Source organism: Clostridium sp. 1001271B_151109_B4, from assembly GCF_015670405.1.
Taxonomy (GTDB): domain Bacteria; phylum Bacillota; class Clostridia; order Clostridiales; family Clostridiaceae; genus Clostridium.
Window position 1 is genome coordinate 57,672 of record NZ_JADPBQ010000010.1, and the last position, 57,671, is coordinate 115,342.

Consider the following 57,671-nt stretch of genomic DNA (forward strand, 5'->3'; position numbering starts at 1 on the left):
TCATTTTCACGTTGTCTAGTATAACCTTCATTATCCCACATAGGAGTTATATTTTTTCTCCAAGGTCGCATCAACCATTGATATCCCCTATACAAATCACGTGTTTCATTCATATGATTAATTAGAATATCATGTAATTCATTTCGTTCCTTCTCATATGATTCATCCATGATTAAGTTATTTATTTCATAAGGATCATTATCCAAATCATAGAATTCATCCGTATCTAATAAATGAATTACTAATTTATATTTTTTGCTAATCGCAGCTCTCATTATCTGTAAGCCACCAAATCCGTCATGATCTACCTCATAACGAGTAAATTCTGTAAAAACAACATCATTTATTTTTTCAGATGGATTATAGATTTGCTTCAACATACTCTTTCCTTCAAGTAACTTTGGAATAGGTAGTCCAAAGTAATCCATTATTGTAGGTGCTATATCAATGTGAGAAGCTGCCTCCTCGCATACGCATCCCTTTACCCCTCCCTTTATAATCAAAGGAATATTGGCAACTTCTTTGTAAGCTGTAGCATTTTTTGAAAATAACCTATGCGCTCCCAGCATATCTCCATGATCAGAAGTAAATATAACTAAAGCATTTGGTAGAATTTGATTAATGACCTCTAGAACTCGCCCAATTTCATAATCTACAAAAGAATTAGAACCTAAAAATAAAGATAATCCCTTAGAAGGCTTATTAATTTCCTCCTCGGTTGCATTGAGATTATTTCCAGCCCATACTTGCTGCATGAAAGGTTTTTTAGATAAATCATCTTGAAAACTTGGACAACTATCAAATTTGAATCCATCATACATTGTATTGTATGGTGCTGGACATAAAGATGGACCATGTGGCTCATCATAAGAAACAGTTAGGAAAAAATCTTGATCCTTAAATTCATTCAAAAATTTAATTGCTCTATCTGAACATTTATGAGCATATGTAAAATCCTCAGAAAATCCTTCTTCATAAGCTGTTTCTGGATTTCTAGATTTTACTCTTTTTTCTTCTGTCAATTCCTCCAAATAGCATTTCATATCATACCAATAATCTTGATTCCACCCTTCCGGGCAAACTCCCAAACCAAAATAATCACCACCATCTAAATGCCATTTACCAATATAACCACAATTGATTCCATTGTCTGTAAGTCTCTCACCAATTGTCTTTACATTAGCACCCATTGCAATGCTATTAGCTACCATCCCATTCGTATGTGGAAATGTTCCAGTAAAAATTGCACTTCTCGCTGGCCCACATACTGGTTGACATGAATATGCATTTTCATATCTTATGCCTTCATATGCTAACTTATCTAAATATGGAGTATTCATGTCTGAATTTCCATAGCACCCTATCATATCTTTTCTTGTTGTGTCAGTCATAAAAAAAACTACTTGTCTTTTCAAATTTATTTCTCCTTTCATAATTTAACAATTTTCATAATTTAACAATACATATTTTCTTTTTTTTATAACCTTATTATAATTAAGACACATAGAGGAATCCTATATAAGAAATTGTTTTCATTATGGATGATTCTGCTTTTCTATGTTATGGTATTTTAATAAAAGGAGGAGAATTATATGATTAATATTTCCGGGCATTTAAGAAATCAACGAAGAATCATTGGATACAATGATGATACTACTGCGTTAATGGTAAACTGTTGTGGTGAACAAATTTTTAAAACTAAAGATTATTATCAGAATCGATCTAATGGTAGGCTAGACTATCAGATCATATATGTATACAAAGGATCAGGGCATTATTTATTAGATAATGAATGGAAGTCATTATCCCATGGTAATATTATCCTATTTAAACCACTAGAACCTCAAGTATATTCCTACTATGCTAAAGAGCACCCAGAAATATACTGGATTCATTTTACTGGGAGGGAATGTGAATCTCTTATTAACAAATTTGAAATTAAAAATTGTTATATAGGTGAAAATTTACTGTTAAAGCATCTATTTCAAACAATTATTACAGAGCTTCAGCTTAAAAAAACTCATTATGAAGATATCGTAGTAAGTAATTTATATTCTATATTTGCTATGATTTCTAGGTTGTTTCACTCACCCCTTTTAACTACTGAAAATGATTTTTCAATAGATAGACTTATAATTCAACTTAATCAAAAATATATGGAGCCATGGACTATTTCATCAATGTCTGACTATTGTAAATTAAGTGAGGGGTATTTCGCACATAAATTCAAAAAACAAATTGGTATTTCTCCTATGAATTATTTAAATGAACTTCGAATTGAAAAATCTAAGGAACTTCTTGAAGAAGGAACCATGAATATTTCAACTATATCCTCTATAGTAGGTTTTCAAGATTCGCTGTATTTCAGTAAAGTTTTTAAAAAGTTAACAGGTATACCACCAAGTAAATTTAAAAAATACCTCTTAGAATCACGTACACCTGAATGGTATTCTGTTACATAATTACTTAAAAAAGCAGAATTATACATATAAGAATCATTAAAGGCTATAGCTTAAAAACTTTACATTGCTATACTCATAAGTAGATTTTAATTAATAAAAATAGAAAGTGAGGTAGCAAAAATGGTATATCTTATCATTATTTGTGTATGTACGCTGTCATCAATCATTGGTTCGATATGTGGAATTGGCGGCGGAGTTATAATAAAGCCTGTACTAGATGCTGTTGGAATAATGCCTGTCAAAACAGCTTCCTTTTTATCAGGTTGTACAGTTTTATCTATGTCAATAGTTTCATTAAGTAAAAATATTAAAAGCAATAATAATTTTACTTTTAACAAATTGTTTGCAACTATTTTAGCATTAGGTAGTGTTATTGGTGGGCTAATAGGTAAGTCATTATTTCAAAATATATTAAAAATATTTCCTGATAGTGATAAAATCGGAGCAATTCAGGCAGGTATTTTATTAATAATTACATTAGGAACATTAATATACACAATTTATAAATATAAGATTCATACCCATAATATTAAAAACAAGCTAATAGTATTTCTTATTGGGCTAATCTTAGGTATTATGTCTTCTTTCCTTGGAATTGGAGGCGGACCAATTAATTTGATAGTACTATTCTATTTTTTTTCAATGACTACTAGTGAAGCCACAATGTATTCCATATATGTTATTATGCTTTCTCAAATATCTAGTCTCGCATCAGCAATAATAACTCGTAATATTCCCTATTTTGATATCACTATTTTGTTACTAATGATATCCTGTGGAGTATTAGGTGGATTTATTGGTAATGTGTTGAGCAGAAAAATTAATAATAAAAATGTAGATAAATTATTTATTATCGCAATTCTATTAATAATATGCATTAATATTTATAATATTTTTAGATATATTTAAATCAGGGGCACCTATTTGACTGGTTCCCCTGATTATTACTTATTTTCATATAATTAATTACTTAATTTTAATTCGATATTTATCCTATTACTTATAACATAGCAAAGCTACATTCTCAGCAGTAGGCTGTTTCAAATCACTTACTTCGATCGCTCTTTGACATCCTGTGCATGGAACGTGCTAGATACTTCTCTTCGTCACTATCGTTCCTTGACAAGTAAAGCTACATTCTCAGCAGTGGGCTGTTTCAAATCACTTACTTCGATCGTTCTTTGACATCCTATGCATGGAACGTACTAGATACTTCTCTTCGTCACTATCTTTCCTTGACAAGTAAAGCTACGTTCTCAGCAGTAGGATGAACAAATCGTTCCTTTTAGTCACTCTTTGACATCCCTTGCATGGAACGTGCTAGATACTTCTCTTCATCACTATCGTTCTTTGACAAGTAAAGCTACGTTCTCAATATGAGATGTATGTGGGAACATATCTACTGGTTGAACACTTGTAGTCTTATATCCATTTTCCTCTAATATAGCTAAATCTCTCGCTAAAGTACTTGGATCACAACTTACATATACTATTCTTTCTGCATTTATATGAGTTATAGCACTTAATAACTTAACGTCACATCCCTTTCTAGGAGGATCTACAACTACCACATCAGCTTTTATTCCCCTATCAATTAAATCTGGTATAACAACTTCTGATTCACCAACAAAGAATTCAACATTATCAACATTATTTTCTTTTGCATTTATATTAGCATTTTCAATAGCTTGCGGAATAATTTCTACTCCATAAACTTTCTTAGCCTTTTGTGATAGGAATAAAGTAATTGTTCCTGTTCCACAATATGCATCAAATACAGTTTCATCTCCACTTAATTGTGCATATTCAAGTGCCTTACCATATAAAACCTCTGTTTGAATAGGATTTACTTGGAAGAATGATAATGGTGAAATATTAAATTTAAACTTACCTATATAGTCACTTATAGTAGGCTCACCCCACAATGTTATACACTCTTGACCTAATATTACATTTGTTGGTTTAGAGTTAATATTTTGAACTATACTTTTAATTCCAGGTATATTATCAACCATTAATTTTATAAATTCATCTTTGTTTGGCAACTTAGCTCCATTTGTAACTAATACAACCATTACTTCATTAGTTGTAAATCCACGTCTAATCATTATATGTCTAAGTATTCCGCTTTCATCATACTTGCCATCAACATTATATGGTTTTATGTCATTCTTTTTAATCCATTCTCTAGTCAATTTAACTACTTTATCAGCAACTTCATCTTGAATTAAACATGTTTCCATATCTATTATTTCATGACTTCTTGGTGCAAAGAATCCTATTTTTAATTCTCCATTAACTATTCCAATAGGTAATTGAACTTTATTTCTATATCTCCAAGGCTCTTCCATTCCTAATGGGAACTTTACTATACTTTCATCTAATTTTCCTATTTTAGTTATACAATCCTTCACTCTTTCAAACTTAAAGTTTAACTGTTCTTTATATGTAGAATGTTGAAGTTTACAACCACCACATCTTTTATGTAAATCACACTTTGCCTCACATCTTTCTGGAGATGCTTCAATTATGTCAATTAATTTTCCAAACGCAAATTTTTTATTAACTTTTACTATTCTTACTTTAACTTTTTCACCCTTTAATGCACCTTCAATAAATATTGGAAAAGTACCCTCTACCTTTGCTATTCCTTCACCTTCATACCCTTGAGCAATTATATTTAATATATATTCTTTATTTTTCTCTATCAAATTTATCACCTATCAATCTTATATTTTATCATGTTAGTTAACATTGGCTACAAATTTATTTATATATTGTAATATCTCATATCATTATATACTATACTTATTAATTATTCTATCTACAACTTAGATCTATAAATTGACTCAAAATGCTAACTTCTGTTTTTGAGCAAAAAAAGAGCACCTTTCGGTGCTAAATAAGGAATCAGTTGCCACACTGTACCATTTTAATCTCTCTACGAAATTTCATGATATTAACATTATAGCCTAAAATCCTAATCTTATTTGTGAACATTTTGTTAACTTTTTATTTTTTTGCTTTTTTTGATGGTTTTTCTTGCAGTTTTTAGATCTATTTTGCTTTTCATTGAATTATTTTATTCATTTTTTCTTCATGATATAGTTTAAATAATAAAATATCTTTTCATAACCTCTATAAAAAAAATAAGAAGTGTAAATTTACACTTCTTATTTTATGTTAAATTATTCTACTACGCTTACTTTTAAAAGATTAGTTGATCCAACTTTATCTAATCCAGCAGCTATTACAACTGTGTCTCCAGCATTAGCAAATCCATTTTCAACAGCTATCTTAGTAGCATTAGCCATCATAGCATCTGTTGAATTTTGGTCTTCAGCAACTACTGGGTAAACTCCAAAGCAGAATGCTAAGCTCTTAGCAACTTTTTCACTTGGAGTTACAGCTACGATTGGGCATTCTGGTCTGCATTGAGAAATTCTTCTTGCAGTTGATCCACTCTTAGTTGAAGAAACTATTGCAGCAGCATTTAATTCGTTAGCAGCATTACAAGCAGCTCTTGAAATAACTCCTGATACAGCTGGAATATGAGCCTTAGCTCTTGAAACAGCTGTTTCATAGTTTAATTTACTTTCAGCTTCAACAGCTATTTTAGCCATTGTTTGAACTGATTCTACTGGCCAATCTCCATTAGCTGATTCTCCAGATAACATGATTGCATCTGTTCCATCAAATATAGCATTAGCTACGTCAGAAACTTCTGCTCTTGTTGGTCTTGGGTTTCTCATCATAGAATCTAACATTTGAGTTGCAGTTACAACTGGCTTTCCAGCATCGTTACATTTTTCGATCATCATCTTTTGAACAGCTGGTAACTTTTCAAATGGAATTTCAACTCCTAAATCTCCTCTAGCAACCATTAATCCGTCAGAAACTGCTAATATTGAATCTATGTTATCAACACCTTCTTGGTTTTCGATCTTAGAGATGATTTGGATGTGTTCTCCACCATTTTCGTTTAATATTTGTCTGATTGTTTCAACGTCTGAAGCTTTTCTTATGAATGAAGCAGCTACAGCATTTACTCCTATTTCACAACCGAATTTTAAATCAGCTATATCTTTTTCAGTTAAAGCTGGTAATTTGATTGAAACTCCAGGAACGTTAACTCCTTTGTGAGTTGCAACGAATCCAGTGTTTTGTACTGTACAGTGAATTTTGTTTCCTTCGATTGATTCAACTGTTAATCCTACTAAACCGTCATCGATAAGGATAGTATCTCCTGGTTTAACGTCATTAGCTAACCCAGCATATGTTACTGAACACTCTTCAGTGTTACCAATAACATCTCCACCTGCATGTACAGTGAATTTAGCTCCTGCTTGTAATTCAACTTTCTTAGGATCAAATTTACCAGTTCTTATTTCTGGTCCTTTTGTATCTAACATAACAGCGATTTCTTTGTTGTACTTCTTAGCTAATTCCTTAACTAAGTTAATTCTTGCTGCATGTTCTTCGTGATCTCCGTGAGAGAAGTTATGTCTTGAAACGTTCATTCCTGCTTCGATTATTTGTGATAATATTTCTGGCTTTTCACTAGCTGGACCGATAGTGCAAATCATTTTAGTCTTTCTCATTTAAAACTCTCCTTCTAATATCTAATTTAATGTATTTTAAAATAAAATATTGGCAATATTAATTAAATTATTTAGAAATTTCTTCTGAAATCTCATATAACTTTTCATCAAATGTTCTGTCTAATGCTAGAGCTTCATCTATATCTTGGTCAAAGATTTGATTATTCTTTATACCAACAACTTTTGAAGTTTTACCTTCCATTAAAAGTTCAATTGCTTTTGAACCCATTCTTGAAGCTAATACTCTATCAAAAGCACTTGGAGCTCCACCTCTTTGGATGTGTCCTAATACAGTTGCTCTTGTTTCAATTCCAGTTTGAGCTTCAATATATTTAGCTAATTCAGAAGCTCCACCAACACCTTCAGCAAGTAATACTAAATTATGCATTTTTCCAGCTTTCTTACCTTCTAAGATAACTTTGCATAATTCATCTTTATCATATCCTTTTTCTGGTGTAATGATGTATTCAGCTCCACAAGCTACACCTGTGTGAAGAGCAATATCTCCACAATTTCTACCCATAACTTCTACGATAGAAACTCTTTCGTGAGAAGTTGATGTATCTCTTATTTTATCTATAGCTTCAACTACAGTATTTAACGCTGTATCAAATCCTATTGTATAATCAGTGTAAATTAAGTCATTATCGATTGTACCAGGTAAACCAATAGTTTTAACTCCTAATTTTGATAATAATTTAGCACCAGTGAAAGATCCATCTCCACCAATAACTACTAAAGCTTCTACACCATTATCAGCAAGAATTTTTACCGCTTCTTTTCTTACTTCTTCTTGTTTGAATTCTACACATCTAGCAGTTCTTAAAATAGTACCGCCTCTTTGAATTATATCTGAAACAGATGATCTATTCATTGGGAATAACTCACCATTTATTAATCCAGCATACCCTCTTTGTACTCCCATAACTTCAATACCATTATGTATTGCAGTTCTTACTACTGCTCTTATCGCAGCATTCATTCCTGGAGCATCTCCACCACTTGTTAAAACAGCTATTTTTTTCATAAAATATTCCTCCTCGAAACTACTAAGGACTCTGCATGTCCACACACTTTGAAATATTCCTTATTATTCTTTTATTGTTAAACTTTTTACCACCTTTTTTATTTTACTTGTAATCTCTTCTTATTGCAACTAAAATAAATATTCTTATGTCTAATTTTATCGTTTATTTACATTATTACCTGTTTATTTTGCCCTTAATCAATTAAAATTATATAAATATTTTTTATTTTTGTAGCTTTACACATATTTCAATATTATCACTTTTTTTATTATTTTTCATTATAAAATAGAAATTTACACCAAACTTTGTTATATAATTAACATACTTTTAACGCTAATTATGGATATTTTTGGTTTAAATTTGTAATGAAAAACTTTAATTTTTATTATTCTTTTGTGAAATGTTCCAAATTTTAAAAAAAAATATTATCTTGCTCAAGAATTTTTCCACAAGATAATATTTTTTTAACAATTTTATTCTACAACTTTAACATTTGAATCACCAAAAACTTTTTTTAATTCAAATACTACTTCACTATTTAAGTCAACCCACATATGTCGTGGCATTCTGTAATTTTTTCTATCATTGGCAGTAAATACATATAAAGCAGAATCACCTTTATATTCAGAAACTACATCAATTAGTTTAGGCTTCATCTCTTTAGCCATTTGTAAATCATCAACTCTTATATACACTTTATCACTATTTACTTTTTCTAAAGGTTCTATACTTTCACAAATAAGTTTTGGTTCTTCATCTTCTTTTATATTAACCCTACCATTAATAACTACCATGGAATCTAAATTAATTAAATTTCTAACTTTGTCTAATGTTTTAGGGAAAACAACTACTTCAATAACTCCAGTTAAATCCTCTAGCTTTAAGAAGGCCATTATTGAGTTATTTCTAGTTACCTTTTGATTTACCTCTGCTAATATTCCTCCCAATATTACTCTTTGATTATCTTGAATTAAGTGATCATCATCTCCTAATCCATCCATAATAGCTTCATATGATTGGAATATAGTTTCAACAGTAGTCGATGTCATCATCTTTAAACTTTTTTCGTATTCATCTAAAGGATGACCTGATATATAAAGTCCTGTCATTTCCTTTTCCATTGATAATAAATTATTTTTTGCAAACTCTTTTATATCTGGATATTTTATTTCAGGCTCCTTTATACTCTCCTCTGCTATACCAAAAAGGCTAATTTGCCCATCTATATTTCTCTTTTTTTCATTATATATGCTATCCATTACTTTTTCATAAACAGCTAGTAATTTTGATCTGTATATTTTAAACTCATCAAAAGCACCTGCTTTTATTAAGCTTTCTACAGCCCTTTTATTTATTGTTGATAAATCTATCTTACTAATGAAATCAACTAAAGACTCAAAGTTGCCTTTGCTTTTTCTAGCCTCAACTATTCCATCAACAACATTTACTCCAACATTTTTTATTGCTGCAAGACCAAATCTTATACTGTTTCCTTTTACAGTAAACTTTGAATAGCTTTCGTTTATATTTGGAGGTAACACTTGTATACCTAAGCTTTCTGCAAACTTTGTATAATGTGCTACTTTTTCACTTGTTCCCATAACAGAATTAACCATTGCTGCTATGGTTTCTACTGGATAGTAATGCATTAAGTATGCTGTCTGATAGCCTATTACTGCATAGGCTGCTGCCTTTACTACTCTTACTTTCATAAGCCTTTATAAAATAAAGTTGTAGTCTGGACTATACCATATACTAATTTATTTAGTATCTCCTATTATAGTCTCTGAGCGTCTTTCATAATAATAATTTATATTTTCTTTCCATTCCAAAAGGTTTATTATATACCTTATTTTTTAAAACTTCTAAATTATATTTTTTTGCACTTCTTATAATATAAATTCCGTTAAATTCATTGGTTATAAATCTTGCCTCTAAGTCCTCAAATCCTAAATATATTAGTGCTTTCTTACACCATTTTATAAATTCATTAGATGCAGATGAAATAAAAAACTCTCTTCCGTCTTTTCTTATCCAACCATCTCCATCTATTATTCCCCTTACTATATACGATAAATACTTTATTTCACCATCATATAAATCAGGACCTATTAAAGAAAATGTTTTTTTTGCAGTAACACCTAACCTTTTCATTTCTTCTAATAATTTTCGACCATATAAAATAATTCTATATTTGTCCTTATATTCAGATTTTATTACTTTATAACTTACATTTAAGTATTTACTTAAAAATTCAATTACATCTTTATCAGCTAAGTCTATTCCAACGTATCCTCTTTCTTCATTAACATATCCATCTGTTAATATTAATCCTAAAAAATATGCTTTATATTCATCATCTATAACTTTCATTGAAAACTTACTATAAGCTTTATTTTCACTTTGCACTTCATTCCAATTTCTTCTCTCGATATTAAACTTATCAAGCTTTTGTAAAATAGAGTTTCTTGTTTTATATCCATAAATTTTAGATATCTCATTAGCTGTAAACCCTTGCTTATATAATTTTATAATATCATGTTCATCATTTCTATCAATAAATGATTGTTTATACATATTTTGGGTCTCTTTTTTTATTCTATTTCTACATGCAAAATCTCTTATTCTACTAACAGTCAAATTATATCCATACTTTTCATTTAAATATATAACTAACTTTTCTGTATTTATATATTTTTTATATAAATACAGAATCTTCTTTTTATCTACTTCACTATATTTTTCATAATTAATCGGAATTTTATTAATAATAATCTTTAATTCTATAATAGTACAATTAATATCGTAAACTTCTTTTAACGTTCTTTTTATTTCTCTTTCATTTACTCTATTAGTTCTTAATTTGTATATAATTTTTAAAGTTCTATTATTCATATAAACTATCACCTTAGAAATTTCGTTGCTGATTATCCATTTTTATTTTACCCACCATGTAAAACAACTATACTTAGGGTCTCCCCATATATAATCTATTTAGTTTTTTCTGCATTTCTGCCACATTCACGCATATCTTTTCAAATTACGTTGTAGTCTAAATAGCTTTAGGAACTTCCAGCAATTTAAGGAGTTTTCAATATAAATTTCTTTATATTGCCACACTTTCTATTTTATGGGATTTATTAAAAGCATACGAAGCAAAATCCATCATCTGATCGAAAATTTCATTTGCTGCTTTTTCACTTATGCCATTTCTCAGACAACCTGGTACTTCTACATTACCATTTTCATCTACTATTCCATATATAAAATTCTTTCTTTCTTGCTCCATGACACTGTGCTTTTTCTTTGACATGGCTCTTCTAACCATATCACTTCTTCCAAGTGAGTATCCACCTAGATCTCTAACAATCTGCATAACTTGCTCTTGATATACCATTACCCCATATGTGACATCCAGTATACTTTCAAGTTCTGGTGTCTCATAACGCACACTGTCTTTATTTCTTTTACCTTCTATATATCTCGGAATCTCCGCCATAGGACCTGGTCTATATAAAGATATACCGGCTATAATATCTTCCAGGCAATCTGGCTTAAGTTCCTTCATGAATGATGTCATTCCTGGAGATTCTAATTGGAATACACCAGCTGTTTTTCCTTCACCAATCATGTTATATACATTTTTATCTTCAAAATCTATTTTATCTAAATCAATATCTATTCCTTGGTTTTCTTTAATCATCTTAACAGCATCACTCATAACCGTTAATGTTCTTAACCCAAGGAAATCCATCTTTAGAAGTCCAAGCTCTTCTAATGTTGTCATATCAAATTGAGTTACTATCATTTCATCATTTCTTTGAAGTGGTACATATTCAACTAATGGCTTTGAAGCTATAACTACACCAGCTGCATGAGTTGATGAATGCCTTGGTAACCCTTCTAGAGTTTTACTAACATCTATTAATGTTTTCACTCTTTCTTCTGTATCATATGCTGCCTTAAGCTCTGGATTTAAATCTAATGCCTTTTCTATTGTGATTCCAAGCATTGTAGGAATCATTTTAGCTATTCTATCTACTTCTCCATATGAATAGTTCATAGCTCTTCCTACGTCTCTTAAACACAATCTAGCCGCCATTGTACCAAAGGTAATTATCTGTGATACATTTTTAACTCCATACTTTTCAACAACATAATCTATTACTTCCTGTCTTCTTTCATAACAAAAATCCGAATCTATCTATTACTACCCTCTCTTTCGAGATACTTAAACACTACTTTTGTAGTGGGTATAGACTATATCTTCACCCACCGACCTTTATACGGTTTGGGCTGCCCCACTTCGCTATGTTTCATAAACATAGCTACGTCCCCTCGGACTAGTCGTTGAACGTTTCCCTATTCAGGACTTCGCTGCTTATTACCCAATCTATTAATTTTTCAACATTCACGTTTAAGCTTATTTCATCTTTACGTTGTAGTATCAATAGCTCTAAGGGCTTTCAAGCAATTCGAGGCTCTTTAAGTATATTATTTCTAATATACACGACTATTAAGTTAAAATGTAGATTTCAAATTTATATATTTGATATATTTTCTATCTAGATAAATTGTAGAATTATCATATAAATAACTCATTATATTGAATGTTTTTAAACGCCCACCGTAACTTATATAATAGTTATTTTTCTCATCATTATATCTTTTAAATAATCTTTTATTATACTTATATTCAGAAACTGTGTTAAAGATATCTACTATCTCTTCTAGGAACTCTTTAGTTCCACAAAACTTAAAATTTATAGAATTACTCGATAACACTAAACTTCCATCTCCATCAAAATATCCTCTAATAAAATGTCTATATAAATCTCTATTTAATATTTTTATACTTGGGAATGTCAGTTTTAATGACTTATTAGCTATAACACCTTTTTCCTTTATATCTTTAACTAATTTTTCGCTATTTATTAATATTCTACAATATTTGCAACTACCATAAACCGAGTTAGATACATACGATTTAATTTTATAATCTGAACCTATACATTTCTTGAATTTTTCTAAATGCATCCTATCTAAATTAGCTAATGCTATTCCCAATTTGCTTCCAGTTACGTATCCATCTGCATAAATAAACCCTAACCAATATGCTTTTTCTTCAGTATCTATTTCCGAAAAATAATCATCATTCACCGAATAAACTAAATGACTATCCCTTAAATTTCTAGTACTAACTTTCCATCTTTTTAATGCATCATAGATACCACATAAACTACATCCAAGTTTATCTGCAATTTTACTACATGATAATTTTTCATCAATATATAAATTTATAATTTCAGCCTTATAATTATCCAACTCATATCGCTTCAAAATTCTACACTCCTAAGAATTTAATATATTCTTAGTATAAACTTCTTTTTAATCTGGCATACTAACTCTTTCCGGATTTAAAAATCTTTCAAAGAGCAAGCTATACTTTATCGGATTAATTTTTGTTATTCCCAGAGTATAAGCAACTATGGAACCTGCTGCCGATCCTCTTCCTGGTCCAGTTGGTATTCCATGATCATTTGAATACTTAATAAAGTCCCAAGTAATCAAGAAATAATCAACATATCCCATTTGATTAATTACACCAAGCTCATAATCAAGCCTATCAACATAAGTCTTTGCTTCTTCATTAGTTTCAGCAAAGTCCTTTATATCTTGAACATTAATTAACTTATCTCTAAACTGTTCAAAGACATCATATCTTTCAACCAACCCCTCAAAGCACACCTCTTCAAGATAATCAAAATGAGTTTTATACTCCTGTGGAACTGGGAAATTTGGTAACTTAGATACATGGAATTCATAATCAAAATTACATTCATCTGCAATTTTAATAGTATTTTCTAATGCCTCTGGAACATAAGAAAACATATCCCACATTTCCTCTTGAGACTTCAAATAGAACTGATCTGAAGGATATCTTCTTCTATTTGCATCTTCAACAGTTTTACCTGTTTGAATACACATAAGAATATCATGAGCTTTAGAATCATCTTGATTAATATAATGGACATCATTAGTTGCAATTAAAGGTATTCCAGTTTCCCTAGATAACTTAATATTACCTTCTGTAACCTTTCTTTGCTCCTCCATTCCATGATCTTGAATCTCTAAATAGAAACCATCTTTAAATATATCATTATACATTAAAGCAATTTCTTTAGCCTTTTCATAATCATCCCTTAATAAATTTTTTTGTACTTCTCCACCAAGACAAGCACTTAAAGCAATTAAACCTTCACTATGTTTTCTTAAAAAATCATGGTCAACCCTTGGCTTATAGTAAAACCCATCAATTGAAGCCGCTGATACTATTTTCATTAAGTTTTCATAACCAACTTCATTTTTAACTAATAAAACTAAATGATATGTTCCATTATCCTTATCATTAATCTTAATATTCATAGACTTGCTTGCTACATAAACTTCACAACCAAGAATAGGCTTAATCCCTTGTGCTATAGCTTCTTTATAAAAAGCTACACACCCATACATTACACCATGGTCAGTAATTGCTATACTTTCCATACCTAGTTCCTTAGCTCTGCTAATGACCTTTTTAATCTTAGCCGAACTATCAAGTAAACTATACTCTGTATGTAAGTGAAGATGACAGAACTTTTTATTTTCCAATAAAACACCCCCGTTTTAATTAGTTAAAGGTTTTTAGTTAATAGTCTAGTATATAAATTCCAAAAGGATTTATATACTAGCGCTTAACTATTAACTATTAACTATTAACTATTAACTATTAACTAACTAATAGTTTCCACTTCTAATTTCTTCTGCTATTTTTTCTATTTTTCTTAGCCTATGATTAATTCCAGACTTACCAACTGGTGGATCTAGCATTTCTCCTAGCTCCTTTAGAGATTCATCTGGATAGCTTAATCTAAGCTCTGCAACTTCTTGAAGATTTTTAGGCAATCTTTGAAGTCCAATACTATTTTGAATAAGCTTAATACTTTCAACCTGTCTTACTGCCGCATTAACTGTTTTACTTAAATTAGCTGTTTCACAGTTTACAAGTCTATTTACATTGTTTCTCATTTCCTTCATTATTCTTATATTTTCTAATTCAAGTAATGAAGTATGAGCCCCTACTATGTTTAAAAGGTCAACTATTTGCTCACCTTCTTTAATATATATTATAAAACTATTTTTTCTTTGAATAACCTTCGAGTTTAATCCAAAAGAATTAATTAGTTTTGATAAATCAATTGCATATTCTTCACTATGCGTTACAAACTCTAAATGATATGTCTTTTCAGGATTAGTTACACTTCCCCCACCAATGAAAGCTCCTCTAATATAAGCTTTCTTATACTCTTCAGTCTTTACCATTTCAGGATCAATTTTATAATCAATAGTTAGTACTCCATCTATTTCTTTGAAAATCCCTGTTTCTTGAAGTAAGTCCCTAACCCCCATATATTCTTCTATTAAAACCATGTAGATATTATTCTTCTTTAATGAATTACTCTTCTTAACCATTAATTTAGAATGTATATCAAAGTGTTCCTTTAGTAAAGTGAATATATGTCTTGCTGAAGCTGGATTTTCTGTTGTAATTCTAAAGCTAAGACCTTTTCCACTAAATCCTATAGTTCCACTACCTTTCATTATTGCTGAAAGCTCTGCTAATGCTTCCTCTTTCGATATATCAGTATATCTGCATATTTCTCCTTTTACTTTCGCTGAAAACGACATAAATTTTTTCTCCTAACTAACTATAAATATATAACACATTATATCATAAACTGTTCCTACTGTGTCATAATATAATAATGGAAAATTACTTTAAATAAAAATAGAGGATATTGCCTCCCCAATATCCTCTATTTTCCTTTACTATTTTTAATTTTTTTGGAAACATACATATATTCCATTATCTTCTTCTTATCATATAATAACTTTTTATCAAGAATAGTTGTCATTAATACTTGTGCTAAATAGTCTGAATCATGCTTTACATATCCTTTAGTTATTTTAACTAAATCTGTTTCTACTACCTTAACCCCTAAGTCCTTTATATTTTCATAATCTAACTCAACTAACTTAGAGCCTTCACTTAAATATCTTTCTTCTATATCCTTAGGGATTGTCCCGTTATTTGCAATAACATATTCAACGCTATTCTTTCCACTATACTTCATTAATGTTTTTATATGATCAGACACAGCAAAATCATCAGTTTCTCCTGGCTGGGTCATTACGTTAGAAATATAAATTTTAATTGCATCGCTTTTATTTATGCACTCTGCAATATCCTCTACTAAAAGATTTGGAATTATGCTTGTATATAAACTTCCAGGCCCCATAACGATTGCATCTGCATCACTTATAGCCATTAAAGCATCTAATAAAGGTTTTGCCCTTTCAGGCTCAATCTTTAATTTTTTTATCTTACTTTTTTGTTTGATAACTTCATCAGGTATTATAGATTCACCTTCTATAATACTTCCATTTTCAAGTTCTGCTACTAACTTCATATCATCAAGAGTAACAGGTAATACTTTTCCAGTTACAGCAAGTACAGAACTCATTTTTTGAACTGCAGCCTCAAAGTTATCACTTATCCCATCCATAGCAGCTAAAAATAGATTACCAAAGCTTTGTCCCTTTAAAGTTCCCTCTGTAAACCTATATTGAAGTAAATCCTCCATTATTGGCTCAGTATCAGCTAAAGCTAAAATACAGTTTCTTATATCCCCTGGCGGAAGCATTCCAAGGTCAGCCCTAAGCTTTCCTGAACCTCCACCATCATCACCTACAGTTACTATTGCCGTTATATTATTAGTGTATAGCTTAAGCCCCCTAAGCATTGTAGATAAACCTGTACCTCCACCTATAACAACAACCTTAGGTCCTCCTACATGAACCCTCTTCTCATCAACTAAATCCTCAATATTTTTATCAGTTATAGTTATTTTAATCTTTTCATTATTTATTAATGCAATAAATGCTCTTATAAATTCTGATAGGGCTATATATATAATTAAAAGCCCAATTAAACTTAAAAATAAGTATAAAACTTTAAATCCTATATTGGGCCCCGCCTGTGAAAAAATTTTAATAAATCCTACTACCGATAAAATCACACCAATAAAACCTAAAAAAATCCATCGTTTTATTTTTATACCAGGCTTCATCAAAAACTCCATTATCATAGTTTTTTATCCCCTTTATGAACATCTTCTTTAATATCCCTATGTTCTATATAAACATCGTAATTCTTTTCATGTAAACTCTGATAAATTTCATTTGCAATAGCAACTGATCTATGTCTTCCACCTGTACATCCTATTGATATAATAAGCTGTCTCTTACCTTCTTTTTTGTAATTAGGAATTAAAAATTCTAACATATCAGTTAGCTTATATAAAAAGCTCTTTGTTTCATCTTGTTGTAAAACATAGTCTTTAACTGGAGCATCTAATCCCGAAAAAGGCTTTAATTCTGGTATATAAAATGGATTTGGTATAAATCTAACATCAAACACTAAATCCGAATCAACAGGTATACCATATTTAAATCCAAAACTTAATACTGTAATTGACATTTGCTTTTCTGGCAGAGTTTCGTCACCAAAATACTTAGTCATTTCTTCTCTTAAATCACCAATTTTATATTTTGATGTATCTATGATAATATCTGATTTATCCTTAACCTCTCTTAATTTTTCTCTTTCTAATTCTATTCCAGTTATAACTCTTCCTCCACCTGATAATGGATGACTTCTTCTCTTTTCTTTAAATCTCTTTACTAATACCTCATCTGTTGCATCTAAAAATAGTATTTCATATTTAAATTGATCTTTCTCTAGTTCTCTTAAACTTTGGAATAAATCATTAAAGAATACTCCACCTCTTATATCAATTACTAATGCAACCTTATCAACTTCACCGTTACTTTTTGAACAAACTTCTGCGAACTTTGTAATTAATGTTGGTGGTAAATTGTCTATACAAAAATACCCCATATCTTCTAAGCTTTTTGTAGCTTCTGATTTACCCGCACCTGATAAGCCTGTTACTATAATGAATCTCATATAATACCTCCAAAAACTTCTGCTTTATTTAATCCTATGATATAACTTTAATAAATTTAAACTTATATAATTCTGTATAGAATAATTATATCAAAACAGCTTTGCTTTTACACGACTTAATTGAGTAAATAGAATATTTAGGACACTTCATAAATTATTTATAAGGAAACTCCTTCTCCTATTCGTCTAATGAGTAAGTTCTGCTAACTAAATCTAAGATTTAGAGCATCACTTATATCAAAACAGCTTTGCTTTTACACGACTTAATTGAGTAAATAGAATATTTAGGACACTTCATAAATTATTTATAAGGAAACTCCTTCTCCTATTCGTCTAATGAGTAAGTTCTGCTAACTAAATCTAAGATTTAGAGCATCACTTATATCAAAACAGCTTTGCTTTTACACGACTTAATTGAGTAAATAGAATATTTAGGACACTTCATAAATTATTTATAAGGAAACTCCTTCTCCTATTCGTCTAATGAGTAAGTTCTGCTAACTAAATCTAAGATTTAGAGCATCACTTATATCAAAACAGCTTTGCTTTTACACGACTTAATTGAGTAAATAGAATATTTAGAAACCTTCACGAATTATTTTTAAGGAAACTCCTTCTCCTATCCGTCGAATGGGTAAGTTCTGCTAACTAAATCTAAGATTTAGAGCATCACTTATATCAAAACAAATTTGCCTTTACACAACTTAATTGAATAAATCTAGGCATAAAAAAGGTTGCCCTAAGGACAACCTTTTATTCTTCACCAATTATTCTAACTTCTGGATGAAGCTCTACTCCAAATTGACTCTTAACTTCATCTTGAATATATTTTATTAAATCAGTTATATCTTTAGCTGTAGCATTTCCTTTATTAATTACAAAACCTGAATGTTTTTCTGAAACTGCTGCACCTCCTATAGAATAACCCTTTAAGCCCGCATCTTGAATAAGTTTTCCTGCAAAGTACCCTGTAGGTCTCTTAAATGTACTTCCTGCTGATGGATATTCAAGGGGTTGTTTTGACTCTCTTTTATTAGTTAAATCATCAACTAATTCTTTTATTGTCTTTACCTGACCCTTTTCTAATTTAAATACAGCTGATAATACTGTATATCCTTTTTTCATAACTATTGATGATCTATATCCAAACCCTAAATCTTTATTTGAAAGTCTTACAATATTGCACTCTTCATCAATTATTTCAGCACTTTCAATAACATGGGCTATTTCACCATCATAAGCACCTGCATTCATAAATACTGCTCCACCTATAGTCCCTGGAATCCCACAAGCAAATTCAAATCCAGTTAATGAATTTTCCATAGCTTTATCAGAAACCGCTTTAAGCATAGCTCCACATTCTGCTTCTATTTTATCTCCATCTACAATAATATTGCTAACCTCTTTTAAAGAAATTACAACACCTCTAAATCCACCATCTCTAACTAGTATGTTAGAACCATTTCCTATTAAATAAAACGGAATATTGTTCTTCTTACAAACTTCAACACTTTTTATTACCTGCTCCTTTGATTTTGGAGTTAATAATATATCTGCTGGCCCACCAACTTTAAAATTAACGTAACTACTTAGTTTTTCATCTATCTTAATATCATTTGCATCATAAAATTCTCTAAACAACCCTACAAATTTATCGTATTTATTCATGACAAGCTCCTTAAAATTATAAAATATTTACATTTTAATAGTATAAATTAATTTATACTATTAAACAAGTGATTTAGTTTTAATTATTACCATTAAAGTAAATATAAATACTTTCTGCTGATTTTTTATCTATAGATGGTGTATCTAAAAGCTCTTCTATCGTTGCTTTCTTTATATTGTCAACGCTTCCAAACCTCATTAATAATGCTCTTCTTCTTTTCTCTCCAACATTAGGTATATCATCTAAAATTGAATGTAAAGTTCTTTTATCTCTTAAGCTTCTATGATATGTTATTGCAAATCTATGCACCTCATCTTGAATTCTTCGAATAAGCTGCATTAAATTTGACCCTCTATTTATAATCAACTCTTTATTATTATATACTATCCCTCTTGTTTGGTGTTTATCATCCTTAACTAGTCCACAAACTGAAATATCTATATTTAATGACTTTAACACCTCTAATGCAATATTAACTTGACCTTTTCCACCATCCATCATTATTAAATCAGGAAATGTTGAAAACTTCCCTGCTGATAATTTTAAATCTCTTTGTTGAATAGCTTTTATTTCATCTAACCCATGATTAAATCTTCTAGTTAATATTTCACGCATACTATCATAATCATTAGCACCCTTAACTGTTTTTATCTTAAATCTTCTATAATCGCTATTTTTTGCTCTTCCTTCTTCAAATACAATCATTGTTCCAACAGAATCTACACCCTGTATGTTAGAAATATCATATGCTTCTATTCTAGAAGGCCATTCATCTAAATTTAATAGTTCTTGAAGTTCTAATAAAGAAACTCTATTTAATTCTTTATCTTTTAAATATTTATCTTTAAACTTTTCTAATGTAATTTTAGCATTGTTTTTAACCATTTCAAGCATATCTTTCTTTTGTCCTTTTTGTGGTACTTTGATACACACCTTAGAACCTCTTTTTATAGTCAAATACTCTTCCATTAGTTCTAGTTCGTTAATTTCAGGCACAAAAATAGTTTTTGGTACCTTTGCTGTTCCTCCGTAGAATGTGGCTATAAATTCCTCTATTATCTCACCAATTCCTTCATTTGCTGTATTTTCGAATATAAAGTGTTCTCTTCCGATTATTTTACCCTCTCTTGAAAAGAATACTTGAATGCAACTATCTTTATCATCTTGTTCTATATTAATGAAATCTTCGTCACCTTCCATAGTTTTAAAAATCTTTTGCTTTTCGACTATGGCCTCTATAGATAATATTTTATCTCTCAATGCTGCTGCCTTTTCAAACTCTAATTCTTCAGAAGCTCTTTCCATTTCATCTTTTAGCATTTTAGTTACATAAGTTTCTTTACCACTTAAAACATCTATTATATCACTAATCATCTTTCCATATTCTTCTTTAGTAATATGCCCACCACATGGTCCAAAGCATTTTTTAATGTGATAATTCAAGCAAGGTCTTATATTCTCTCCATTTTCTCTTATTGCAAGCTTGCAGGTTCTTAATGGAAATATTTTATATATTAAATTAATAGTTTCATAAACTGCTGTTCCATTAGTATAAGGTCCAAAATATTTGCTTCCATCCTTAGCAAAATTTCTAGTAACAAATACTCTTGGATAATCATCTTTTATAGTTATTTTTATAAACGGATAAAACTTATCATCCTTTAGCAAAATATTGTACTTAGGACTATACTTTTTTATTAAATTACACTCTAAAATCAAGGCTTCCATTTCAGAATCTGTAACAATATACTCAAACTCTGAAATATTTTTAACCATTACTCGTACTTTTTCAGAGTGATTTTTTGAGTTTTGGAAATAACTTTTCACTCTATTTTTTAATATTTTTGCTTTTCCTACATAAATTACTTCCCCTAAAGAATTTTTCATTAAATATACTCCAGGTTTATCTGGCAAATTCTTTAAATGATATTCAAAATCAAACATTTTAGAATCCTCCCCTCTTTAGTTAATAGATAATAATTAAGAGTTAAAGGTTACTATAAGCAAATCTAAAATTAATTAAGCTTGCTTTTGTCCCCCTTAACTCTTATATTATCACATAATTTTTTTTTTTATTTTAATATCCTAAAACTGCCTGCCTTACAACCTTACTTGCAACAGTTGCCGCTTTACCTGAACCAGTTCCACCATTTTCAACAATTACTGCAACTGCTATTTGTGGATCATCCATTGGTGCTACTGCAATAAACCAACTATGTGGTGTTGCTTCGCTACCATCTGGTAAAGTATAGTCAGCAGTACCTGTTTTTCCTCCAGCATTAGTTCCTTCAAAGGCTGGCCATTTACTTAAATTACTGTTAACTAAATTAGCCATATACTCTTGTACGGTTTCTGCTATATCACTAGACATAACTTGTTTTAATTGTTTATCATCAATAGTTTTCACTATATTTTGATCTTTATCAACTATAGCCTTAACAAGTTTAGGCTGCATCATTACTCCATCATTTCCAACTGTAGCTGCAACTAAAGCCATTTGCATAGGTGTTGCTAAAATACTACTTTGACCTATCCCACTTTGTGCTATATTACCAATTTCTGAACTATCTAAAGTTGGAAACCTACTTGAAGTTATAGATATACCTGGTCCTGTTATTACAGAATTAAATCCATAATCCTCTGCTGTAGATTTAAGTGTATCATTTCCTAATTCCATAGCTAATGTACCAAATACAACATTACTTGATACCTTATAGGCTTGCTTTAAATCTAATGATCCATAAGCATTATTTCCAAAGTTACTCAAAGATCTTCCATCAGGAAATTTGATTTTTCCTTCATCACTAAAAGTCCTATCAACTACTGATGGCATGTTTTCTAATGCACTTGTTAATGTTACAGTCTTAAATACAGATCCTGGAGGATATAATCCATTAATCGCTCTATTTATCAATGGTGAATCATCCGAACTTCCGCTATTAGCTGAATTCATTTCATCTGCTAAATTATTAGGATTAAATGTTGGTTTTGACACCATTGCTAATATTTCACCTGTTTTAGGATCCAATGCAACTACAGCTCCCTTATTATCACCTAATGCATCTGATGCCACTTGTTGAAGTGTTGTATCTAATGTAGTTACAACTCCATTCCCCACCTTATCATCTTCTTCTGTTAATAAACTAAAATCTATTTTTTCTTTAAATTCTTTAAAATTCTCTGAAAAATTAAAGCTTCCTGTATTTTCTTTATCATTCTTAATATTTTCTACTAATCCACTTAAATCAATAGTATCTAAGAATTTTCTAAAGTTATTACCAAAAGCATTATAAGTAGTTAATTCACTATTATACTCTTGTTCAAGACCAGTAGTTCCATATACTGCACTTGTATAACCTAATGCATGAACATATAAGTTATCATATAAATAATCTCTTTTTTGAGAAGTTTCATTTAATCTTTCACTTGTAGTTAATGCTGTTCCATTTCTATCGTAAATAGTTCCTCTTAAAACTTCATTCTTTTTAGCTATAACCCTTGTATTACCTGCCATTTCATTAATTTTAGGACTTTTAATTAGTTGAAAATATGCAATATAGGATATCAATGCTATAAAGAAAACTAAGAAAACTGTCATTACATGCTTAACACTTTTTGCTAAATCATTCATATCCTATGCCTCCTCTGATATTTTTTGCAATATTCCTAATGCAAAAAATATTGTTAATACTGATGAACCACCATAACTTATAATAGGCAATGTTATACCTGTTAATGGAATAACAGCAAATATTCCTCCTATTATAACTAATGTTTGACATGCTATCATTGTACTAAATCCAACTGCAATTAATTGTGAATAGCTATCTTTTGTAACAAATGCTGCTCTTATACCTCTATAAAATAATAAGAAATATATTATCATTAATCCAATTGCAAAAATTATTCCAAACTCTTCGCATATAATTGCATAAATCATATCACTTTCTTTAACAGGTAAGTTTTCAAAATGACCTTGCCCTAACCCAACTCCAAAAAGTCCGCCTGCAGCAATAGAATACATACCTTCGACGATTTGATAAGATGATCCTAAGGCATATTTCCACGGATCTAACCAAATCTTAACTCTTTCTCGTACATGCCCGAACATGGAATATCCAACTACTGAACCTATAGCCGCTAATCCTAAGGCAGTAAATACATATTTTCTCTTTGATGTTGTAACATAAAGTAATGTTATTGAAATACCAAAGAATATTAAAGCACTTCCTAAATCTCTTTGAAGTACCATACACCCCATTGAAAAACCTGCAACTAATGCTGGTTGCCATAATTGCTTGGCATCTCCTTTAACATTGTTTTTAGCTTCATATGTTGATAATGCAGATGCTAAATATAATACTAATGCAATCTTTCCAAACTCTGAAGGTTGAAAAGATATAGGCCCTATTATAATCCAGTTCTTTGCCCCATATAATTCTGTACCAAATATTAATGCTAATGGCATTAATATTAAAGTTATTATCATATATATATTTTTATATTTTGCAAAACTCTTTAAATCTGGCAATATTACTACTATCAATATATAAGCTATTATACCTAAAGCTATCCAAACTAATTGCTTAATAGCTGTAACTGTATTTATTCTATATAATGTCGCTACCCCTACTACTGCTAATACACTTGCAAAAATTAAAATAAATTTATCTCCATCTGGATAAAATCTTCTAACTACAAAGTGGGAATAGCCTATTAATACACATAAGACTACCCCCATTATTAATGCAAATTTATCAAAAGGTTGTTGTAAAAAACCTAATGCTGTGAAAAGTAGTAAGCATAGCAGATATACTAATCCCAGTAATCTTTTTTCTCGCTTTATTGATTTCATATCATCACCTCTATTATCTGCCTGACTTTAAAACTTTAAAAATAGCACTTCCTATTTTTACTTCATCGTCAGCAACTAGCTTATACTTTTCCTGTATTTTTTCACTATTCACATATACCCCGTTGGTACTATTTAAGTCTTCAACATATAAATTATTATTTTTAGCATATATTTTTGCATGATTACCTGATACAAAAGGTTCAGTTAATACTATTGTATTTTCTGGCTTCCTTCCTAATGTAATAATTCCTCTTATAGGAACTACAGATCCCTGTTCTAACACGGAATTAACTCCCGTTTGAATAACCTCAATACCATATCTTATGCCTGAGCTGTTGTTTCTTGCTTTTCCACCGGTTTTAACATCTTTATACATTATCTTCAATGCGTAATATATAATGACATATAATAAAATTATAAAAATTATACCAAATACAAAAGTAACCAACTTTCCAAAACTCATACCTTCACCTCAAATTAACGTATATTTACCATTATATATTAAATCTTATTGTAAAAAATAACAAGTCATCTAAGGTTAACTTAATAACTTCTTAAGATATTTCCCTGTGTGCGATTTATTATTTTTAACTATTTCTTCTGGCGTTCCTTGTGCTACTAATGTACCACCTTTATCTCCACCTTCCGGACCTAAATCTATTATATAATCTGCACATTTTATCATATCTAAATTATGTTCTATAACAACAACTGTATTTCCTGCTTCAACTAATCTTTGTAATATTTCTACTAATCTACTAACATCATCTACATGAAGCCCTGTTGTTGGCTCATCTAGTATATATAAAGTCTTTCCTGTACTTCTCTTCGATAATTCAAATGCAAGCTTAATTCTTTGAGCTTCACCACCTGATAATTGAGTTGAAGGCTGACCTAATCTAACATATCCTAATCCTACATCTTTTAGTGTTTGAATCTTATTTTTTATCCTTGGGATATTTTCAAAGAATTCTAATGCCTCTTCTACTGTCATATTTAAGACATCATCAATATTTTTACCTTTATACTTAACTTCAAGAGTTTCCCTATTATATCTCTTTCCTTTACATACCTCACATGGAACATATACATCAGATAAGAATTGCATTTCTATTTTTATAATTCCATCACCAGAACATGCCTCGCATCTTCCACCTTTTACATTAAAGCTAAACCTTCCTGGCTTATATCCTCTCATTTTAGCTTCTGGAGTTTGTGAGAATAACTCTCTTATTATATCAAATGTTCCTGTATATGTTGCTGGATTTGAACGTGGAGTTCTACCTATAGGGCTTTGATCAATATCTATAATCTTATCAATATTTTCATATCCACTTATCTCTTTAAAAGCACCAGTTGGGTTTTTACTCTTATTAATTATCTTATTTAATCCCTTATAAAGTATTTCATTTACTAATGTACTCTTACCAGAACCTGAAACCCCTGTAACCATTGTTAAAACACCTAATGGGAATTTAACATTTAAGTTTTTAAGGTTATTTTCTTTAGCACCAGTTACTGTAATAAAATTTCCATTGCCTTTTCTTCTTACTTCTGGGACATTGATTGCTTTTTCCCCAGTTAAATATTGACCTGTAATTGATTCTTTACATGCCATTATTTCATCAACTGGTCCTGCTGCAATTATTTGACCACCATGTTCCCCTGCTCTTGGCCCAATATCTACTATATAATCTGCTTCCCTCATAGTATCTTCATCATGTTCAACTACTATAACTGTATTACCTACATCCCTTAAATTTTTTAAGGTTTGAATTAACTTATCATTATCTCTTTGATGTAATCCAATACTAGGTTCATCTAATATATATAGCACTCCCATTAACGCTGATCCAATTTGAGTAGCAAGTCTAATTCTTTGTGCTTCTCCACCAGAAAGAGTTCCTGAGCTTCTTGAAAGATTTAAATAATCTAATCCAACATTAACTAAGAATTGTAATCTACTTTTTATTTCTTTTACTATTTGATCACTTATAATTCTTTCTTTTTCAGATAATGTAATTGAGTTTATGAAGTCAAGTTCTTCTTTAATTGACATTTTGGTAAATTCATATATATTTTTGTCTCCAACAGTAACCGCTAAAACTTCTTTATTAAGTCTAGCCCCTTTACATTTTGGACAAGCATTATTGCTCATATATTGTTCTATTTCACCTTTTATAATATCTGAGTTAGTTTCTTTATATCTTCTTATAAGTGAATTAATTTCTCCATCATAAGAATATGCATATTTTGCCTTTACTCCATCTTTAGTATAAATAACAGATAACTTATGTCCATTAGTTCCATATAATAATAAATCTAAATGCTCTTTAGATAGTTCTTTCACTGGTCTACTTAAGTCTAAATCATACTCTTTACTTAATGCTTGTAATATAGCATATGTCCATGAATCTTCCTTTAATCTACCTTCTCCCCAAGTAGCAATAGCTCCTTCCATAACACTTAAATTCTTATTTGGAATTACTAGATTTGGATCTATTTCCATTAAAGTTCCTAATCCATCACATTTATCACATTTTCCGTACGGTGCATTAAATGAAAACATTCTTGGTTCAAATTCTTGTATACTAATTCCACAATCCGCACATGCAAAGTTTTCACTAAATAATATATCTTCATCACCAATTACATTTATTATAACTAGCCCTTCTGCTAATTTTAATGCCGCTTCTAGTGAATCACTTAATCTACCTTCAATTCCCTCTTTAATTACAAGTCTATCAACCACTGCCTCAATATTATGCTTCTTAGTCTTTTCAAGCTTTATTTCATCTTCAGCTAACTCATATATTTCACCATCTACTCTAGCTCTTACATATCCACTTTTCTTTATATTATCTAATACTTTTTCGTGAGTTCCTTTTTTTCCCCTTATAATTGGAGCTAAAACTTGAATTTTAGTTCTATCCCCAAGCGCCATTATTTGATCAACAATTTGGTCAACAGACTGTTGAGTTATTACCTTTCCACATTTAGGACAATGTGGAATACCTATTCTTGCATATAACAATCTTAAATAATCATAAATTTCAGTAATTGTCCCAACAGTAGATCTTGGATTTTTACTAGTTGTTTTTTGGTCTATTGATATTGCTGGTGATAGCCCTTCAATATAGTCTACATCTGGCTTATTCATTTGCCCTAAAAACTGTCTTGCATAAGCTGATAAAGACTCAACGTATCTTCTTTGTCCTTCAGCATATAATGTATCAAATGCTAAAGAAGATTTACCTGATCCTGATAATCCAGTAAATACTATTAACTTATCTCTAGGAATTTCTAAGGAAACATTTTTTAAATTATGTACTCTCGCACCTTTTACTATAATCTTATCTTTCATCTTTCTACCCTCTTCGATATACTTCATTATTTTATTTTTATCATAATTCTTTTTATTTAATCTCGAACAAATATTCTCTTTATTATATTTTAGATTTATTGATTTTTATTGTCAATAAATTTCACTATTTATACAATTTATAGCATAATAAAAGGCACTTTCTTTAGTTTAAGAAAGTGCCTTTTATTATGTTAGTTTCACTTAAAATTATATATTAAATATTTAGGTATCGCTATAAAAAGGTCGTATTTTTACTTATACATTTTATTAATATCTAGTGTCTTCTAATCCGCAGAATGCATCTACTGGACTTACACCCTTAAATTCAGAACGTCCCACCATCTTATCAACTAATGATTTAAGAGTATAGTCTTTATTATCATAAGTATTTATATAAGTTTTAACTTGCGGTACATCAGCTAAGTGGAATGGGCATTGTACCGAAACAAAAATAGTAGGTATTTCATTAACATAAAACGGAATATCTGGAGTACCTTTGCTTGGTGGCCATTGAAGACGCTGATCAACACTTGCTCCTACATCAGCTATATTTATTATTAAATCATATTTAGATGTTAATTCAGCTATTGGACGTTTACCAGCATAAACATTACCAAGTGCTGCACCCATTTCTTCCTTTGGTAACTTCATAATCTTATCTATTGGTGATTCATATATTTCTACTTCGAATCCTTCTTCTACTAATAACTCTTTCATTATATCTATAGGTCCTTTTTGAACTCCTTGCATAAGAGCTATAAACTTACCAAATCCCCCTTCAAACCCTTTTGCATTTACAAGTAATACTTTCTTAGTCTTATCTGGTGAAATAGGGAATATTTCTTGATTATTTTTAACTAAAGTTATACCTTTGTCAGCTATTTCTAAAGCTGCTTTCTTATTTTCTTCTAAACCAATCTTAGCCATTGCTTCTTCTTTTGGTTGTAATATTTCAGTTTTAGCTTTCTTATGTAATCCTAAAGAAGCTTTTAAACCTAATATTCTACTTAATGCATCATTAAGTCTTTCTTCAGTTATAACTCCATTTTTGTATCCTTCCATCATCCATTGGAAATCTTCATCTGGATCATTGAAAAATAAGAATAAGTCACTACCGGCTGCAATTGCAGTAGGTAACATATCTTTACGCTTCATAGCTGAAGTCATAGCAACCATATGAGATGCATCAGTTACAACTAAACCATTAAATCCCATTTGACCTTTTAATAAATCTGTTAATACATATTTGCTTAAAGTTGCAGGCATATTCATTTCTTGAATTGTAGCTTCTGGATTAAATTTCTTTACATATTGTGGTAAAGCAATATGTCCAGCCATTATTGATGGAAGACCTGCTTCAATTAATCCTGAATATACTTTTCCGAAAGTATTATCCCATTCTTCTACTGTTAAAGTATTTGGTGCAAATGATAAATGTTGATCTCTTTCATCTATACCATCTCCAGGGAAATGTTTAGCTGCTGGTAAAATTCCAGATTCCATTATCCCCTTCATATATTGTAAAGATAATTCTAAAGTTTGTTCAACATCTGCTGACCAAGTTCTAGTAGATATTATTGGATTTCTCCAGTTTCTATTTATATCAACGATTGGAGCAAAACTCCAGTTACATCCTATAGCAGATGCTTCAACCCCTGAGATTCTTCCTAATTCATAAGCATAATGTGAATCTTGAGTTGCAGCAATTTTTACTTCATTACCAACATAAGTACCATCTGTACATGCTCCATTTCCACCCATCTCTGTATTTGCTGCTATTAGTAGTGGAATTTTAGAATTTTCTTGTAATATTCTATTTTGCTCATATACTTCTTCTGCCTTACCTGGATTATAACGAACAGCTCCAATGTGATAGTTATCTAAAATACTTTTTAAATACTCTTCATCACGGCTTGCCCCCATATTTACAAATAGTTGTCCTATTTTTTCCTCTATAGACATATTAGCAATTGTATCTTCTACCCATCTTATAGATTCTTCATCTAAATTATAAGGTTTTACTTTTAAATTTACCATTTTAGTTTCCTCCCTATATCCAATATTTTCTAAGTATACGTATACTTATTGTCGCTATTTTTATTAAGCTAATCTTCTTTTTACTAATTCTTTATTCATTTCCTCTACCTTCTTCTTAGAAAGGTTATATATAAATATTAGAACTAATGTAGTTAATATAAATCCTCCAGCGGCCATTCCTATACCTATATTCTTAATACCAACACCGACACTTTCTGCTTGTACCGTAACACCTGATTGATATCCTAATAAAGATAATGCAAATCCTCCCATACCACCAGATATAACTTGTCCTAATTTTCTAGCTAATGAATATGAAGAGTAAACTGTCCCCTCATTTCTTTCTCCTGTAGTATATTCTTGATAATCAATAACATCTGAAACTAATGCCCAAATTATTGTATTTACTAAACCAGAACCTAAACCAGCTAAGAATGATAATGTAATGAATGTCATTACTGTTAAATTAGGTATGAATAACATTACTATATACATACAAGCTGCAAATGTTGATCCTAATACTGCTGACTCTTTTTTCCCTAACTTTCTAACTATTGCTCCTGCAAATGGTATAACAACAACCGATGCTAACATACCAATCATTCCACCAATAGCAGTAAGATTAGTGGCTTTAAAATAATCTTTAAATAAATATACATTTAGACTGCTTAATGTAAATGTACCACCTAGCATTAGGAATGAAGCTATTGCAACACCTAAAAATGCTCTATTTTTAAACAATAATCCTATTGTTTCTATAATTCCCTTTTTACTATTACTTGCTTTGTGTACTATTCTTTCCCTAGTTAATCTAAAGTTAAGGAAGAATGATACTGTTGAAATTATTGCTAATACTATAGCACAAGTTATAAATCCTTCAGCTGTAACTTTACCTTGTGCATTAAATATTATTTTAGGAACTAATACCATTACTAAGATATTAGCCAACATAGATCCAAGATTTCTAAAAGTTGATAAAGCTGTTCTTTCATCAGAATCATTAGTCATTACTGAAGCTAATGAACCATAAGGTATATTAACAGCTGTATATAACATACCGTATAAAATATATGTTACGTATGCATATGGTAACTTAAGATTATCTGGTAAACCTGGTATTGCTGTAAAAGCTAATATTCCAATAATAACCATTGGTAAGCCGAATCTAACAACATATGGTCTAAATTTACCATGTTTAGTACTTTGTGCCTTATCTAAAAGGACTCCCATTATAGGGTCATTAACCGCATCCCAAAACCTAGCTACTACAAATAAAGTTCCAACAGCAGCTGCACTAATCCCTAAAACATCCGTATAGAATACCATTAAATAACTACTTACAAATGCGAAGAATGCTGCACACCCAAAATCTCCAAGTGCATATCCAACTTTATCACCCACATTAAAAGATTTCACTTGTTCTTCTTTTTTACTTATCAAATCAAGAACCATAATTAATCTATCCTCCCAAAATAATTCTTTTTGAATACATTTACATTAAAACTTTTATAATCTCTTAATATAGAATGGAAAATTAATTTATATAGATTTTCCATTCTATACTTTTAATAATTATCTTTCAAAATACTTTGCTGAATTTTTATAACAAATGTTTTCTACAATTTCACCTAGTATTTCTTCATCATAAGGGTATTGACCAGACTCAACTAAACCACCTAAGTAATTACATAATATTCTTCTAAAATATTCATGTCTTGTATATGATAAAAAGCTTCTTGAATCAGTTACCATTCCTACAAATTGACTTATAAGACCAAGTTGTGATAATGCCATCATCTGTCTTTCCATACCATCTTTTTGATCATTAAACCACCAGCCTGATCCAAATTGGATTTTTCCTGCTATATTACCGCCTTGGAAATTACCAATCATTGTTCCAATCACTTCATTATCTTTAGGATTTAAACAATATAAAATTGTCTTTGGAAGTTTATCCTCTTTATCTAATTCATCAAGTATTCTTGAAAGTGAATATGCTATTTCACCATCATCAATACTATCGAATCCTGCATCTGCTCCTACTCTATTGAACATTCTTGTATTATTATTTCTTAATGCTCCTATATGAAGTTGCATTATCATCTTTCTTTCTGAATACATCTTTCCTAAAGCTATTAACAATGCAATAGAATATTTTGATGCTTCTTCATTTGTTATGTATTCACCATTTAATGCTTTAATAAAAATCTTGTTAATTTCTTCACATGAATAATTATAAAAAACAACTCTTTCTAAGCTATGATCAGTAATCATACATCCATTTTCATAAAAATAATCTAATCTAACTTCTAGAGCCCTTTCCAAATCATTAAATGATTTAATTTCAATATTGCTAACTTCTGATAACTTATCTATATACTCCTTAAATCCTTTGTTTTGTATCTTCATTGCCTTTTCAGGTCTAAAGCTTGGATTAACTGAACACTCAAAATTATCATCTTCTTTTATTTGCTTATGGTACTTTAAATCATCTATAGGATCATCTGTAGTTCCAATATAAACTACGTTTGCCATTTCAATTAACTTCTTTGCTGTTAATTTATTTTCTTTTATTGCCTTGTTACATTTCTCCCAAATAATATCTGCTGTTTTTTCACTTAATGTTTCTTCAACACCAAAGAATCTCTTAAGTTCTAAATGCGACCAATGATAAATAGGATTTCCAATTAAATATGGCATCATCTTTGCAAATTTATAAAATTTATCATAATCACTTGCATTTCCAGTTATATACTCTTCATCTATACCAAAGCTTCTCATAGCTCTCCACTTATAGTGGTCATGGTATAGCCACATTTCTGTTATATTTTTAAACTCATGATCTGTGGCTATTTCCATAGGAACCAGGTGACAGTGATAATCAAACACTGGCACCTTTGAAGCATAATTATGGTACAAAACTTTTGCTACTTCATTTTCTAGTAAAAAGTCTTTATCCATAAACTTCTTCATTCTTTTATCCCCTTAAAATTAATTATTCTTTTTATTTTTATTAATTGCCTCAATTAATCCGTTGATATACACTGCACCTAATGCTCTATCATATAATCCATATCCTGGTCTACCAGTTTCTCCCCAAATCATTCTTCCATGGTCTGGTCTATATGGACCTGTAAATTCATAATCACAGTATGCCTTAACTATTTCATAGAAATCTAAAGATCCTGCTTCTGATAAATGAGCTACTTCGTTAAAGCTACTATCTCCAGTAATTTTTACATTTCTAAGATGAGCAAAGTGTATTCTATTTCTTTCCTTACCAAAATAGTTAATCATCTTAACCATATCATTAACTTTTGTACAACCTAAAGAGCCTGTACATAATGTGATTCCATGATAAGGACTATCATATAAATCTATAAATCTCTTTAAGTTTTCAAAATTAGTTATGATTCTTGGTAATCCAAATATTCCCCATGGTGGATCATCCGGATGTATTGCCATTTTCATTCTTACTTCATCAGCAACCTTCATTATTCTTTGTATAAAGTAATTTAAATTGCTCCATAGTATTTCTTCATCTATATCCTTATATTGTTCTAATAAACCTTTAAGTCCACCTTCACCATAAGAAGTATCCCATCCTGGTAACTCTAATTCACCTAAAGCTGGATCCATCTTTTTGACTTGTTCTTCATCATATATTAGGCATGTTGATCCATCTTCTAATTCATAATTTAAATCAGATCTTGTCCAATCAAATACTGGCATAAAGTTATAGCATATTGTATCTATACCTGCCTCTGCTAAATTTCTAATTGTTTGTATATAGTTATCTATATATTTATCTCTTGTTGGTAACCCAAGTTTTATATCTTCATGTACAGGTACACTTTCTATTACAGAAAGCTTTAAGCCATGACTTTCTATTTCATTCTTTAATTCTAAAATTCTTTCAAGCGGCCATACTTCTCCAACAGGAATATCATATATAGCCGTAACGATTCCCTTCATTCCTGGTATTTGCTTGATGTATTCAATTTTAACTGGATCATCTTTACCATACCATCTGAATGTCATTTCCATGATTTTTTCCTCCTCTAATAAATAAATCACTACTTTTTAAAACTCTTGGCACACTTGACGAATACTAGTATACCAGCTTTGTTAAAAAAATTTAAGCTCTAATTTTGTCCATTTTTTTCATAAAAGCTTTTGCTGTATTTTCTATATCTTCAAGTGATCCTTTAATTAATGAGCTTCCAACTCCAACGCAAGAAACTCCATTTTCAAACCACTCTTCAATATTGTCAACTGAAACTCCCCCTGTTGGCATTATTTCAACACTTGGAATAGGTGCTTTAATTGCTTTTACATACTTAGCACCAAAAACATCGCCTGGGAATAATTTAATCATCTTATTTCCAGCATCCATAGCTTTCATTATTTCACTTACTGTCATACAACCTGGCAAATAAAGAACTTGCATTTCTTTACATACCTTATCAACTTCTTCACTATATCCTGGACTTACAACATACTTAGCACCTGCTTCAATTGCGTCGCAAGCCATCTTAGCATTTAAAACGCTTCCAACACCAATTAATGCTTCTGTATGTGAGCTATATTCTTTTATAAGCTCACATACATTTGGGATTGTATAAGTAAGTTCCAATGATTTAATTCCACCTCTTAAGCATGCTTCCATGTAACCTCTAGCTTCTTCATGGCTTTTACCTCTAACTACGGCTACAATTCCATTTGCCTTTAATTCACTTAAAATCATCTTCTCTTATCCCCCTATACCCCTGAATATGCTGAGTATGCTCCATCTACTGGAATAACTACTCCATTTACAAATCCTGATGCTTCTTGAGAAACTAAGTATAATAATGTTCCTATTAATTCATCAGCTTCACCAAATCTTCTCATTGGTGTACTATTTAAGATCTTTTCTGTTCTTGGAGTTGCTGTTCCATCTTCATTAAATAATAATCTTCTATTTTGATCTGTTACAAAGAATCCTGGTGCTATTGCATTAACTCTAACTCCAACTTTAGACATATGAACCGCAAGCCATTGAGTAAAGTTACTTACAGCGGCCTTTGCCCCTGAATAAGCTGGGATTTTTGTAAGTGGTGTAAATGCATTCATTGATGATATATTAATTATTGTAGCACCTTCCTTATTTATCATATCCTTGCTAAATTCTTGTGATGGAAGTAATGTTCCTAAAAAGTTTAAATTAAATACAAACTCTACACCTTTTGGATCTAAATCAAAGAATGTAGTTAAATCTTCATTTTCTAAATCTTCAACTTCTAAGTACTCCTTAGTTGTAGTTCCTTTTGGATGATTTCCTCCAGCACCATTTATTAATATATCAACTGGCCCAAATTCTTTAAGAATTATTTCATGTGCCTTTCTTAAACTTTCTTTATCTAAAACATTGGCTTCAATACCAATTGCTGTTCCGCCCTTTTCATTTATTTCTTTTGCTTTATTGTCACAAGCCTCTTGACCTAATGCCAAAATTGCAATTTTTCCTCCACACTCTGCAAGTGCATCAGCCATTGCTCCGCAAAGAATTCCTGTTCCACCTGTTACAACACAAACTTTATTTTTTAAATCAATATTAAAAGGTAATTTCATTTTACATTCCTCCTTGCAACTACTATACTTGTATACTAGAATATTAATATATGAATTACAATAACTTTTTGAAAACATTTAAATTTTTTTATACAAAAAAAGCCATATAATATTAAATTAAATATATACGACCTTCTCTTATACTATAATTTCTAATTTTCATAACTAAATTTATTATTTTAAAAATTTTTTATATAAATTTTTATAAATTATTATATTAAACTATATAACTAGCTATTTCTGAATCTTCTTTTATTATTTTTTCCCATTGTTCCACTGGATCTTTTATATGCTTTGATACAACCTCGTCAATAATATCAACGTTTTTATTTTTAATAATATCTAAATACGTTATGTGTTGATCTACTAAAAATGCTTTATTTAATTTCATTTCAGCTAATAATCTCATTCTATTATAATGAGTACTTATATTACAAATTGATTCCCATACATTTGTCTTGTTTATACCAACAAATAATAGCTTATGAAACTCTTTATCTAAATTATGAAACTCTAATAAATTATCACCTTTTTGTGCAATTAATTTTTGTGCAAATAAGCATTTTTCCATTTCCATTAATGTATCTTCTGAAAAATTTTCACATGCTTCTCTTAACGCTTCTTTTTCTAAATTATATCTAATAAAAATAGCCTCTTCTATTAAATTCCAATCAATTAGTGATACATAAGTTCCTGCTTGTGGCTTAACTTCTATTAATTTTTCAGCTTTAAGCTTTATTAATACTTCTCTTATAGGTGTCCTTGACACATTTAGTTTTTTTGCTAAATCAGATTCACTTAATAGTTCACCAGGCTTTAGCTCTAAACACATGATATTATCTTTTAATACTCTATACACATAGTCTTTTCCAGTTTCTTTATCTAGTTTGTCATAAAGAATCAATTTAACTTACCCCCTAATAATATTTATCTTCAATCTAGTACACTAGTATATCACATTATAACATAAAAAAAAATTAGGTCTATATAATATACCTAATTTTTTATTTTAAACTAATATTATTCTATTTTTTATAACCGAACTCTGGTATATTAGTCCATCTTTCACGTAATGCATGAGCTATCATTTTAGGCTTTCTTTCTCTAGTAAATATACCCTTCTTATTACCTTGAACTCTTATAATACCTTGACTTGTAGCAAAATCTGCAAAATTCCATGTTTGTTCTCCAACAAAGTTTTTGCATTTATCTACAACTTCATGGTTAGCTTTATAATATTCTACTTGGTATTCTTCTGTAAACATAACTGGAACTGTATCATGTAAACCTGCAACAGTATCTGCCCCATATTCGGTGAACATTATTGGTTTATTAGGGCATCTCTCTTCCCATCCCTTTAATTCATCATCAAGCAATCTTTTTGCTTCTTCTAAATCTCCACCAGCAACATACCATCCATAATATCTATTTAAACATAATACATCTACTATATCTCCAACTTTACACTTATCAGGAGTAGACATTAAATACGTAACTACAGTAACTGGTCTCTTTTGAGGGTCTAACTCCTTAGTTAATTTTATTAATGGCTCAAAATATTCTTTTGCTCCTTCTGAATCAGAGTCAGGTTCATTTGCTACAGACCACATCACAACGCATGGATGATTCTTGTCCCTTGCTACTAACTCTCTTAAAACTTGCTCATGAGCTTCTTTAGTTTGGATTTCTTTCCATGTATCTCTCTTATCTACATCTCCACCAAATCCAGTAGCCATAAAGTTTAAATGTACTCCTACTGCAGGTGTTTCATCAATTACAACTATACCTTCTCTATCTGCAAGTCTCATTATTTCTTCTGAATAAGGATAATGTGCTGTTCTAAAAGAATTCGCTCCAATCCATTTCATTAAATTGAAATCTTTAATATTAACAGCTTCATTCATCCCCCTTCCATTAATATAAGAATCTTCATGCTTACCAAAGCCTTTAAAATAGAACGGTTTATTGTTAATTAAGAACTTACCTTCTTTAACTTCAACTTTTCTTACTCCAAACTCTTCTAAGTAAGTATCAATTATAGAGTCATTGTCTAATAGCTCTACTTTTAATTTATATAGATATGCATTCATTGGTTCCCATAACTTAACGTTATCTATAACTAGTTTTCCACACTTTCCTGTTGCTTGTGAAACTACATTATTATCTTCATCAATTATTGATACACTAATGTTACCTTCTCCTACTGTTTTAATTTCATAATTAACATATCCTGTTGCTTCTTCAAAATCAGTAACAATAGTTATGTCTTCTACATAATTCTTTGGAGTTGTATATATTTTTACAGGTCTATGTATTCCTGCATAATTGAAGAAGTCAAAGTTAACTGAATTCTTAATAACTTTTTTTCCATCAATCTCTACTTCTTTTACTAACCCAACTGGTAAAGTAGTTTCATCGATTATATTATTTACAGCAACAGTTAATCTATTTTCACCTTGTATTAGTAAATTATTTATTTCTGCTTCAAATGGAGTAAATCCACCCTTATGCTCAACTAATAATTCTCCATTTAAATATACTTTTGCTTCATGAGTCACTGACCCAAATCTTAGCACTATTCTTTCATTCATTAAAAATTTAGGAATAACAAAATTTCTTTCATACCATACCCAGCCCACATGGTCTCTTACTTCTTGACTTTCTACTAAGTCATTATATGATGCTGGAACAGCCATTTCCATTGTTTCTTTTAGAGGCGTGTTCTTCCACTCCTCTGTAAGACTGTTACCATTGTCTAATTTAAATCTCCATATCCCATTTAAGTCTATTAATTGTCTTGATTCTGTAATTATTGGATATAACATAATAACCCCTCCTAAAATTTGTTATAATTTATTTATATTTTTATTGTTAGCTATAAAAAATTTTTTTATCTTTTAACATTGCATAAGCCATTATCAATAAATGAATTAATTGTATCTTCATCAATAATATTTATATCTCCTATTATTGAATGCTTTAATGCACTTGCACATGTCCCAAATTCAACGATTCTCTCATTTTCCATTTCATTTAAAACTCCATGAAGTATTCCTGCTGTAAAAGCATCTCCACCACCAACTCTGTCTAATATATCAAATGTATACTTATTTGATTTAAATAAGTTATTTCCATCAAATAAATATCCCTGTAAAGTATTATTATTTATTGAATTTACAGTTCTCTTAGTGCATGATGCAAACCTTAAATTTGGATACTTTTTAAATAAATTTTCATAGTGATACTTTAATCTTTCTTCAAATTCTAAATTTTCATCCTCAAATTTAAGTATATTTATCATATCTAGATAGCCTAAAAAAGCAAAATCTATATAAGGTAATACTTCTTCCAATACTTCCCTTGCTTCATCTATAGACCAAAGCTTTGACCTATAATTTGAGTCATAAGAAACCAATATCCCTTGGTTTTTACACTCCTTCACAATATCAATTATAAGTTCCTTCAAATTACTACTTAAAGCTGGTGTTATTCCTGATAAATGAACTAATCCAACACCTTTTAGCATATTTTTTATATTAAATTCTTCTTTTTTTGCCATAGAAATGGCTGAATATTTTCTATCATATATAACTTCAGTACTTCTAAGACCATGTCCAATTTCTGAATAATATACACCTAATCTGCCTTGTCCTATTATGATATCCTCTACATTGACATTATAACTTCTAAACTTACTTATAACTTTTTTCCCCAAATAATTATCTGGTAGCTTTGTTATAAATTTAGTATCATGGCCTAGTATAGCAAGACTTGCTATTACATTTGCTTCTCCTCCAGAATATACAGCTTCAAAAGAATCTGATTGTATTATTTTTTGATTATTAGGAGGAGTAAGCCTTAACATTATTTCTCCAAAACCTAATATCTTTTTACTTTTGAACTCTATGTTTTTCACCTTAACTCCACCCTTTACTTAAATTATATATGATTTTTATTTAGATAAGTTTGATTTAAATTCATTTATAACCTTCTCTTGATACTCCCCTATATATGAATTATCAACAAATTTTTTCAAAGCCTCTCTAGTAAATCTATTCCAAGACTCCTTTTCCTTTTTAACCATTATTGGATAATATAAAACTTCATTTGATTCAGCAGCTTTAAGATCCCCTAAAGCATCTCCAACCATTAAAACATTTCTTCTATTATATCCTTTTTCAATAAGCTTACTTATACAATAGGCCTTTGAACCAACATTTTGAGTTAAAACTATATCAACGTTTTCTAAAAGTCCATTATGACTCCATTCATCTAATACTGCTTTTTCATTTGCAGATGATACTATTGCTATATCTGCAATTTTTTTAGCTTCTATTATAGCTTCCTTCACACCCTCAAATGGGCATTTTTCCTCTTCACTTAATAAATCAATAGATTTATTGACAGCTCTTGACCATTCTAAAGCTTTTCTTATACAAATGTTGTTTGTTGTTTTCTCTATTTCTTTTTCTAAAGATTCATTAGACAGTTCTAAGGTTTTCTCTGTCCACTTTAAAAACTCATCTAATCCTTCAATTTTTATATATTTATCATTAATTTCTGTAAGTGCTACTGCTAATCCCTTAAATCTATTTATTCCCCTAGTTAATGTATAAAGATTAACTTTATTCCAACTATCTAATATAGGTTCCCTCCACTCTTCAAGATCCCATTCAGTAATCATACAAGGTCCAAAACATTTTATATGCTTTATATCCATAGTATCTATTGCACATCCATCAGAATCTATACAAATAAGAAAATCTTTTTGTTTATTAAATTTTTCTAAAATATTCCCCATTACTTCCACCTACTATTAATTGTTTTAAGACCGGCCATAGTTCATGTTAATAAATCTGTGTTAAGTTTAATATTTTATGAAAGGTGTTTAAGTTTAACTATGTGGTGTCTAAGTTTAACTATGTGGTTTTTAATTAACAATACTCTTATAGCCTAGTCTTATAAAAATAAATTTTCATCCTCTTACTAGTATACTAGCATATTAGTATTTTTATTTCAATGATTTTCGAATACCTTTTCATTTATTTATAAAAAAAATACAAGCAAATACTTTTCTTAAATTTGCTTGCATTTATTATAAATATTTTTATCCTATTTCCATAAAATTTGTATTGTCAATTCTTCGTTTTTTAATGTTGAATTTATACTACATCCTAATTTTTCTACTAAAACCCTAGTTATATACAATCCCAATCCTGTATTTCTATCACTTCTTGATTTATCCACAGTATAGAATCTCTCAAATAATTTATCCACATTTTCTTCCATTAAATCTGTTGTTTTGTTAATAAACTCTGTTATTATTACATCATCCTTTTGTTTTAAAGTAATTTTTACATAACTTTCACCATGTTTAATTATATTTCCTATTAAATTAGTAAAAATTCTTGTAATAGCTCCTTCATCCGATATAATTTCTCTAATATTTTCGTCTACTTCAATAATCGGATTAATATTATTATTAATAAAATCATTGTAAAATGCGGCTATATTTTCGCATAATATGTTTTTTAAATTTACCTTTTTATAATTAAAGTTATACTCATTTCCCTCTATTCTAGATAAATCGTAAAAACTACTAATAAGCTGTTGTAATGATTTTGCTCTATTTTCTACAATATCTATATACTCATTTTTTTCCTCTTCCGATATACCTTCTAATCTTGCTATTTGCAAATATCCCATTATTGATGTTAATGGTGTTCTTAAATCATGGGACATATTAGATATACTAGCCCTTAATTCTTCTTCGTTCTTATTCTTCTCTGCAACAATCCTTTGTTTAGAATCAAAAATCAAATTTATATTTTCAACTAAAGACTCTATATCCTTATCTACAGATTTTGTTTTTATATTTACATATTCATCTAAATTATTATTAATTTGCTTACTTATTCTTTTAAATTCTCTTTTATATCCTATAATAACAGCTATTAAAACAATAATTATTGCTATTAAAATACACGTTATCCCCATATTCTCTCCTATTCTATATATAAATTCATTACATATATGCCCTTAGATATACTCCCTCATAATTAAAATTTTAGATTTTATTAATTAAACTTCTTAATTTATTTGTATATAAATGCAAATTTAATTTTATTAATGTCAAAATTAAAATTATTCTTTAAGTATACTATATGCTCTATGCTTAATCCTTCCAACAGTCTATAAATATAAACAAGCCACCTCAAGAGAATGTTCTAAAAAATAAACTTTTCTCCGAGGTAACTTTTTTTACAATCTATTAAACTTTTCACTACCTATATTATTCAATACCTTAATTGAACCAAATAAAACTATTAAAAACATCATTAATACTGTACTTAAAATAATCATCATATTGGTAATATTGAATACTTGCACTAATGCAACAGCTACTCCCACAACTACTAATATTAATATAAATACTAATAAAATAGTAACTAATACACTTGCGCTTTGTTTTACTACCGTTGTTGGATTTGTCCATTCCATCTTTGGAAAATATAAATTGGTTATTATCCCTATTATAGCTGATATAACTGCAAATACTATGCTAATTATTAAATTGAAAATTAGATACTTAATCTCGAATTTTAATCCTATATAAAATATTATATTAGCTATAATTGATGCTGGAATTGTTATTATTAAATTAGTTATTATCTTTCCCTTAAAAATATCCTTAGGCTCTATTGGTAATGATTTTAATATCCATAACCTATTTCCTTCTAATGATATTGATGAGTTTGTTGTACAAGATAATCCTATAGTAAACACTAATATAACTAATACTCCTATGGGAATTATATTAACTATTTCAGGATATCCTAAAAATACTGCTAATGTTTCCTTGCTTATAAATAATGTTGCTATAGCTGCTGCAACTAATAATACCATTCCAACTGCTGTGTTCATAACATAAATAGGTGTTGCAAAATATCTTCTTAGCTCCTGTGTAACTAATGCTTTTGTTATACTGCTTGCTTCTAATTCTGCCACCTTATAATTTGCCTTCTTATAGCTTTCTGATAATTTCCCATTTATAGCTTTAAATGTCTTACTAAACACTAAAACAAATATTAAAAATGGAACTGTTGATATTAGTATAAACTTTATTAAACTAACTATATCATAACTTACTAAAGCTTCTTTTAAATACATTGCAGGTGGGTATATTCTAGATAATCCATTTACTATTGAATCACTATTTGCAATAAATGCATTAATATAACTTTGCATATTCATTAAAACTATCATAATTAATAAAACTGCTATCATACCAACAATTGTAGTTGCTATATTTTTATGCTTAAACCTTGATGATACAAATGTTATAGCAACAGCTATTATTGAAGCTGCTATTATTGGGAGCATTGGTATAAATATTAATCCTATTATTAATATAATGAAGAAAATCCATGATAAACTTCCATTATAAATAAAATATACTATTGAAGCTGGTACTATTATAAGTGCTGTTCCTATATAACTTATAGACATTAAACTTAATATTTTACTAGTTAATATTGTACTATTTTTTATAGGAAGAGCCATTAATACGTCATAATCTTTTGAGCTAAACAATGTTCCTTGTGCTTTATAAATTGATGTTATAAAGCTTAAAATACATGAAAATAATACCGCAATTATTAATATTAAATCTAAATATCCCATTGGTTTTAATACTGTAGCTAATCCAATTGAGTATGATGTGGCCATAAAACATATTACTATTGCTATTAATACTAGTGTTGCTGTACTAATTAATAATTTCTTTTTTTCTTTAGAAGTACTTACTCCCTTAGATAGTGAATTAATTCCTGTATTATTTATAAATGAATTTTTTAATAAAATAAATAAATTACTCATTATCAATCAACTCCATAAAGACATCTTCTAGAGAATTATTACCCTTAACTTGTTCAGTAGTACCCTCTGCAACTATCTTTCCTCCCTTAATAATTGCAATCTTATCACATAATTTTTCCGCTACCTCTAGTACATGTGTTGAAAAGAATATTGCACTCCCTTCATTACAAAGCTCTCTCATTATCTCTTTAAGTGTATGGGAAGCCTTAGGATCTAATCCAACAAACGGTTCATCTAATATTAATAACTTTGGTTTATGAATTAATGCAGATATTACTGCTAACTTTTGTTTCATACCATGAGAATATGAAGAAATTAAATCCCCTAGATATTTAGTTAATTCAAGTTTATCACCATAATACTTAATTAACTTTTCTCTTTGTTCTTTACTTATTTTATAAATATCTGCAATAAAACTTAAATATTGTATTCCTGTTAAAGCTTCATAAAGATCCGGATTATCTGGAATATATGCCATTATCTTTTTACATTCTACTGGATTGTTCTTAATAGATTTACTATCTATTAATATATCACCTTCATTAAATTCCAATATTCCGACTATAGATTTAATCGTTGTTGTTTTTCCTGCACCATTATGCCCTATAAATCCAAATATCTCTCCACTATTTACAGTTAAAGATATATTATCAACTGCTTTTTTACCTTTTGAATATTCTTTTGAAAAATTCTTTATTTCTAACATACTATTTCTCCCCTTACTCATCACCATTTTTATAACAGTCTTATAAATTTGAAAGTAATGTAAAAACTTGAATTACTATAGCTAATAATGATAAAATTATATGCCTTTTTATCTGTGCTGATTCACCATTTCTATTAGGCAAAAATCCTAATTTAATATTAATCATTTCAAGTAACTAACCTTTATTATTTTATATCTTGAGCCTTAAATATTCTTATTCCTACAAATAATGAAATTCCTATTGTTACTAATGAAATTATTACTGATCTTAGTAAATCTCCATTTCCCGCTTTAATTGAAGTTGCTAATGCTGAATTATAAAATGGTAATACTTCATAAATCCTATCAAACCAAGGATATATTCCGTATAAGAATCCTGCAAATGTTGGAACCCCTATAAATATTGCTACTGTTATTCCTATTGTAGTTCCATTGCTTTTTACTAATGTTGCTATAACCATAGCCAATGCTGCTACTGCTGAACTAGCTATAACTGACACCATAAATGTTTTTATCATTCCTACTAATTGTAAAAATTCAAAGGTTTCTCCCCATCCATTCATAATAATTACAATTACCGTTGGTAATATTGTCATAACTGCTGATATTATTGCAATTGCTACAACCATTGCTACAAATTTTGCTAGATAAAACTCTTCTCTTTTTTTGCCATAAGCTAAAAAATTCTTTATTGTCCCTTGTGAATATTCCTTTGCCATTAATGCTGCTACTAATATTCCTATTAATATTTCCATGACCCCTGAACCAAATGAGGCATGATATACTTCTATGGCTGTTGGATTCATCATATCTTTAGCTTTTAAGTGAATTCCTACTTCACCTGGTGTTACTATTGCATCACTATCTGACATTGCTGTCATTTGCTCCATAAGCATTGCTTTTTGTTCTTCTGGCATATCACCTAAGCTATCACTAAGTATTTGTTCAAAAATAGGTGAGCACATAACTACTGTCAATGTAGATAACAAAACTGTAACACATATTAGCACCGCAAATGTTCTATTTTTAAATAATTTATATAATTCTGCTTGTATTGCTTTAATCATTCAAAACACCTCCAACTGCATTCATAAAGTACTCCTCCAAATTTTCCCCCTTAACACTTATACCTTCAACAATAATTCCAGCCTTTGAAAGCATTGAATTTACTTCACCAACATTATCTAAATTAGAAAATACCTTTATATTGTTATCCTCTAACACCTCATAATCACTTATTCCTAGCTCTCTTTCTAATAAAGTTACTGCTCTAGCTGCATCATCTACCTTTAAATCTATATATTGTCTACATTTTTCAGATAGTTGTTTAGCTGTTATTTCTTCAATTAATTTTCCCTTTGAGATTATTCCATAAGTTGTTGCAAGTTCTGATAACTCACTTAATATATGGCTTGATATTAACATTGTCATGTCCTTTTCTTTATTTATCTTCTTTAATAATTCTCTTATTTCAACGATTCCCATTGGATCAAGTCCATTTATAGGTTCATCTAGTATAAGTAATTTAGGATTTCCCATTAGTGCATTTGCAATCCCCAATCTTTGTCTCATTCCTAAAGAAAAGTTTTTAACTTTTTTCTTTTCAACATCCTTTAAGCCAACTAATTCTAATACCTCATCTATACATTTCTTTCCCGGTATATTCCTTACTAATCTAGATACTTCTAGGTTTTCCCTTGCAGTCATATTTGTATAAAATGAAGGTGTTTCAATTAAACTTCCAACCATTGTTCGCGCTTTATTTAACTCATTTTCTCCATTTGCCCCTAAAAGCTCTATTTCTCCACCACTCTTATGAATCAATCCTGTAATAAGTCTAATTAATGTTGTTTTACCAGCACCATTTTGACCTATAAATCCATATATATCTCCTTTTTTAATAGTCATATTAATATTATCTACAGCCAGTTGTTCACCATATTTCTTAGTAATGTTATATGTCTTCAATACAACTTCTTTCATTTTTATTTACCCCCTAAGTAATAATTTATCTATCACTTCTTTTTTATTTAAATTCTTAATTTACTTACATTGTATATTCATAGTTGTAAGATACCTTAAAGAAAATATTAAGAAAGTATTAAGTTTTCAGAGATAATAAATAAGATTAAAAAATGGTTGGTAGAACTAATTAATTTTTCTACCAACCACTATTTAAATTGTATAATTACATTTTTTAAATATACTATTTCCTATTGTAATTTTCTTTCCTACAGACTTATTGTTTAGTTCTTTACTCTCAATAGATTCCTTTGTTACTTTTACAAGTAATTGCTTCTGTTCTAATTCAAGCAAATAATAAGCTACCCAATTACTAGCATAATCAGCTAATTGTAATACTCCTGGTAATGCTATAAAATCAGTTATTAGTTATTCTTTTAATTTAAATCCAATTCCCCATACTGTTTGTATATATTCATTTTCCTTATCTATCTTAGATATCTTTGATCTTAAATTACTAATATGTACATTAACAGTATTGTCATCTCCAATAAATTCATCTTTCCAAACTGATTCAAATAAATTTGCTCTTGTAAACACCTTATTAGGATTATTAATTAGCAATTCCAATATATCAAATTCCCTAACTGTTAAATTTATATCTATTCCATTTACCTGTACTTGTCTACTATCTATATCTAAAGTTAAATTTTTATGAGTTAATTTATTATTACTTCTTTTTTTAGAACTTGAAAATGCTGTATATCTCCTTAATTGTGCCTCTACCCTAGCCAAGACTTCATTTATATCAAATGGCTTGCTGATAAAATCATCTGCGCCCATCTTTAAGACTCCAATTTTATCCTCTTGGGTTGTTTTAGCTGATGCAACTATTATTGGCATTATATAATCTTCTCTGATTTCTTTTATTAAGTCTTCTCCACATATTCCTGGCAACATTAAATCTAAAATTACAAGATCATATTGAGTCTGCTCAATACACATCTTTGCTTCTGACCCGGAATATGCACCCCTTACATAATATCCATTTTGACTTAATATCTTACATAATAGCCCATTTATATCCCAATCATCTTCAACAACTAATATTTTGTTACTTGAATTCATAAGCTATCCATCCCCCATCCCCATACCAAATAATTATTTAAATTATATCAAACAATTATACTTATATAAATTAATATTTATTAAAAAAATGATTCCTACATTACATAGGAATCATTTAACATAAATTAAAAATATATATTGGATATGAGTGTTTTGTTATATTTGCAAAACTGTTCAAGAACAGTATATCATATATACTATTATTTAAATTATGATACTTTTAAATGATTCTTATAAGAATACTTAATGCAATTTCCTAGGAAATTATTTTTCCTTCAAATCATTAATCATATCTCTAAGCTCAGCTGCTCTTTCAAATTGAAGATTCTTAGCTGCATCTTTCATTTCTTCAGTATATTGCTTAATTAACTTCTTCTTCTCCTTCTCAGTTAAAGTAGAAGATTCCTTACTAACATTATATTCTGAAGAATCTTCTGCAACCTTCGTTGCTTCAATTACATCTCTTATATCCTTAATAATTGTCTTTGGTACAATACCATGCTCTTCATTATACTTCATTTGAATTTCTCTTCTTCTGTTTGTTTCTTTAATAGCTCTATCCATAGATCCAGTCATTTTATCTGCATACATAATTACTTTACTTTCAGAATTTCTAGCTGCTCTACCTATAGTTTGAACCATAGATGTTTCTGAACGTAAGAATCCTTCTTTATCTGCATCTAAAATTGCAACAAGAGCAACTTCTGGAATATCTAAACCTTCTCTTAAAAGGTTAATTCCAACAAGGACATCAAACTCACCTAATCTTAAATTCCTTATTATCTCCATTCTTTCAATAGTCTTTATATCAGAATGCATATAAGTCGTCTTAATTCCTAATTCAGTTAAATACTTAGTTAAATCTTCTGCCATCCTCTTAGTTAACGTTGTAACTAAAGTTCTAAATCCTCTTTCTGTTGTTTTAATTATTTCTGCATAAAGGTCATCTATTTGCCCTGTTACAGGTCTAATTTCAACTACAGGATCTAACAGTCCAGTAGGTCTTATTATTTGCTCTGCAATATTAGTCGAATGATCTAATTCGTATTGAGCTGGCGTTGCAGAAACAAAGATAAGCTGATTAATTTTACTTTCAAACTCATTAAATTTAAGTGGTCTATTATCATAAGCACATGGAAGTCTAAATCCATATTCAACTAATGTATCTTTTCTCGATCTATCCCCTGCATACATTGCCCTACATTGTGGTAAAGTAACATGGCTTTCATCTATGAACATTAAATAATCATCTGGGAAGTAATCTAATAAAGTCTTTGGTGGTGTACCTGGTGCTCTTCCATCTAAAACTCTTGAATAATTTTCTATTCCACTACAATATCCCATTTCCTTAATCATTTCTATATCGTAATTAGTTCTTTGTCTTAATCTTTGAGCCTCTAATAACTTATCTTGAGATGTTAGCTCTCTTAATCTATCTTCTAATTCATCTTCAATTTGCTTTATTGCCTTATTTAAAGTTTCTTGAGATGCAGCAAAGTGAGAAGCTGGGAAAATAGCAACATGCTCTCTTTCACCTAATATCTTTCCTGTTAATATATCAAACTCCCTTATTCTATCAATTTCATCACCAAAGAATTCTATTCTAATTCCTTTAGTTGAAGATGAAGCTGGAACAATATCTAATGAATCTCCTCTAACTCTAAATGTACCTCTAGAAAAATCAATATCATTTCTTTCATATTGAATTTCTATAAGTTTCTTAATTATTTCATCTCTTTCCTTTTCCATTCCGACTCTTAAAGAAATAGTTAACTTCTTATATTCATCTGGATTACCTAATCCATATATACAAGATACTGATGCTACTATTATTACATCTCTTCTTTCAAATAATGCTGACGTAGCCGAGTGTCTTAATTTATCTATTTCATCATTTATAGAAGCATCCTTTTCAATAAAGGTATCAGTTTGTGGAACATATGCTTCGGGCTGATAATAATCATAGTATGATACAAAATATTCTACTATATTATCTGGAAAGAACTCTCTAAATTCTGAACATAATTGCGCTGCTAATGTTTTATTATGAGCTAAAACTATAGTAGGTTTTTGTACCCTTTCTATTATATTTGCCATTGTATATGTCTTACCAGAACCAGTTACTCCTAGTAATGTTTGATATTTTTCATTTTTTTCTATTCCTGAGACTAAACTATCTATAGCTGTAGGTTGGTCTCCAGTTGGTTTAAACTTAGAATGTATCTTAAATTCTCCCATGTATATCAACTCCAAATTTTTCTTATTTACATAAATACATTTTACTTTCTATCTTCACCATTTTCAAAACTTTTATAACAAAAAGTAGAGGTTAGTATAACTTTCCTCTACTTCTTATTTTTAAGCTCATCAATTATATTTTTTAAATCATCTGGTTTTATTTCAAACATATCTTCTTTTTTAACCATCTTTGGTACTAAAAGGAGTCCTAATCTTTTGTTTCTAGGTTGTACAATATATTCTAATACTTGTCCTGAATTATTTTTTATTTTAATTGGTATATTAAATATTGTCTCTCTAGCAGCTTTAAATATATCGCCTTCTGACTGTATATTTTCTCCATTAATCTCAATAATTTTATCTCCACGCTTAATGCCAACTTCATATGCTGGTGAATTTGGTGTAACCTCAAGAACCATTATGCCTTCGTCATCACTAACATATAGACATTGTCCCTTTTTTTCTATATTAGTTTCATATCTCATAATTACTTCATAAGCTAAAGGTAGATAAATAATAGTAAATATCTCACCTAATATATTAATTCCTGCTAGTTGTGCTATTAACATAATAGAAATACCGTAAATTAAAATGGCTCCACCACATCTTAATGCTTTTACTTTTTTCTCTTGAGTAAAAGTGACATTTCCATAGCCCATCATTCCATACAATGGAATAGCTGCTATCATTGTAGTTGCCAATATTGCTAATGTTTCACTTCTATTAACTATAGGCCACCATGATGATACATTTAAATAAACCGAATCAGTTGTTGCTGCACTATTTGTAAAAATCATCAATATAGCTATTGGAACTGGCCAATATCTACTAAATGAAAATCCACCAACTATTTTATCATCCTTCTTTGTAAATACAGGAATTGCTCCTCTATTTCCATCTAATATTATTAAAATTCCCTCAAGTACATACATTACTCCAATAAAAGTAACTAATGATAATATGTTAATATTCATAAACAATTTCATTCCAGAAATATTACTAATTATCTTTAAACAAATTCCTATTATCCCTAAAATTGCTCCTGAATACGCATATGATATATATTTCTTTTTATAAAATAAAGATAATATTGATATCATAAATATAAATTCTATACCTGAGTTTTCATTAAATGTAACTCCAAGCACCGATAATATAATAGTTCCAATTGCACCTGCTAATATTCCTAATACAATCTGGGATAATGTTAATTCAAGAGGGGTATTAATCCCCTCTCCTAATGTCATCTTTTGGATAGACACAATCCTAACATTTTTGAAATAAAATATTATCCCAAATATTAAAATCATAAGTAAATGCATTGGCTCAATAATTGCTATTGCTATAGACTGTAAACTATGAATTATTAAATCCATCTTGAGCCTCCTAAATTAATTCTTTTCTTTTATTACCTCTAAGGCCTTTTGAAATTGTGGATCAATGCTTCTATCATAATCTTGGTCTAATATATCTTGTGGAATTTCCACAGTAATATCTGGTTCAATACCAGTACCATGTATATTTTCCCCATTTGGAGTGTAATACTTTGAAGTTGTAACCTTAAGTCCTCCCATTTCATTTGGTAAAACTTTAAGTTGTTGAACTATTCCTTTACCAAATGTAGTTGTTCCTATTGTTGTAGCAGCCTCATGATCCCTTAATGCACCTGTAACAACTTCTGATGCACTTGCACTTCCTCCATCAACAAGCACAACCAATGGTATTCCTATAGCATCTCCACCTATTGAGTTTGATATTACTTTTTTATTATATTTATCAATTGTATAAGTTACTACTTCTCCTTCTGGAATAAAATTAGAAGCAATTTCAACACATTCATTTAAGTATCCACCTGGGTTTCCTCTTAAATCTAATATTAGTTTTTTCATTCCTTGGTCTTTTAATTCATTTAATTTTTCACTAAACTTATCACTTACTTCTTCATCGCTAAAGGTACTTATTTGAATATATCCTATTCCATCTTCAAGTATTTCACCTTTTACTGATTCAGTTTTAATTTCAGCTCTTACAATTGTTACTTCAAAAGGTCCTTCAACCCCTTCCCTACTAATAGTTAAAGTAACTGGAGCACCTTCTTCACCTCTAACTCTTGAGACAACTGCTTCTGTATTTAAATCTGTAACTTCATAATCATCAACTTTTAATATTATATCCCCAGCTTTAAGTCCTGCTTCTTCTGCTGGTGAGCCCTCAACTGGTGCTATTATTGTAACATTATTATCTCTAACTCCTAACTGAGCTCCTATTCCATAGAAACTACCTTGGCTAGACTCCATAAATGCATTAAACTCCTCATTATCCATATAAACTGTATATGGATCTCCAACTGCTTCTGCCATTCCCTTCATTGCACCTTCAAGTAGCTTTTCATCATCTAACTCTCCATCATACATGGAAAATAGCATACTTCTTAAATTGAATAAATTTGAATACTTTCCTGAATCCTCAATGGCCTCTAAATCAGCAACTGCCTTTTCTGGCACAGATCCTATTACAATACCTTTAGTTGCTAACATGTTACCTAAGTAAAATATACCTAAATACGATACTCCAAGAAATGCTATGACTATTAAACCTTTTATAATTTTATATTTCTTTTTCTTTGGTTTAATTTCCCCTTCATTTAAATTCTCCATAAATATTCGTTCCTTTCTATATTTAATATATTATATTTACCCTTTATTTGCTTAAAACTACAACCCATAATAAATTAATGAGTTGTAGTTTCCAAATAATTTCTTTTATATATATATTTTTGCCTAATAAATGAATTCTATATACTATACAATTAAGAATTTTCTTAATGCAAATATACTTCCTATAGCTCCAACTACTACTCCTCCACCAACGAAGCAAGCTAATAATGTAGTTAAAACGAATTGTGGTTGTACTAGATTTACTATAAACATAGATGATACTATCCAACTAAATACACCGTTATATGCAAAGTATAATAGTATACTTGATACTAATGATCCAATCGCACCAATTACTATCCCTTCGATAACAAATGGCCATCTAATAAACCAGTCTGTTGCACCAACAAACTTCATAATTCCAACTTCTCTTCTTCTTGAATATACAGTAAGTTTAATTGTATTCATAATTAAGAATACAGATACACCTACAAACACTATAAATAAACCAATACCTACAATTTGAACTATATCAACAAATTTACTTATTGTATCAATAACATCTTGTTGATTTCCTATTCCCTCAACACCTGTCATATTTTCAACATTATTTATTACATCTTCTGCAGCTGCTGGGTCTTTTAAGTTAACTATAAATGAACTTGGTAATGGGTTGTTATTTAAATCATAACCTTCTAATAGACCTTCATTACTTCCTAAATTCTCTTTTAAATTTAAAAATGCTTCATCTTTTGATTCATATGTAACTTCGCTAACTTGCTCTTGCTCCATTAGTTTTAATTCTATTTCTTTTTGATCAACTAATTTTATGTCATCCTTAAGATATACTTGGATTTGAATTTTAGATGCTACATCTTCTATACTTTTATTAAAATTTAATGCTAATAAAGTAAACGTACCAAAAACGAAAAATGTTATTAACACTGTAATCATTGCAGCAATACTGATTGTCCTATTTCTTTTTATGCTTTTAAATGCATCAACTATAAAATAGTTTAACGTACTAATTCTCATTTTCGTACATCCCCTTCCTATCATCTCTTACTATCATTCCCTTATCAATAGCTATAACTCTTTTTTGCATATTATCAACTATGTCTTTTGCATGAGTAGCCATTAATATTGTAGTTCCTGATCTATTTATATCTTCTAATAAATCCATTATTTCCTTAGCTGTTTCTGGGTCAAGGTTACCTGTAGGCTCATCAGCTATTAATACTGATGGATTATTAACTATAGCTCTTGCTAATGATACCCTTTGTTGCTCTCCTCCAGATAATTCATTAGGGAACATCTTATACTTATGAGATAAGCCAACTAAAGATAATACCATAGGCACTCTTTTTCTAATTTCCCTTTGTGATGCTTCAACAACTCTCATTGCAAAAGCAACATTTTCATATACATTTAAAGTTGGTATAAGCCTAAAATCTTGGAATACCATACCTATTTTTCTTCTATAATATGGGACTTGTCTTCTAGTTACCTTAGATAGTTCTTTATCTGCAACTATAATTTCTCCCATTGTTGGATCTACTTCTTTTAGTAACATTTTTATGAATGTTGATTTACCTGCGCCAGAAGGCCCAACTAAAAAAACGAAATCTCCTGAATTAATTTTTATATTTACATTCGATAATGCTTTTACATTGTTGTCATATACCTTTGACACGTCCTTAAATTCAATCATAAATACACCTCTTTATATCATTAACTTATATGTCTTCATAAACTATAAAGCCATTATAACATACAAACACCTATAATACCAACATTTAAGGTGTATTTACCTTATATTACTATGTATAAACAAAATCTCTTATTTTATTTATAATTTCGTTCCTCTCCATATAATTTCAATTTATAATTTCAATTTATAATTTTAAATTTTAGTTTTAGTCAACTTTAATTATTCTAATTATGAAGTAGATATATTTTATTGATTTACTAATTTTTTCAAGTTATAGATTAATTTTTTTAACTTATATTATTCATAAGCTTTAAAACCTTCTCCTAAAACTTCTGTAGAATCATTTACTGTTAAAAATGCAGCTGGATCTATTTCCTTTACATATTTTTTTAATGCAATAAACTGATTTGAGTTTAATACTGTATATATTATCTTTACATCGCTTCCAGTATATCCACCATTCCCATTAAGTACAGTGCACCCTCTATCAATGTTTTTAATTATATGATTGACTATTTCTTTTTCCTTTGATGTTATTATGAATACTTGTTTACAAGTATTAAATCCATCTATAAATTTATCTATTATTAAACCTATTAAAATAACACTAAAGAATCCAAATAATCCTTTATCAACTCCAAATACACTAATTGCTAATAAACAAACAAATGAATCTGTAAGTAAAACAGATATTCCTATGCCAATAGGTGTAAACTTACTTATTATAGCTGCTATAATACTAGTTCCTCCTGTAGATGCACCTTGGTGAAAAACTATTGCTGCTCCCATCCCTAAAAGAATTGACCCAAAAACACTTGCTAAAAACATATTTTCAGTTAACACACCTGGCTTTAATATTTTTTCAATTATCCACATAAATACAGATAACATTACAGTTGCATAAATACTTTTTGCTCCAAATGATTTTCCTAGGATAGTAAATGCTAATATAAATAATAATATATTAAGCACAAGTACAACTATACTAGTATCTAAACCTAAAACCTTATTTACAACTAAACCTATTCCAGATACTCCGCCAGCAGCTATATCACATGGAAAGAAAAAATATTCTAGTGCTATAGCCGTTAACGCCACTCCAATTGTTGTTAATAAATACTCTTTAATCTTTTGCATACATATCTCCCATTCTTATTTAATTTTCATCTATTCCCATAAATCCTTCGCCCATAACCTCATGAACTTCTCCAACTGTTATAAAAGCATTTTTATCAATTTCTTTAATTTTATTTTTTAACTTTACGAACTCACTTCTATCTAATACAGTATATAATAAAGCAGTATCCTTTCCAGTAAAGCCTCCAACACCTTTAATAAATGTACAACCTCTTTCTAAATCATTAAGTATAAACTTACTTATTTCTTTATTTTTATCACTTATTATAGTAATTTCACTTTTAGTCTTAAATCCAGCTATTATATTATCTATAACTATTCCATTGATTATTACTGATAATAATCCATATAACCCTATATTTATTCCAAAAGTTATTGCTCCTAATAAAGTTACTAAAAAATCAACCATTAATAATGATTTTCCTATTTCAATATGAAAAAACTTATTTAATATTTTTGCTATTATATCTGTACCTCCAGTTGAAGCATTGGCATTGAACACAATTGCCATTCCACCTGCAGATATTAATGTACCGAATATAGTTGCTAACATCAAATCATTAGTAATATTTATTGGTATAAAAGTTTGCATTACCCACATTGATGTTGATAATAAAACACTAGAATATATAGTTTTAGCACCAAATTTAGCTCCTAAAACTATCAATGCAATTATAAACAAAACTGCATCCATCATTAAAACTAATGGTCCAATAGATATAAATGGAACATAATGATTTATTACAATTGCTAATCCAGTTATACCTCCTGCCGCTATATTATTAGGATCAAAGAAATAAACAACTGAAATTGCAACTAAAAGTATCCCAATTGTAATAAGGGCAAACTCTCTAATATTTTTCTTTTTCATATAATTACTCCTTATAAAACAAAATTACTTGTATTATTTTCCCTCATTATATATATTTTATCCTATGCAATTTAACACACATCTCCATTATATACCTTATTTAACCATAAAAAAACTGCGATTTTTTAATCGCAGTTTTAGTGGTAAATAGCTGTTTGTGGTTTATCTAAAGACTAGATACTGTAACTAACACTATCAAGCCCTAGATAATGAATTCTAAACTGAGAATTCACTTTATATTTAAATCTATTTTTTTAGAGTAATTGCTTCTTTAACTTTATTAACTATATCTTGAGCTGTTAAGTTGTATGCCTTTAATAATTCATCTGGCTTACCACTTTCTCCAAATACGTCATTAACTCCAACCTTTAAAACTGGTACTGGATACTTTTCAGTAATAGCTTCTGCTACTGCAGAACCTAATCCACCAATTATACTGTGCTCTTCAGCAGTTACAATTGCTCCAGTTTCTTTAGCAGCTTCAACTATTAATTCGCTATCTAAAGGTTTTATTGTATGTATATTTATAACCTTAGCATTGATTCCTTCATTTGCTAAAATTTCTTTTGCTTCAATTGCTGCATCTACCATAATTCCTGTCGCAACTATAGTTACATCCTTACCTTCTGATAAAACAACACCTTTTCCTAATTTGAATTCATAAGTGTTTTCATCATTTATAACATTAACTGCAGCTCTTCCTAATCTTACGTAACAAGGTCCATTATAATTTGCTATAGCTTTAATTGCAGCCATAGTTTCAACTGCGTCTGCAGGTGATATAACTACCATGTTTGGTATACTTCTCATTAATGATAAATCTTCAACTGTTTGGTGAGATGCACCATCTTCACCAACTGTTAATCCAGCATGAGTAGCACAAACTTTAACATTTAATTTAGGATAACAAATTGAATTTCTTATTTGTTCAAATGCTCTTCCTGCTGCAAACATTGCAAAGGTACTTACAAATGGAACTTTTCCACAAGTAGATAACCCTGCAGCAACTCCCATCATGTTTCCTTCAGCAATCCCCATATTGAAGAATCTTTCTGGACAAACTGCTTTAAAATCAGCTGTCTTAGTAGATTTAGATAAATCTGCATCCAATACTACTACATTTTCATTTTCTTTTGCTAATTCTGCTAATGCTTTTCCATATGCTTCTCTTGTAGCGATTTTCTTACTCATTATCTGTCTCCTCCAATCTCAGCTAAAGCTTTTTCACATTGTTCCTTACTAGGTGCAGTACCATGCCATGCAGCTTCATTTTCCATGAATGACACTCCCTTACCCTTTACAGTCTTACAAATAACTACTGTAGGCATACCCTTACAATTTTTTGCTTTTTCTATTGCATCTATTATTTCATCATAATTATGTCCATCAATAACTAAAACATTCCATCCGAAAGCTTCAAATTTCTTATCTATTGGTGATGGATTCATAACATTCTCTATATTCCCATCTATTTGTAGTCCATTAAAATCTACAAAAGCAGTTAAGTTATCTAATTTATAGTGCGCAGCTGCCATAGAAGCTTCCCAAACTTGACCTTCTTCTAATTCACCATCACCTAAAATAGTATATACTCTATATGCTTTATTATCCATCTTACCAGCTAAAGCCATTCCAACTGCTGCTGAAATACCTTGCCCTAAAGAACCAGTTGACATATCAAT

General features: G+C 29.6%; 44 protein-coding genes and 3 pseudogenes (2 of these 47 cut by a window edge). 2 read left to right on the forward strand and 45 right to left on the reverse strand.

Annotated features, from left to right (window positions below):
- A protein-coding gene (locus tag I4V63_RS08550; RefSeq protein WP_196000878.1) for a sulfatase-like hydrolase/transferase crosses the window boundary here: on the reverse strand, positions 1-1,415 show its 5' portion. The gene continues 73 nt to the left of window position 1, outside the view; the window shows 1,415 of its 1,488 coding nt (coding positions 1-1,415); the start codon lies at positions 1,413-1,415; the stop codon falls past the left edge of the window.
- A gap of 177 nt (positions 1,416-1,592) precedes the next feature.
- On the opposite strand from I4V63_RS08550, the gene I4V63_RS08555 reads away from it, so the two are divergent.
- Both I4V63_RS08555 and I4V63_RS08560 read left to right on the forward strand, forming a co-directional pair.
- The gene (locus tag I4V63_RS08555) at positions 1,593-2,462 is read left to right on the forward strand and encodes an AraC family transcriptional regulator (RefSeq protein ID WP_196000879.1); all 870 of its coding nucleotides are present in this window, start codon (positions 1,593-1,595) and stop codon (positions 2,460-2,462) included.
- Positions 2,463-2,582: 120 nt separating this feature from the next.
- A complete protein-coding gene (locus I4V63_RS08560; RefSeq protein ID WP_196000880.1) occupies positions 2,583-3,371 on the forward strand; it encodes a sulfite exporter TauE/SafE family protein in 789 nt (262 codons plus the stop codon).
- A 431-nt stretch (positions 3,372-3,802) separates the two neighbouring features.
- Here I4V63_RS08560 and rlmD read toward each other — a convergent pair whose 3' ends face one another.
- The 44 genes and pseudogenes from rlmD to I4V63_RS08775 form a co-directional block, all read right to left on the reverse strand.
- The gene (rlmD, locus tag I4V63_RS08565; protein WP_196000881.1) at positions 3,803-5,173 is read right to left on the reverse strand and encodes a 23S rRNA (uracil(1939)-C(5))-methyltransferase RlmD; all 1,371 of its coding nucleotides are present in this window, start codon (positions 5,171-5,173) and stop codon (positions 3,803-3,805) included.
- Between the two features lie 477 nt (positions 5,174-5,650).
- Positions 5,651-7,063, reverse strand: coding sequence for a pyruvate kinase (gene pyk / locus I4V63_RS08570; RefSeq protein WP_196000882.1), 1,413 nt, complete (start codon positions 7,061-7,063; stop codon positions 5,651-5,653).
- 67 nt (positions 7,064-7,130) lie between these two features.
- A complete protein-coding gene (gene pfkA / locus I4V63_RS08575) occupies positions 7,131-8,090 on the reverse strand; it encodes a 6-phosphofructokinase (protein WP_196000883.1) in 960 nt (319 codons plus the stop codon).
- Between the two features lie 474 nt (positions 8,091-8,564).
- Positions 8,565-9,782: pseudogene (locus tag I4V63_RS08580) on the reverse strand (OB-fold nucleic acid binding domain-containing protein); the annotation flags it as partial.
- 106 nt (positions 9,783-9,888) lie between these two features.
- Positions 9,889-10,986, reverse strand: coding sequence for an LAGLIDADG family homing endonuclease (locus I4V63_RS08585; protein WP_196000884.1), 1,098 nt, complete (start codon positions 10,984-10,986; stop codon positions 9,889-9,891).
- A 235-nt stretch (positions 10,987-11,221) separates the two neighbouring features.
- Positions 11,222-12,295, reverse strand: a pseudogene (dnaE, locus tag I4V63_RS08590) (DNA polymerase III subunit alpha); the annotation flags it as partial.
- Positions 12,296-12,612: 317 nt separating this feature from the next.
- Entirely contained in the window at positions 12,613-13,431 is an 819-nt protein-coding gene (locus I4V63_RS08595) for a helix-turn-helix domain-containing protein (RefSeq protein WP_207746533.1), read from the reverse strand.
- Positions 13,432-13,446: 15 nt separating this feature from the next.
- A pseudogene (dnaE, locus tag I4V63_RS08600) lies at positions 13,447-14,745 on the reverse strand (DNA polymerase III subunit alpha); the annotation flags it as partial.
- Positions 14,746-14,871: 126 nt separating this feature from the next.
- On the reverse strand, positions 14,872-15,822 hold the full coding sequence (gene whiA, locus I4V63_RS08605; protein ID WP_196000886.1) for a DNA-binding protein WhiA: 951 nt from the start codon (positions 15,820-15,822) through the stop codon (positions 14,872-14,874).
- Positions 15,823-15,950: 128 nt separating this feature from the next.
- Positions 15,951-17,282 carry a YvcK family protein gene (locus tag I4V63_RS08610; RefSeq protein WP_196000887.1) on the reverse strand — a complete coding sequence of 444 codons (1,332 nt, stop codon included), beginning with the start codon at positions 17,280-17,282 and terminating at the stop codon, positions 15,951-15,953.
- Positions 17,279-18,163, reverse strand: a complete 885-nt coding sequence (rapZ, locus tag I4V63_RS08615; RefSeq protein WP_196000888.1) for an RNase adapter RapZ — start codon at positions 18,161-18,163, stop codon at positions 17,279-17,281. Before rapZ ends, I4V63_RS08610 begins: the two co-directional genes overlap by 4 nt.
- Positions 18,164-18,916: 753 nt before the next feature.
- Complete coding sequence (gene murB, locus I4V63_RS08620) at positions 18,917-19,831, reverse strand: UDP-N-acetylmuramate dehydrogenase (RefSeq protein WP_196000889.1); 915 nt, start codon at positions 19,829-19,831, stop codon at positions 18,917-18,919.
- A gap of 79 nt (positions 19,832-19,910) precedes the next feature.
- Complete coding sequence (uvrC, locus tag I4V63_RS08625; RefSeq protein ID WP_196000890.1) at positions 19,911-21,776, reverse strand: excinuclease ABC subunit UvrC; 1,866 nt, start codon at positions 21,774-21,776, stop codon at positions 19,911-19,913.
- A gap of 133 nt (positions 21,777-21,909) precedes the next feature.
- Positions 21,910-23,463 (reverse strand): penicillin-binding transpeptidase domain-containing protein, encoded by a 1,554-nt coding sequence (locus I4V63_RS08630; protein ID WP_196000891.1) that lies wholly within the window; start codon positions 23,461-23,463, stop codon positions 21,910-21,912.
- 3 nt (positions 23,464-23,466) lie between these two features.
- Positions 23,467-24,687: an FtsW/RodA/SpoVE family cell cycle protein gene (locus I4V63_RS08635; RefSeq protein WP_196000892.1), complete on the reverse strand. Its 1,221-nt coding sequence runs from the start codon at positions 24,685-24,687 to the stop codon at positions 23,467-23,469.
- Between the two features lie 13 nt (positions 24,688-24,700).
- The gene (locus I4V63_RS08640; RefSeq protein WP_196000893.1) at positions 24,701-25,150 is read right to left on the reverse strand and encodes an FHA domain-containing protein; all 450 of its coding nucleotides are present in this window, start codon (positions 25,148-25,150) and stop codon (positions 24,701-24,703) included.
- 75 nt (positions 25,151-25,225) lie between these two features.
- On the reverse strand, positions 25,226-28,051 hold the full coding sequence (uvrA, locus tag I4V63_RS08645) for an excinuclease ABC subunit UvrA (protein WP_196000894.1): 2,826 nt from the start codon (positions 28,049-28,051) through the stop codon (positions 25,226-25,228).
- A 267-nt stretch (positions 28,052-28,318) separates the two neighbouring features.
- Positions 28,319-30,088 carry a glycoside hydrolase family 3 N-terminal domain-containing protein gene (locus tag I4V63_RS08650; protein WP_196000895.1) on the reverse strand — a complete coding sequence of 590 codons (1,770 nt, stop codon included), beginning with the start codon at positions 30,086-30,088 and terminating at the stop codon, positions 28,319-28,321.
- A 63-nt stretch (positions 30,089-30,151) separates the two neighbouring features.
- Entirely contained in the window at positions 30,152-31,540 is a 1,389-nt protein-coding gene (locus I4V63_RS08655; RefSeq protein ID WP_196000896.1) for an MFS transporter, read from the reverse strand.
- A 120-nt stretch (positions 31,541-31,660) separates the two neighbouring features.
- A complete protein-coding gene (gene uxaC, locus I4V63_RS08660; protein ID WP_196000897.1) occupies positions 31,661-33,061 on the reverse strand; it encodes a glucuronate isomerase in 1,401 nt (466 codons plus the stop codon).
- An 18-nt stretch (positions 33,062-33,079) separates the two neighbouring features.
- Entirely contained in the window at positions 33,080-34,135 is a 1,056-nt protein-coding gene (gene uxuA / locus I4V63_RS08665; protein ID WP_196000898.1) for a mannonate dehydratase, read from the reverse strand.
- A 91-nt stretch (positions 34,136-34,226) separates the two neighbouring features.
- Positions 34,227-34,835 carry a bifunctional 4-hydroxy-2-oxoglutarate aldolase/2-dehydro-3-deoxy-phosphogluconate aldolase gene (eda, locus tag I4V63_RS08670; RefSeq protein WP_196000899.1) on the reverse strand — a complete coding sequence of 203 codons (609 nt, stop codon included), beginning with the start codon at positions 34,833-34,835 and terminating at the stop codon, positions 34,227-34,229.
- A 14-nt stretch (positions 34,836-34,849) separates the two neighbouring features.
- Entirely contained in the window at positions 34,850-35,701 is an 852-nt protein-coding gene (locus I4V63_RS08675) for an SDR family oxidoreductase (RefSeq protein ID WP_196000900.1), read from the reverse strand.
- Positions 35,702-35,918: 217 nt separating this feature from the next.
- Positions 35,919-36,605, reverse strand: a complete 687-nt coding sequence (locus I4V63_RS08680) for a GntR family transcriptional regulator (protein WP_196000901.1) — start codon at positions 36,603-36,605, stop codon at positions 35,919-35,921.
- Between the two features lie 121 nt (positions 36,606-36,726).
- The gene (gene uidA, locus I4V63_RS08685; protein ID WP_196000902.1) at positions 36,727-38,526 is read right to left on the reverse strand and encodes a beta-glucuronidase; all 1,800 of its coding nucleotides are present in this window, start codon (positions 38,524-38,526) and stop codon (positions 36,727-36,729) included.
- A 65-nt stretch (positions 38,527-38,591) separates the two neighbouring features.
- Positions 38,592-39,617: a sugar kinase gene (locus I4V63_RS08690; RefSeq protein WP_196000903.1), complete on the reverse strand. Its 1,026-nt coding sequence runs from the start codon at positions 39,615-39,617 to the stop codon at positions 38,592-38,594.
- A 36-nt stretch (positions 39,618-39,653) separates the two neighbouring features.
- Positions 39,654-40,502 (reverse strand): HAD hydrolase-like protein, encoded by an 849-nt coding sequence (locus tag I4V63_RS08695; RefSeq protein ID WP_196000904.1) that lies wholly within the window; start codon positions 40,500-40,502, stop codon positions 39,654-39,656.
- 311 nt (positions 40,503-40,813) lie between these two features.
- Positions 40,814-41,698 (reverse strand): HAMP domain-containing sensor histidine kinase, encoded by an 885-nt coding sequence (locus tag I4V63_RS08700; RefSeq protein WP_196000905.1) that lies wholly within the window; start codon positions 41,696-41,698, stop codon positions 40,814-40,816.
- Positions 41,699-41,962: 264 nt separating this feature from the next.
- Entirely contained in the window at positions 41,963-43,579 is a 1,617-nt protein-coding gene (locus I4V63_RS08705; RefSeq protein WP_196000906.1) for an ABC transporter permease, read from the reverse strand.
- On the reverse strand, positions 43,572-44,285 hold the full coding sequence (locus I4V63_RS08710) for an ABC transporter ATP-binding protein (protein ID WP_196000907.1): 714 nt from the start codon (positions 44,283-44,285) through the stop codon (positions 43,572-43,574). The genes I4V63_RS08705 and I4V63_RS08710 overlap by 8 nt, the downstream gene beginning before the upstream one ends.
- Before the next feature lie 40 nt (positions 44,286-44,325).
- Positions 44,326-44,451: a hypothetical protein gene (locus tag I4V63_RS15810; RefSeq protein ID WP_279325752.1), complete on the reverse strand. Its 126-nt coding sequence runs from the start codon at positions 44,449-44,451 to the stop codon at positions 44,326-44,328.
- Between the two features lie 19 nt (positions 44,452-44,470).
- Positions 44,471-45,352 carry an ABC transporter permease subunit gene (locus I4V63_RS08715; RefSeq protein ID WP_196000908.1) on the reverse strand — a complete coding sequence of 294 codons (882 nt, stop codon included), beginning with the start codon at positions 45,350-45,352 and terminating at the stop codon, positions 44,471-44,473.
- The gene (locus I4V63_RS08720; RefSeq protein WP_196000909.1) at positions 45,345-46,268 is read right to left on the reverse strand and encodes an ATP-binding cassette domain-containing protein; all 924 of its coding nucleotides are present in this window, start codon (positions 46,266-46,268) and stop codon (positions 45,345-45,347) included. Before I4V63_RS08720 ends, I4V63_RS08715 begins: the two co-directional genes overlap by 8 nt.
- Before the next feature lie 192 nt (positions 46,269-46,460).
- Positions 46,461-46,601, reverse strand: a complete 141-nt coding sequence (locus I4V63_RS08725) for a hypothetical protein (protein WP_196000910.1) — start codon at positions 46,599-46,601, stop codon at positions 46,461-46,463.
- Positions 46,602-46,676: 75 nt separating this feature from the next.
- Positions 46,677-47,375, reverse strand: coding sequence for a response regulator transcription factor (locus I4V63_RS08730; protein ID WP_196000911.1), 699 nt, complete (start codon positions 47,373-47,375; stop codon positions 46,677-46,679).
- Positions 47,376-47,639: 264 nt separating this feature from the next.
- A complete protein-coding gene (gene uvrB / locus I4V63_RS08735) occupies positions 47,640-49,613 on the reverse strand; it encodes an excinuclease ABC subunit UvrB (RefSeq protein WP_196000912.1) in 1,974 nt (657 codons plus the stop codon).
- 107 nt (positions 49,614-49,720) lie between these two features.
- Positions 49,721-50,989, reverse strand: a complete 1,269-nt coding sequence (locus I4V63_RS08740) for a PDZ domain-containing protein (RefSeq protein WP_196000913.1) — start codon at positions 50,987-50,989, stop codon at positions 49,721-49,723.
- Positions 50,990-51,004: 15 nt separating this feature from the next.
- Entirely contained in the window at positions 51,005-52,270 is a 1,266-nt protein-coding gene (locus tag I4V63_RS08745) for a S41 family peptidase (protein ID WP_196000914.1), read from the reverse strand.
- A 144-nt stretch (positions 52,271-52,414) separates the two neighbouring features.
- A complete protein-coding gene (gene ftsX / locus I4V63_RS08750) occupies positions 52,415-53,305 on the reverse strand; it encodes a permease-like cell division protein FtsX (RefSeq protein ID WP_196000915.1) in 891 nt (296 codons plus the stop codon).
- Complete coding sequence (gene ftsE, locus I4V63_RS08755; protein WP_196000916.1) at positions 53,295-53,981, reverse strand: cell division ATP-binding protein FtsE; 687 nt, start codon at positions 53,979-53,981, stop codon at positions 53,295-53,297. The genes ftsX and ftsE overlap by 11 nt, the downstream gene beginning before the upstream one ends.
- A gap of 297 nt (positions 53,982-54,278) precedes the next feature.
- On the reverse strand, positions 54,279-55,118 hold the full coding sequence (locus I4V63_RS08760) for a YitT family protein (RefSeq protein ID WP_196000917.1): 840 nt from the start codon (positions 55,116-55,118) through the stop codon (positions 54,279-54,281).
- A 19-nt stretch (positions 55,119-55,137) separates the two neighbouring features.
- A complete protein-coding gene (locus tag I4V63_RS08765) occupies positions 55,138-55,989 on the reverse strand; it encodes a YitT family protein (protein WP_196000918.1) in 852 nt (283 codons plus the stop codon).
- A gap of 246 nt (positions 55,990-56,235) precedes the next feature.
- Entirely contained in the window at positions 56,236-57,180 is a 945-nt protein-coding gene (locus I4V63_RS08770; protein ID WP_196000919.1) for a transketolase family protein, read from the reverse strand.
- Positions 57,180-57,671, reverse strand: partial view of a transketolase gene (locus I4V63_RS08775; RefSeq protein ID WP_196000920.1) — the 3' portion only. It continues 333 nt past the right edge of the window; the window shows 492 of its 825 coding nt (coding positions 334-825); its start codon lies off the right edge, out of view; its stop codon occupies positions 57,180-57,182. Before I4V63_RS08775 ends, I4V63_RS08770 begins: the two co-directional genes overlap by 1 nt.

Bases quoted from the DNA above. Each gene is read 5' to 3' on its own strand.
- I4V63_RS08560 (WP_196000880.1), top strand. From the start codon at position 2,583: ATGGTATATCTTATCATTATTTGTGTATGTACGCTGTCATCAATCATT.
- I4V63_RS08555 (WP_196000879.1), top strand. From the start codon at position 1,593: ATGATTAATATTTCCGGGCATTTAAGAAATCAACGAAGAATCATTGGA.
- whiA (WP_196000886.1), bottom strand. From the start codon at position 15,822: ATGTCGTTTTCAGCGAAAGTAAAAGGAGAAATATGCAGATATACTGAT.
- pfkA (WP_196000883.1), bottom strand. From the start codon at position 8,090: ATGAAAAAAATAGCTGTTTTAACAAGTGGTGGAGATGCTCCAGGAATG.
- I4V63_RS08655 (WP_196000896.1), bottom strand. From the start codon at position 31,540: ATGGTTCTTGATTTGATAAGTAAAAAAGAAGAACAAGTGAAATCTTTT.
- I4V63_RS08650 (WP_196000895.1), bottom strand. From the start codon at position 30,088: ATGGTAAATTTAAAAGTAAAACCTTATAATTTAGATGAAGAATCTATA.
- uvrA (WP_196000894.1), bottom strand. From the start codon at position 28,051: ATGAAAGATAAGATTATAGTAAAAGGTGCGAGAGTACATAATTTAAAA.
- I4V63_RS08765 (WP_196000918.1), bottom strand. From the start codon at position 55,989: ATGAAAAAGAAAAATATTAGAGAGTTTGCCCTTATTACAATTGGGATA.
- I4V63_RS08635 (WP_196000892.1), bottom strand. From the start codon at position 24,687: ATGAAATCAATAAAGCGAGAAAAAAGATTACTGGGATTAGTATATCTG.
- I4V63_RS08715 (WP_196000908.1), bottom strand. From the start codon at position 45,352: ATGATTAAAGCAATACAAGCAGAATTATATAAATTATTTAAAAATAGA.
- ftsX (WP_196000915.1), bottom strand. From the start codon at position 53,305: ATGAGAATTAGTACGTTAAACTATTTTATAGTTGATGCATTTAAAAGC.
- uxaC (WP_196000897.1), bottom strand. From the start codon at position 33,061: ATGAAGAAGTTTATGGATAAAGACTTTTTACTAGAAAATGAAGTAGCA.
- murB (WP_196000889.1), bottom strand. From the start codon at position 19,831: ATGAATAAATACGATAAATTTGTAGGGTTGTTTAGAGAATTTTATGAT.
- eda (WP_196000899.1), bottom strand. From the start codon at position 34,835: ATGATTTTAAGTGAATTAAAGGCAAATGGAATTGTAGCCGTAGTTAGA.
- I4V63_RS08705 (WP_196000906.1), bottom strand. From the start codon at position 43,579: ATGAGTAATTTATTTATTTTATTAAAAAATTCATTTATAAATAATACA.
- I4V63_RS08640 (WP_196000893.1), bottom strand. From the start codon at position 25,150: ATGAGTTTTGGAAAGTTGGTTACTTTTGTATTTGGTATAATTTTTATA.
- I4V63_RS08695 (WP_196000904.1), bottom strand. From the start codon at position 40,502: ATGGGGAATATTTTAGAAAAATTTAATAAACAAAAAGATTTTCTTATT.
- uxuA (WP_196000898.1), bottom strand. From the start codon at position 34,135: ATGGAAATGACATTCAGATGGTATGGTAAAGATGATCCAGTTAAAATT.
- I4V63_RS08710 (WP_196000907.1), bottom strand. From the start codon at position 44,285: ATGTTAGAAATAAAGAATTTTTCAAAAGAATATTCAAAAGGTAAAAAA.
- I4V63_RS08630 (WP_196000891.1), bottom strand. From the start codon at position 23,463: ATGAATGATTTAGCAAAAAGTGTTAAGCATGTAATGACAGTTTTCTTA.
- I4V63_RS08610 (WP_196000887.1), bottom strand. From the start codon at position 17,282: ATGATAATGGAGTTTTTGATGAAGCCTGGTATAAAAATAAAACGATGG.
- I4V63_RS08720 (WP_196000909.1), bottom strand. From the start codon at position 46,268: ATGAAAGAAGTTGTATTGAAGACATATAACATTACTAAGAAATATGGT.
- I4V63_RS08740 (WP_196000913.1), bottom strand. From the start codon at position 50,989: ATGGATTTAATAATTCATAGTTTACAGTCTATAGCAATAGCAATTATT.
- I4V63_RS08675 (WP_196000900.1), bottom strand. From the start codon at position 35,701: ATGAAATTACCTTTTAATATTGATTTAAAAAATAAAGTTTGTGTTGTA.
- rapZ (WP_196000888.1), bottom strand. From the start codon at position 18,163: ATGAGATTCATTATAGTAACAGGCTTATCAGGTGCGGGTAAATCAGAA.
- ftsE (WP_196000916.1), bottom strand. From the start codon at position 53,981: ATGATTGAATTTAAGGACGTGTCAAAGGTATATGACAACAATGTAAAA.
- I4V63_RS15810 (WP_279325752.1), bottom strand. From the start codon at position 44,451: ATGATTAATATTAAATTAGGATTTTTGCCTAATAGAAATGGTGAATCA.
- uvrB (WP_196000912.1), bottom strand. From the start codon at position 49,613: ATGGGAGAATTTAAGATACATTCTAAGTTTAAACCAACTGGAGACCAA.
- I4V63_RS08700 (WP_196000905.1), bottom strand. From the start codon at position 41,698: ATGGGGATAACGTGTATTTTAATAGCAATAATTATTGTTTTAATAGCT.
- uidA (WP_196000902.1), bottom strand. From the start codon at position 38,526: ATGTTATATCCAATAATTACAGAATCAAGACAATTAATAGACTTAAAT.
- I4V63_RS08760 (WP_196000917.1), bottom strand. From the start codon at position 55,118: ATGCAAAAGATTAAAGAGTATTTATTAACAACAATTGGAGTGGCGTTA.
- uvrC (WP_196000890.1), bottom strand. From the start codon at position 21,776: ATGTTTGATTTTGAATATCATTTAAAGAATTTGCCAGATAAACCTGGA.
- pyk (WP_196000882.1), bottom strand. From the start codon at position 7,063: ATGAGAAAGACTAAAATGATTTGCACTATCGGTCCAGCTAGTGAAAAG.
- I4V63_RS08770 (WP_196000919.1), bottom strand. From the start codon at position 57,180: ATGAGTAAGAAAATCGCTACAAGAGAAGCATATGGAAAAGCATTAGCA.
- I4V63_RS08585 (WP_196000884.1), bottom strand. From the start codon at position 10,986: ATGAATAATAGAACTTTAAAAATTATATACAAATTAAGAACTAATAGA.
- I4V63_RS08745 (WP_196000914.1), bottom strand. From the start codon at position 52,270: ATGGAGAATTTAAATGAAGGGGAAATTAAACCAAAGAAAAAGAAATAT.
- I4V63_RS08730 (WP_196000911.1), bottom strand. From the start codon at position 47,375: ATGAATTCAAGTAACAAAATATTAGTTGTTGAAGATGATTGGGATATA.